This is a genomic window from Cupriavidus sp. GW822-FHT03E04 (assembly GCF_058801495.1).
The window spans coordinates 113,626-168,306 of the sequence record NZ_JBXANI010000012.1; the positions used below are offsets into that span (position 1 = coordinate 113,626).

Genomic DNA, 54,681 nt, shown 5'->3' on the forward strand with positions numbered 1-54,681 from the left:
TGCTGCTGGCCAGCGCCGTGCTGTTCAAGCGGCGCATCAGCTTGCGGCAGTGGCTGTCCCTGGCGCTGGCCTATATAGGCATCGTGCTGGTTTTCGCGCATGATCTCGACGTGAGCGGCGGCCAGGTGTGGCTCGGTGCCGCGCTGGTGCTCGGCAGCGCACTGACCTACGGCATCTACCTGATCGCGTCAGGCGAATTGGTGCAGCGCATCGGTTCGTTGCGGCTGGTGGCCTATGCGATGTGCGTTTCCACCGCGTGCTGCGTGGTGCAATATCTGGTGCTGCGCCGCCCGCTGTCGGAGCTGCTGCAGCCAGCCCCCGTGATGTGGCTTTCGCTAGTCAATTCTGTGTTTTGCACGGTGCTGCCGGTGTCGCTGACGATGGTGGCGGTGGCGCGCATCGGCGCGCCGATGGCTTCGCAGGCGGGTATGCTCGGACCGGTATCCACCCTGTTCCTGGGCTTCTGGCTGCTGGGCGAGCCGATCACCGGCGTGCAGCTCGCCGGCAGCGCGCTGGTGATGGGCGGGATATATTTGCTGTCGGCGCGCAAGGTGGTCAAGAGCGGGGCCGCGGGCAAGGCCCAGGCTGCTCGTCGCGGCGGCAAGGCGATGGATACGCTGGATAACAAGCAGGCGGGTGGCCGCCTCGATGACACAAGGAGTCGATGAGATGGATCTAGGATTGCGCGGCAAGCATGCGCTGGTGTGTGGCGCCAGCAAGGGCCTCGGTTTTGCCTGCGCCGACGCGCTGGCTGCCGAAGGCGTGGATGTGGTGATCGTGGCGCGCGGCGCCGAGGCGCTGGAAAAAGCCGCGGCGGACCTGCGCGCGCGCCACGGCCGGCGCGTGATGGCGGTCGCCACCGACATCACGACCCCGGCGGGGCGAAAGCTGGCGCTGGAAGCCGTCGCCAAGCTGGGCGACCTGGACATCCTGGTCAACAATGCCGGCGGCCCGCCTCCGGGCAATTTCCGCGACTGGGACCGCGATGCCTGGCTGGCAGCGATCGACGCCAACATGCTGACCCCGATCGAGCTGATCAAGGCCACGGTGGACGGCATGATCGCGCGCAAATGGGGCCGCATCGTCAACATCACCAGCGGCGCCGTGAAGGCGCCGATCGATGTGCTCGGCCTGTCCAACGGCGCGCGCTCGGGCCTGACCGGCTTTGTCGCCGGCCTGGCGCGCGAAGTGGCGCAGCACGGCGTGACGGTGAACAACCTGCTGCCCGGCCCGTTCAATACGGATCGCCTCTACAAGACCATGGAAGGCGGCGCCAGGCAGGCTGGCCTGTCGATCGAGGAAGTCTCGAAGCGCCGCGCCGCGCAGAACCCGAGCCGCCGCTTTGGCGAGCCGGCCGAGTTCGGCGCCACCTGCGCCTTCCTGTGCAGCCGCCACGCCGCTTACATGACCGGGCAGAACGTGCTCCTCGACGGCGGCGCTTACCCCGGCACGTTCTAAGCCGCTGCCGCACCCAACCCGCGACGCGCGCGCGGCCTGGCGGCCGTGCCGGCGCCGCGGGCGTTTTCCGGCCGGGCCATGCCGGCCCGGTTTTTCCCTGATTGGCCAGGATGATGCCGATGACTCCCCCTCGTATTGCGCTGATTGCGCACGACCACAAGAAAGATGACATCGTGGCTTTTGCTGGCCGCCATCGCGATTTCCTGTCACGTTGCGAACTGCTCGCCACCGGTACCACGGGTGGCCGCCTGAGCGACGAAATCGGGCTGACGGTGACGCGCATGCTCTCCGGCCCCTGGGGCGGCGACCTGCAGATTGGCGCGCAACTGGCCGAAGGCCGCGTGGGCGTGGTGATTTTCCTGCGCGACCCCATGACGCCGCAGCCGCACGAGCCCGATATCAATGCCCTGGTGCGCGCCTGCGACGTGCACAACGTGCCCTGTGCCACCAATGTGGCCACCGCGGATCTGCTGATCGCGGAGCTGCGGCGCCTGTATCCGGAGTAAGCGGCTTCGGCCCGAGGCATTGCCGCCCCCACACATACCCACCGTACCAACACGCATCAACAGGACAAGGAGAGAGACATGAGCAAAGCCATCCGCATTTTCGAGACCGGCGGCCCGGAGGTGATGCAGTGGGTTGACGTCGAGGTGGGGGATCCCGGCCCCGGCGAGGTGCGCGTGCGGCACGAGGCGGTCGGCCTCAACTACATCGACGTGTATTTCCGCACCGGGCTGTACAAGCAGCCGCTGCCGGGTGGCCTCGGCATGGAAGGCGCCGGCGTGGTGGAGGCGGTTGGCGCCGGCGTGGGGCACCTGAACGTGGGCGACCGTGTTGCTTATGCCGGCCGTCCCACGGGCGCCTATGCGCAGGTGCGGGTCATGCCGGCCGATATCGTGGTGCGCCTGCCGGACGCCATCTCGTTCGAGCAGGGCGCGGCGATGATGCTGCAGGGCCTGACCACGCAGTACCTGCTGCGCGACAGCTACCGCGTGCAGGCAGGAGATACCGTGCTGCTGCACGCCGCCGCGGGTGGTGTTGGCCTGATTGCCAGCCAGTGGCTCAAGGCGCTGGGCGCCACCGTGATCGGCACCGCCGGCAGCGATGAAAAAGCCGCGCTGGCGCGCGCGCATGGGTGCGATCACACCATCGTCTACACGCGTGAATCCTTCGTCGACAAGGTCAAGGAAATCACCGGCGGCAAGGGCGTCGCCGCGGTCTACGACTCGGTCGGCAAGGACACTTTCAACGGCTCGCTGGATTGCCTGAAACCGCGCGGCACCATGGTGGTGTTCGGCAATGCATCCGGCCCGGTGCCGCCGTTCGATCTGTCCGTGCTGGGCAACAAGGGCTCGCTGCGCATCACGCGGCCAACGCTGATGACCTATGTGGTCCATCGCGAATTGCTGGAGCCGATGGCGGCCGAGCTATTCGAGATGGTGACCAGCGGCCGTGTGAAGATTGAAGTCCGCCAACGCTACGCGCTGGCGGATGTGGCGCAGGCGCATCGCGATCTGGAAGGCCGCAAGACCACTGGCACGACCGTCCTGCTGCCCTGAAGCGCAAGCCTGGTGCGAGCCGCCTGGCCTGCTAGCGGGCTCGCACTGTCTGGGCGCCGGCGCGCGCCTCGGCCTGCCGCAGCACGTGCGCGGGCAGGCGCCTGAGGATGAAGTGCACCGCCAGCGGGATCAGCACCACGTCGTCCATCAGGCCCAGGCCGGGGATGAAGTCGGGAATCAGGTCAATGGGCGAAATGGCGTACAGCACCAGGCCTAACGCGGCCGGCTTCAACCAGCGCGGGGCGTCGGGATGGCGCAGCGCGTACCACAGCAGGCGGCCGTCGCGCCGCACCAGGGTCCACAGTGCCGAAAATCGTTTCCACATGAGAGGCCTCCTTCACTTTTCACAAACGCCAAGCGGCGTGGCCGATTGCGCCACTCGCAGATAGCTTGGGCCAATCTTCGGCGCTTCAAGTTCCGCGGGGCGTTCAGGTGGGGGAGGGGTGAGCCGAAGGACATCCAGTGACGGACATCCAGTGAAGGACGTGCAGGGCAGGTGGCGGGGCGCGGGAAGCGCCACGCCACCGTGCCGGCAGCGCTGCGAGCGCAGGCTGCCGGCAACCGCTAAACCGGCGCTGGCGATCAGCCCGGGATCTTGCCTTCCACGCCTTCGACATAGAACTTGATGCCGTGCAGGAAGCCGTCGTCGGCTGCCTGGTCCTTGGCCAGTTGTTCCTTGCCGGTGTTGTCCTTGAGCGGACCCTTCCAGATCGGAGCCGAGCCGTCGGCGATGCCCTTCTTGCGCTCTTCCACCAGTGCCTTGACGTCATCCGGCACCACGGCGTTGAAGCCCTTCAGGTCGATCATGCCTTCCTTGACGCCCCACCACGTGGTGCCGTTCTTCCACTGGTTAGCCAGCACGTCGCCGACCACCTTGTTGTAGTACACGCCCCACGAGATCACCGAGGCGGCCAGGTGGGCCTTCTCGCCGAACTTGCTCATGTCGCTGTCCCAGCCGAATGCGTACACGCCCTTTTCCTGCGCGGTCTGCACCACGGCGGCGGAGTCGGTGTTCTGCATCAGCATGTCCACGCCCTGGCCGATCAGCGTGGTCGCGGCTTCGCGCTCCTTGCCCGGATCGAACCACTTGTTCACCCACACCACCTTGACGGTGGCCTTGGGGTTGACGCTGCGCGCGCCGATGGTGAACGAGTCGATGTTGCGGATCACCTCGGGGATGGGCACCGATGCCACCACGCCCATCTTGCCGGTCTTGCTCATCTTGCCGGCGACCACACCAGCCAGGTAAGCGCCTTCATAGGTGCGCACGTCGTACTGGGCCAGGTTGTCGGCGGTCTTGAAACCGGTGGCGTGCTCGAACTTCACGTCCGGGAATTCCTTGGCGACCTTGAGCATCGATTCCATGTAACCGAAGCTGGTGCCGAAGATGACCTTGTTGCCTTGCGCGGCGAGATCGCGGAACACGCGTTCTGCATCGGCGGCGGATTCGGGCACGTTCTCGACGAAGGACGTCTTCACCTTGTCGCCGTATTTTTCTTCCATGGCCTTGCGCCCGGCGTCATGGGCGTAGGTCCAGCCGGCATCGCCGACCGGGCCGATGTAGACGAAGGCGACCTTGAGCGGCTCGGCCTTTTGCTCGGCAGCGGGAGCGGAGGCCGGAGCCGCGCTTTCCGCCGGCTTTTCGGCTTCTTTCTTGCCGCAGCCCGCGAGAGCCAGCACGGCGGTGGCAGCCAGTGCGGCAAGGGTTTTCCTGCGCGTGACGATCATGATTTCTCCTTGTAATGACCGGGGTACTGAGTACCGATGTTTTGATTAAGGTTGCAACTGTGGCTCTGAACAACGAGGGATTGAAGCCTGAAGTCTCTGACGGACTTTATAAAAGCGAAACAAAAACGGAAAACACGGCGCAGCGCCGGGAGAGGCGCGGCGGCGGGATCGGTCAGGCGGCACCCGGGCGGAACGGCTTGCCCAGCGAGGCCGGCATGTTCAGGCGGATCCACGCCGGGTTGCGCGAGATCAGCGCCAGCACGACGATGGTCGCGGCATAGGGCAGCATCGACAGGATCTGCGACGGCACCGATACGCCAATGCCCTGCAGGTAGAACTGCAGGATGGTGACGCCGCCAAACAGCCAGGCTCCGGCCCAGACGCGGCCCGGGCGCCAGGTGGCGAAGGTGGTCAGCGCCAGCGCGATCCAGCCACGGCCGGCCACCAGGTTTTCCACCCACATCGGCGTGTACACCAACGACAGGTAGGCACCGGCCAGCCCGCAGCAGGCGCCGCCGAACAGCAGCGCGCCAAAGCGGATCAGGCGCACCGGATAGCCCAGCGCATGCGCGGATTCCGGCGATTCGCCGATCGCGCGCAGCGTCAGCCCTGCGCGCGTGCGAAACAGGAACCACATGATGGCGCAGCACAGTAACAGGCTGAAATACACCATCCAGTGCTGCTGGAAGAAGGCCGGCCCGAAGAAGGGAATATCGGCCAGGAAGGGAATCGACTTGGCCTGCGACGGCATGGCGAAGCCGACGAAGCGCTGACCCATGAATGCCGACAGCCCGGTGCCGAAGATCGACAGCGCGAGGCCGGTGGCGACCTGGTTGGTGGCCAGCACCAGCGCCAGCCACGAGAAAAGCGTGGCCATCAGCATGCCAGCCAGCGCGCCGGCGGCAAAGCCGATCAGCGGCGACTGGGTCTGGTAGCCGACCATGAAGCCGAACGCGGCGGCGACCAGCATCATGCCTTCGGCGCCCAGGTTGAGCACGCCAGCGCGTTCGTTGATGAGCAAGCCAAGCGCCGCCAGCAGCAACGGCGTGCCGGCGTTGATCGCGGTGGCGATAAGAGGGGCGAGTTGTTCCATGTCTTGGGGGTTCCGCTCAGGCGGCCTTGGCGCGCCAGCGCAGGCGGTTGTCGATCAGCGTATCGCTGGCCAGCAGGAAGAACAGCAGCATGCCCTGGAACACCGAGCCCAGCGCCGAAGGCAGGCCCAGGCGCGACTGAGCCATTTCGCCGCCGATATAGAACAGCGACATGACGATGCCGCCGAACACGGTGCCCACCGGATGCAGGCGGCCCACGAAGGCCACGATGATCGCGGTGAAGCCGTAGCCGGGTGAGATCGAGGGCAGCAACTGGCCGATCGGGCCCGTGACTTCGAACGCGCCCGCCAGGCCGGCGGTGCCGCCGGAGATCATCAGCGCGCTCCACAGCGAACGGCGCGCCGAGAAGCCGGCATAGCGCGCCGCCGCCGGGGCGGTGCCGCCCACCTGCAGGCGGTAGCCCGCGAAGCTGCGGAAGATGAAGACGGTCATCAGCACCACCAGCACCAGCATCACCACAAAGCCCGCGTGCAGGCGCGAGCCCGACATCAGGTTAGGCAGCAGGAACTCGGAGGAGAACACCTTGGACTGCGGGAAGTTCATGCCGTTGGGATCCTTCAGCGGCCCGTTGACCACGTACAGCATCAACTGCTGCGCGATATAGGTCAGCATCAGCGACACCAGGATCTCGTTGGCGTTGAACTTGTCCTTGAGCGCGGCGGTGAGCGACGCCCAGAACATGCCGCCGACCACGCCGGCCAGCGAGGCCAGCACCAGCACCACGGTGCCGTTCACGCCATTGCCCGGCACATCGAAGTGCAACACGGTGGCGCCGGCGAAGATGCCGCCGACGATGAGCTGGCCATCCGCGCCGATGTTCCAGATATTGGCGCGATAGCACACTGAAAGCCCAAGCGCGCACAGTACCAGCGGCACGGTCTTGAGCAGCACCTCGCCGATGGCGCGGCGGTCCTTGAGCGGGTCGACCAGGAACACCTTGAGCGCGGCTACCGGATCCTTGCCGAGCAGCAGGAACAGCAGCGCGCCGAAGGCCAGCGTCAAGGCCAGCGCGATGAAGGGCGAGGCATAGGCCATGCGGCGCGAGGGCAGCCCGCGCGGTGCCAGCGACAGCGGTGAGCGAAGGAGGAAATCAGCCATGGTGCACGGCCTCCTCTTGTTCGCGCCGGCCGCCTGGCCCACCTTCCCAAAGACCGCTCATCCACAGGCCCACCTGCTCTCGCGTGGCGTCCTGGGTTGGAATCGACGGCGACAACCGGCCCTTGGCGATCACGTGCAGGCGATCGCAGATGGCGAACAGTTCGTCCAGTTCTTCCGACACCACCAGCAAGGCGCAGCCGGTGGCCTTGAGCGCCAGCAGCTCGTTGTGGATCTGCGCCGCGGCGCCCACATCCACGCCCCAGGTCGGCTGGGCCACAATCAGTACCTTCGGGCCGCTTTCGATCTCGCGGCCGACGATGAATTTCTGCAGGTTGCCGCCCGACAGGCTCTTGGCCAGCGCGTGCGGCCCGCTGGCCTTCACGCGGAAGCGCCCGATCACGGCTTGCGCGAGGCCGGCGGCGGCCTTGGGCGAAATCATGCCGCGCCGCACATAGGGTGCGGACTGGTGCGAAAGCAGGATATTTGCGGCCAGGCTCATGCCCGGCACGGCGCCACGGCCGAGGCGTTCCTCGGGCACGAAGGCTAGCCCGGCACGGCGCCGCTGGCGCGCGTCCAGCTTGCCCACCGGTTTGTTGTCCAGCGTGATGGCATCGCGCGCGGCGCGCACATCCTCTCCCGACAGCGCCGCCAGCAATTCCTGCTGGCCGTTGCCGGACACGCCGGCGATGCCAACGATCTCGCCGGCGCGCAGGTCCAGCGAGATGCCGGCAAGTTCCGTCGCGAACGCATGCGAGCGCGGCAGCGAGAGTCCGCGCACCGCCAGCCGGCAGGCGCCGGGCTCGGTCTGCACGCGCGCCTCGCGCGGCGGCTCGCCGCCGATCATCAGGCGCGACAGCGAGGCCGCGCTTTCCTGGCGCGGATCGCACACGCCGGTGACACGACCCATGCGCATCACCGTGGCGCTATGGCAAAGCTCGCGGATCTCGTCGAGCTTGTGGCTGATGTAGAGGATGCTGGTACCTTCCGCCGCGAGCTGGCGCAGCGTGATGAAGAGGGTCTGCACCGCTTGCGGCGTCAGCACGGAAGTTGGCTCGTCCAGGATCAGCAGTTGCGGCTTGGCCAGCAGCGCCCGCACGATTTCCACGCGCTGGCGCTCGCCGACCGACAAGGTGTGCACATGGCGGTTCGGCTCCAGCGGCAGGCCATAGCGCTGGGCGGTCTCGCGGATCTGGTCGGCCAGCTGCTTCATATTGGTGCCCGCATGCGGGCTGCCGGCGGCCGTTTTGCTGCTCCGGGGCAGGCCAAGGGCGATGTTCTCGGTCACTGTCAGCGTATCGAACAGCGAAAAGTGCTGGAACACCATCGCGATGCCCAGGTTTCGTGCGTCGTGCGGATTGTGGATCGCGGCGCGTGCACCGTTGAAGTGCATGTCGCCGGCGTCCGGCTTGACCGCGCCGAAGATGATTTTCATCAGGGTGGACTTGCCGGCGCCGTTCTCGCCGAGCACGGCGTGGATTTCGCCGGGGGCGACGACGAGGGACACGTCGTCGTTGGCGGTCACGCCGGGGTAGCGCTTGCTGATATGGGCAAGCGCCAGCCTTGGGGTTGTGCTTAAGGTCACTGAGGCGGCTCGAGTTGTTATGGCAGCAACGTGGATCAATGTTCGTTATGTATCGGGCAGCACCTGCGGCAGTGCGTGGGGCAGGATCGCCGTTACGCATTGCAGCAACCATCACTGGGCGGTGATGCCGTTTATTAACCGTGGATTATATAAGTGTGTGGGGTTCGGACGACTTGGTCAGGCCAGTATTCTCGGCCCCACAACGGATACAGGCAGGTTGCAAGTCGCATGCCGGGCGATTTGGGCGGGGGCGCGGACGGCCGGGCGGCCGACGGCGGCCTGCACGGCCGATTGGCGGGAAGGGGGGGGCGGAACGGAAAAAAGGGGCGGATTGGCGGCCAGAGCAGAGCGCCTCGGCCTACACCGGAACGGCGGCGGCGCGATGCCGCCCCCGGGTGCTTCACAGCATGTCAGGCGCCGTGGCTGACCGCGATCTGGTTGAAGCGGCCTTCTCGGAAATCGGCCAGGGTCTGGTAGATCTCCTCCTGGGTGTTCATCACGAACGGCCCATATTGCGCGATCGGCTCGCCCAGCGGCTTGCCCGCGATCAGCAGGAAGCGCGCATCGGCCGTGGCCGTGACATTGACCCCGTCAGCGCCGGCGGCGTTGTCCAGCACGCCCATGCGCTGCGCTTCCAGCACCGCGGCGTTGCTGCCCGCGCCGACCGCGATCTCGCCGCGATAGGTGTACAGGAAGGCGTTATGCCCTTGCGGCAGCGCTTGCGAGAAGGTCTGCCCCGCCGGCAGCGAGACGTCCAGGTAGAGCGGCTCCGTGACCGGGCGCGTGACCGCGCCAGCCACCCCGTGCGAGGCGCCCGCCAGCACGCGCACCGTGGCGCCGCCCGGCAGCGCTACCGTGGGCACGGCGGCGGCCGGCAGGTCGCGGTACCAGGGCGCCGTCATCTTGTCCGCGGCGGGCAGGTTCAGCCACAGCTGGAATCCTTCCATGCGGCCGTCTTCCTGCTCGGGCATCTCCGAGTGCACCACGCCGGCGCCGGCCACCATCCACTGGGCGCCACCGTTTTCCAGCAGGCCCTCGTTGCCGGCGCTGTCGCGATGGCGCATACGGCCGGCCAGCATATAGGTGATGGTCTCGAAGCCGCGGTGCGGGTGGTCGGGGAAACCGCCGATATAGTCGTCGCGGCTATCGGTGCCAAACGCGTCCAGCATCAGGAACGGGTCCAGGCGGCGCTGCAGGTTCTGCGTGAGCACGCGGGTGAGCTTGACGCCGGCGCCGTCCGAGGTGGCGATGCCGCGCACCACGCGGTCGACCGCGCGCGAGCGCTGCACGGTTTCCGTGGCGGTGGCCGGGACGGTGGGGGCGGTAGGGATGGCAGTGCGTTGTTCCATGATCGATCTCCTGTTGGCTGGGGATGGCGGCAATGGCGCGCGGCCCCAAAGGCTACCCTCGTAATTTAAGGGTTTGGGCCAGAACCGGTAGAGGCCATCCGGGCAAAAGATTGTTCTGCCCATGGTACGGCTGATCCCTTGTGATGCTTCAATTCTGGAACAACGCGAGTGGCGCCGGGATGCCGGGCGAAGCCTGATAAATACGGCCAGAAAGTGGCGCGAAAGCGCGGGGAAGGCGTAAAGATGACAAGATCGCTGTAGTTGGGTATAATAGCGCTCTCGTTGTCATCCGATGCTGCGTAATCAAGTCGGGTTGGCAGGGTCCGGGCAGGCGTTTTTGAGTGCCGCCCCAACTCCTTGCTTGCCCAAGCGTGGCACCGGCCGATTGATCCGGCGGCGCGTCGGAACCACCAAATTTGCGCTGCCACTGGCCTCCCGTTCCTGCATCTCGCAGCGGGTTGCGCCGCTCCCGGGACTCCCGCCCTTACCGGCACGGTGTCCTTTCAATTGGGTTTCCCGCTCTCCAGCGTGAAACCCGGCGCCCGTCCACCGGCTCATCTGCCGGTCATGGCGGGCAAGGCAATCTAGTCAGGGCCGGCGGACCCCCATTTGCACCCGCCTGAGCCCACTTTGTTCGTCCGTCAATCCGGATGTGGTTTCTCGTGCCCACATCTGGCATGCGGACAGAGGGGAATATGTCCAAGCAATCCGTACAGGCGCTGGCCTGGGGATGTCTCACGCTCGCTGCGCTGGCCGCTCTGGTCACCTGGATCGGCGTGGATGTCATCCTGCAATATCAGGAACGCCTGTGGTACGACGTTGCCGACCACCTGCGCCTGGTGGCGTGGTCGATGGCGCTGGCGCTGGTCACCGGCATCCCGGCTGGCATCGGCCTGAGCCGTCCGTGCATGCGCCGCTGGGCCGACCGCCTGATGCAGGTCTTCAATATCGGCAACACCGTGCCGTCGCTGGCGGTGCTGGCGCTGGCCCTGGCCGTGCTCGGCATTGGCGAGCGGCCCGCCATCCTGGCGCTGTGGCTGGCTTCGCTGCTGCCGATCGTGCGCAATACCTGCGAGGGCTTGCTCGGCGTTTCCCCGGCACTGACCGAGGCCGCGCGCGGCCTTGGCATGACCGCCATGCAGCGCCTGTTCCGGGTCGAGCTGCCCAACGCGCTGCCGGTGATCCTGGCGGGCGTGCGCATCAGCCTGGTGATCAATGTCGGCACGGTGCCGCTGTCCTTCCTGATCGGCGCCAACAGCCTGGGCGAATTGATTTTCCCCGGCATCTACCTGAACAACCAGCCCCTGCTGTTGCTGGGCGCCGCGGCCACCGCGCTGCTGGCACTCGCTCTCGATGGCCTGTTTGCCGCCGCCGGTTATTGCTACCTGCGCCGCCGCGGGCTGGCGCGCTAAGGCGCGCAAGGGCGCACCGAACATGAAGGAGAACCCGATGCATTTCATCACAAGCGCGCTGGCCCGCGCGGGCCGCGCGGCCCGTGGCCAGGCACGCATGCTGGCGAGTGTCGCCGTGCTTGCCGCAGTGGCAGCCATGGCGCTGCCGGCGCACGCCGACACCGTTCGCGTAGGCGGCAAGAACTTCACCGAGCAGCTGATCCTGTCGTCGATGACCACGCAGTACCTGCAGGCCAAAGGCCTCACCACTGAGCTCACCGCCGGCCTGGGCAGCACGCTGATGCGCCAGGCCATGGAAAGCGGCCAGCTCGACGTGGTGTGGGACTACACCGGCACGGCGCTGATCGTGTTCAACAAGGTCGAGGAAAAGCTTGGCGCCGCCGAGAGCTACGAGCGCGTCAAGACGCTCGACGCCGCGCGCGGCCTGATATGGCTCGATGCTTCCGGCATCAACAACACCTATGCGCTGGCGATGCCGAGAAAGCGCGCCGAAGCCGCTGGCGTGACCACGTTGTCGGCCTTCGCCGAGACGATGCGCGCCGCCGGCGAGGGCACCGCCCATCCGTTCGCGGTCGATATGGAGTTCGCCGCGCGTCCCGACGGGCTGGAGCCGCTCAAGGGGCTCTACAAGCTGCCGTTCTCGCGCCGCGACGTGATCCAACTCGATCCCGGGCTGGTCTACACCGCGCTGAAGAACGACCAGGTCGAGCTGGGTCTCGTCTACACCACCGATGGCCGCGTCAAGGGCTTCGACCTGGTGCTGCTGGAAGACGACCAGCACTTCTTCCCCGCCTATAACGCGGTGCCCGTGGTGCGCAAGGCAACGCTGGATGCGCATCCCGAGCTCGCGGGCCTGCTCAACGCGCTGGCGGCCCGGCTCGACAACGCGGCCATGACCGAGATGAACTACAAGGTCGATATCGACCAGCAGCCGGTCGACAAGGTGGCGCAGGAATTCCTGCGTGGCCACGGCCTGATCTGAAGAGGGCCGCATGGACTTGCTGACTTACCTCCAACACAGCTGGCCGACGCTGCTCAAGCTCACCGGCCAGCACCTGGCGCTGGTGGGGTCCGCGGTGGGCCTGGCGATCGTCGTCGGCGTGCCGCTGGGCATCCTGTGCGCGCGCTTTCGCTTTCTCGCCACGCCGCTGCTGACGCTGGCCACCATCGTGCTGACCTTGCCGTCGATCGCGCTGTTCGGGCTGATGATCCCGATCTTCGCGCGCTTTGGCCACGCGCTGGGCTACGTGCCGGCGGTGACCGCGGTGTTCCTGTATTCGCTGCTGCCGATCATGCGCAATACCTGCGTGGCGCTCGCCAATGTCGACGACGGCATCCAGGAAGCCGGACGCGGCATCGGCATGACCACCTGGCAGCGCATGCGGCTGGTGGACCTGCCGCTGGCCGTGCCCGTCATCCTCGGCGGCGTGCGCACCGCCGTGGTGATGAATATCGGCGTGGCCACCATTGCCGCCATCATCGGCGCGGGTGGCCTCGGGGTGCTGATCCTGCAAGCGATCAGCCAGAGCAACATGAGCAAGCTGGCGATCGGCGCGGTGCTGGTCAGCGTGCTCGCCATCGTGGCCGATGCCTGCCTGCAGTGGTTGCAGCGGGCGCTGACACCGAAAGGAATTCGCTGAACATGATTGAACTCGACCAACTCACCAAGACCTTCAGGCAAAAAGACGGCGCCGAAGTGCGCGCCGTCGATGCCGTTTCGCTCACTGTGCCCAAGGGCGAGATCTGCGTCTTCCTAGGCCCCTCGGGCTGCGGCAAGACCACCACGCTCAAGATGATCAACCGCCTGATCCAGCCCAGCTCCGGCCGGGTCCTGATCGACGGCGAGGACACCACCCGCGTGGACGAAGTCACGCTGCGCCGCAAGATCGGCTACGTGATCCAGCAGATCGGCCTGTTCCCCAACATGACCATCGAGGAGAACATCATGGTGGTGCCGCGGCTGCTGGGCTGGGACAAGAAGCGCAGCCGCGAGCGCGCACGCGAGCTGATGTCGATGGTGCAGCTCGACCCCGGCAAGATGCTCACACGATATCCGCGCGAACTCTCGGGCGGGCAGCAGCAGCGCATCGGCGTGATCCGCGCGCTGGCGGCGGATGCGCCCGTGCTGCTGATGGACGAGCCGTTCGGCGCGGTGGACCCGATCAACCGCGAGAGCATCCAGAACGAGTTCTTCCAGATGCAGCGCCAGCTCGGCAAGACCGTGATCATGGTCTCGCACGATATCGACGAGGCCATCAAGCTGGGCGACCGCGTGGCCGTGTTCCGCGGCGGCAGGCTGGTGCAGTTCGACCATCCCGACGCATTGCTGGCGCGTCCGGCCGACGATTTCGTGCAAGCGTTCATCGGTCACGACAACACGCTCAAGCGCCTGCTGCTGGTGCGCGCCGGCGATGCCGCCACCATGGCGCAGACCTGCAGCCCCGGCATGCCGCTGGCGCAGGCGTTTGCCATCATGGACGAGGCCGACGTGCGGCACCTGCCGGTGGTGGATGATGCGCAGCGCGCGCTGGGCTACGTCACGCGGCGCGATGCGCGCGCGGGGCAGGGCATGTGCGCGGATGCGACGCGGCCATTCATGGCGACCGCCGCGTTCGACGAGCATCTGCGCATCGTGCTCTCGCGCATGTACCAGCACAACACCAGCTGGCTGCCGGTGGTCGATGCCGATGGCGTCTACCTGGGCGAAGTCACGCAGGAGTCGATCGCCGACTATCTCAGCTCGGGCCGCTCGCGCGGGAATGCGCCGGTGATCCAGCCGCCGCAGGCGCCGGCTGCCATCGAGCGCATTGCTGCGTAATGCTCAGCTAGGGAGATAGAAAAAGGGCCGGAATTTCCGGCCCTTTTTCCATGGGTGCGCGGGATTAGTCGCGGGCCAGTTGCCCGTCGGTGAGGCGCCACACGTTCAGCGGGTTGCCATCCTGCAGCGCGGGCGGCAGCAGTTCCGCCGGCACATTCTGGTAGCACACCGGGCGCAGGAAGCGCTCGATGGCCGATGCGCCGACCGAGGTGGCGCGCGTGTCGGACGTAGCCGGGAACGGGCCGCCGTGCACCATGGCGTACGACACTTCCACGCCCGTCGGATAGCCGTTGAACAGCACGCGCCCGGCCTTGCGCTCGAGCACGGTCAGCAGGATGGCGGCCTCGGCACGATCCCCCGCATCCGCTTGCACGGTGGCGGTCAGCTGGCCCTCCAGGCGGCGCGCCACCGCCAGCATCTCCTCGTGGTCGCGGCATACGACCAGCACCGAGGATGGGCCAAACACTTCGGCTTCCATGCGGTGGTCCGCAAGAAAACGCTCCGCGGTGGTTTCGAACAGCGCGGGGCGGGCCTGGTTGGGGCCGCTGGCGGCCTGGCCACTGCCGATGCGGCGCAGCCCTTCGATATCGCTGAGCTGGGCCACGCCGTTGTCGTAAGCCTGGCTGATTCCGGGCGTCAGCATGGTCGCCGCCGCCTTTTCCGCCAGCGCCGCAACCGCGCCCTGGCGGAACACGTCCAGCGCCGGGCTTTCCACCGCCAGCAGCAGGCCCGGGTTGGTGCAGAACTGGCCTACGCCCATCACCAGCGAATCCACCAGATTGCGCGCGATCTCCGCGCCGCGCGCGGCCAGGGCCGCCGGCAGCAGGAACACGGGGTTGATGCTGCTCATTTCCGCGTAGACGGGGATCGGCTGGGGACGGCTGTTGGCCGTCTGCACCAGCGCCAGGCCGCCGCTGCGCGAGCCGGTGAAGCCCACTGCCTGGATCGACGGATGCGCGACCAGGGCCGTGCCCACGGCAACGCCCGCGCCCACCAGCAGCGAGAACACGCCTTCGGGCAGGCCAGCATCGGCCACGGCCTTCTGGATCACGCGCCCGACCAGCTCGGAGGTGCCGAGGTGGGCCGAGTGCGCCTTGACGACGACCGGGCAGCCGGCCGCCAGCGCGGATGCGGTATCGCCGCCCGCCACCGAAAACGCGAGCGGGAAATTGCTGGCGCCGAACACCGCCACCGGGCCGACCGCGATCTTCTGCAGGCGCAGGTCGGGGCGTGGCGGCGTGCGCTCCGGCAGGGCGGAGTCGAGTGTGGCGGCTTGCCAGCGGCCATCGCGCAGCACGCTGGCGAACAGGCGCAGCTGGCCGGCGGTTCGGGCGCGCTCGCCCTGCAGACGCGCAACAGGCAATGCGCTCTCGGCGTGGGCGCGCTCGATCAGCTTGTCGCCCAGGGCTTCCAGGCCGCTGGCGATCGATTCCAGGAACCTGGCGCGGATCTCCGGCGAGGTGTTGCGGTAGGTGTCGAACGCGGCTTCGGCCAGCGCGCAGGCACGCTCGGCCTCGGCGGCGCCGCCGCCATGGAATTCCGGTGCCAGGACTTCACCCGTGGCCGGGTTGGTGGCATGGAGGATCTTGGTGGTGCCGCGCACTGCGCGGGCGCCGATCAGCATTTCGCCGGTAATGGTCATTAGCGTTTCCTGCTTTTCAACTGCAATCAAGTGGGGAGTGCGCCATAGCTTGCGCTAGAGGCGGCGTGTATGTGGTCCCGGGCTGACACGCGGGACGCATAAATGGGGACATAGCCTTGCCGCGCTTTATTGTAAGACATCCTACAACATGAGGCGCTCGTTGGGCAAGCAGGAAATCCCGGATCCCGCCGGGATGCGCCGGCAGCCCGCCCCTAGCCGGCTTCCACCGCCGCCGACGCCTTGCGCAGGCGTTCGCGGCTGTTGGTCAGGTGCATGCGCATGGCGGCCTTGGCGCCTTCGGGGTCGCGCCGCTCGATGGCGTCAAAGATGTTCTCGTGCTCGATATTGACGCGCTCAAGGTACTGCTCCCGCTCCTGCGCGCTGACATGCAGCCGGCTGCGCGGGATCACCATGGTGCCGAGGTGGCCCATGATGTCCGTGAAGTAGCGGTTGCCGGTGGCGCGCGCAATCAGCAGGTGGAACTCGAAATCGGCACCGACAGAATCCTCGCCGCCCGCCGCCGTGCGCTTGAGCTCATCGAGCGCGCCACGCATCGCCGTCAGTTGCTCATCGCTGCGCCGCGATGCCGCCAGGCTGGCTGCCTCGGCTTCCAGGCTGACGCGGAATTCCAGCATGGCCAGCACGTCCATGGCAGTGCCCATGGTGGCGGGATCGATGCGAAAGGGCGAGCCGTTCTCGGCGCTGCGCGCCAGCACAAAGGTGCCGATGCCGTGGCGGGTTTCCACCAGCCCGCTGGCCTGTAGCCGCGACAGCGCTTCGCGCACCACGGTGCGGCTGACGCCGAGCGCGGCCATGATCTCGGACTCGGTCGGCAACTTGTCGCCCGGCTTGAGCTGGCCTTGCTGGATGCGCTCGCTCAGGTTGCTCACCGCCTCTTCGGCAAGCGTACGGCCGCGGCGCCGCAGCGGGGGAGTGGAGGCAAACATCGGGTTTGACATGGTGATGGGCTGGGACTTGACCGGATCGCAATGGCCTCATTATACTGCGTCGTAAGTTATATGACGACAGATAACAGGTGTCTCCCGTTGCATGGGCTGTAGCAGCCGCTTTGGGACCTGGCAAGCACCGCACACAAGGATCCGGCAGCAGCCGGCGCATCCAACCCGAGACAACCCGCAAGGGCCGGCAGCCAAGGCGGCGAGCCGCTCTTCCTGCTGGAGTTCAACATGACCCAATCATCCCTTTGCGCCGCGCCCATGGCAGACACGCCCGTCATCACCGAGCTGACCGTCGTGCCGGTGGCCGGCCACGACAGCATGCTGATGAACCTGTCCGGCGCGCACGGTCCGTTCTTCACCCGCAATATCGTCATCCTGAAAGACAGCGCGGGCAATATGGGCGTCGGCGAGGTGCCCGGCGGCGAAGCGATCCGCCAGACGCTGGAGGATGCGCGCGAACTCCTCGCCGGCCAGTCGATCGGCAACCACCAGGCGCTGCTCAATCGCGTGCGCACCGCCTTTGCCAGCCGCGACGCGGGCGGGCGTGGCCTGCAGACGTTCGACCTGCGCATCGCCATCCATGCGGTCACCGCGCTCGAGGCGGCGCTGCTCGACCTGCTGGGCAAGCATCTGGGCGTGCCGGTGGCCGCGCTGTTGGGCGAAGGCCAGCAGCGCGACGCCGTGGAGATGCTGGGCTACCTGTTCTATATCGGGGACCGTAACCGCACCACGCTTGCCTATCGCAGCGAGCCCGAGGCGGACAACGACTGGTTCCGCCTGCGCAATGAAGCCGCGATGAATGCCGAGGGCGTGGTACGCCTGGCGCAAGCTGCCTATGAGCGCTATGGCTTCAACGATTTCAAGCTCAAGGGCGGCGTGCTGCGCGGCGACGAAGAGATGGAAGCCATCCTGGCGCTCGCCGAGCGCTTCCCCAAGGCGCGCATCACGCTGGATCCCAACGGCGCGTGGTCGCTGGCCGAAGCCGTGCGCCTGTGCCGCGACAAGCATGGCGTGCTGGCCTATGCCGAAGATCCTTGCGGCGCGGAGGAGGGCTACTCGGGCCGCGAGGTCATGGCCGAGTTCCGTACCGCCACCGGCCTGCCCACCGCCACCAACATGGTCGCGACCGACTGGCGCCAGATGGGCCACGCGGTGCGCCTGCAATCCGTGGACATCCCGCTGGCCGATCCGCATTTCTGGACCATGCAGGGCTCGGTGCGGGTGGCGCAGATGTGCGCCGAGTGGGGCCTGACCTGGGGCTCGCACTCGAACAATCACTTCGATATTTCGCTGGCGATGTTCACCCACGTGGCCGCCGCCGCGCCGGGCCGCGTCACCGCCATCGACACCCACTGGATCTGGCAGGACGGCGAGCGCCTGACCAAGGCGCCACTGAAGATCGAGAACGGCAAGGTGGCCGTGCCGACGGAGCCGGGCCTGGGCGTGGAGCTCGACATGGCGCAACTCGCGTTGGCGCACGAGCGCTACAAGAGCATGGGGCTGGGTGCGCGCGACGACGCCGTGGCCATGCAATTCCTGATCCCGGGCTGGACCTTCAACAACAAGGCGCCCTGCATGGTCCGGTGAGCCGCATCTGCGGCCCCCGCACGAATACAAGACAAGAAAACCACCAAGCACAAGGAGACAACCATGAACAAATTTGATGGCCGGCCGGCTGCCGCGGGCATGCTCGCCGCACCCGCGCGGCGCAAGTTCGGCCGGCTTGCCGCAGCCACGCTCGCTGCCATGGCGGCACTGGCCGCCGCAGGCGCCGTGACCAGTGCCGCGGCCGCCTCGCCGGCATGGCCCCAGAAGGCCGTATCCGTGGTGGTGCCGTTCCCTGCGGGCGGCTCCACCGATACCATCGCGCGCATGCTGGCGGTGCCGCTCAATGAAAAGCTGGGCCAGCCGTTCGTGATCGACAATCGCCCCGGCGCTACCGGGGCCATCGGCGCGACCATGGTCAAGCGCGCGCCTGCCGATGGCTACACCTTGCTGGTGGCATCGATCGGCGTCTATGCCGTGAACCCGTTCCTGCAAAAGAACCTGGGCTATGACCCGGCCAAGGACTTCGACCTGCTGACGGTGGCCGTGCGCGCACCCAACGTGCTGGTCACCAAGCCGGACTTCCCTGCGAAGAACTTGCAGGAGCTGGTCGCGTACATGAAGAAGAATCCGGGCAAGGTGGCGTTCGCCAGCTCCGGGGCAGGTTCGTCGGACCATTTGACGGCCGCGCTGTTCTGGCAAAAGTCCGGCACCGACGGCCTCCACGTTCCTTATAAGGGTGGGGCGCCGGCCATCTCCGACCTGCTCGCCGGCCAGGTGGACGTCTCGTTCCAGAACGTCAACGCGGTGCTGCAGCATATCCGCAGCGGCAAGCTCAAGGCGCTGGCGGTGACCGGCGACAAGCGCTCGGCGGTGCTGCCGAATGTGCCTACCATGGCGGAGGGCGGGGTGAAGGACGTGGACGTGTATTCGTGGCAAGCCGTGGCCGCGCCGCGCGGGCTGCCGAAGGACGTCAAGACGAGACTGCATGCCGCGCTGGTCGGCTCGCTCAACGAGCCGCAGATGCGCCAGAAGCTGGCCGAGAACGGTTTCGAGGTGGTCGCCAATACACCGGAGCAATTCGAGCAGTTCGAGAAGCAGGAACTCCAGCGCTGGAAGGGCGTGATCGAAGCCGGCAAGATCAGCATCGACTAAGCACACGCGATCCATCCAGGCATTGCTCTTTGCCCCGCCAAAAGCGGGGCGTTTTTATTTTGGCGGGTAGGTTTGGACGCGGGCCTGCGCGACCTGATAGGCTTGGGCTAACACGCCTATGCACGCCCATGCGCGCCTTGCGCTATCGCACCGCTGTCACCTGCCATGATCCGCTTCTGCAAATCGCCCCCCTGCCTGCTGATCGAGACCAAGTCCCGGTGGTTGATTCCGCGCGGGTTCGATGGCTTCGCGCCGGGGCCGCTGATCCTGGTGCGGCCCGGCGTGAGCCACGCGCTGATCGAGCATGAGAAGGTGCACGTGCGCCAGTTCTGGCGCTGGTGCGGCCTGATGGGCGTGCTCTACCTAGCGAGCCCGCGCTGGCGGCTGCGTTTCGAGTTGGAGGCCTACCGCGAGCAGTTGAGGCACTGCGAGCCGGGCGTCGCGCATCACTTCGCGCGCATGCTGGCCCGGCACTACCGGCTGGATATTACGCAGGAGCAGGCGTATCGCTTGCTGACGGCGCCGGTCGAGCCAGGGTGAACCGGGCAGCGCGGACCGGTTCAGCCGAGATCGCCGCACTTGTGGATGATCAGCGCGAGCGCCACGATGCCAAGGGTCAGTGCTAGGAGGTCTAGCACTGCGGCTCCGTGCGGCGATGTCTTGAGGGGAGGCGTCATGTCCGGCGAAATGAAGCAGCCAGGATGGCGCCGTGGGTGGCGCTGACGGCGACGCTGATCGTGGCGTACCTGCCCTCTCTCCGTGAGTGGCACCTTCGCAAGCACTGGCGAAACGAGTGGGCTGCAGAAGAAATCAAAAGTGATTGCGATCAATGTTGCGATAACGGCTCTTGGCCATCGCCACCTGCTTGGCATTCACCTCACGTTCTAGGCCACCCACTGGCGGCGCGCGGCGCATCGCAGTGGGGTCCATGCAACGCTCCCCGAAGGACGCTCATTGACACCTTTGACCATGACTTGAATCGCGACTACACTCGCCGCGTAAGACTTCGGAACTGGGTCATCCGGGGAAAATAAAAAGGAGCGCGAGCATGGGCCACAGAAGCCCGGCGGTGCGATATAGCCGAGAGCATCGGCTATTTCGGGAGTTTGGGGTAGCCACGGCGTGCGGCGGTTCGGGTCGCCACGCTCGGCTAGGGGGCGGCTTTACGCTCATCGAGTTGATGGTCACCGTGGCAATCATCGGCATCCTTGCCGCTGTCGCCTATCCCTCCTATGTCCAATACGTCGTGCGCTCCAATCGCACAGCGGCGGAGTCGTTCCTGCTGGAAGTCGCCAGCATGCAGGAGCGCTTTCTGGTGGACAACCGGAGCTATGCCACAAGCCTGGCCGCACTCGGCTATGCAAGTCTTCCCGCGGCGATTTCCTCCAACTATCAAATCACTGTCACCGCGGTCGCAGGTCCGCCGCTTGGATATGTCCTGACGGCGGCGCCGCAGGGCACGCAAGCCACGAACGACACCGCGTGCGGAACGCTGACGCTGTCGAGTACCGGCGACAAGAGCGTCTCCGGCACGGGATCGAGTTGCTGGAAATAGCCTATGCGAAATACTCGTGCATCGAATATAGCCTGCGCGCTCGCAGATCGCGGATTCACACTAATAGAATTGTTGGTAACACTGACGGTGTTTGCCATCGTAGCGTTTGCCGCAGCCCCGTCGTTCTCGAGCCTGATCGCGACACAACGCGCACGGAATGCCTCGCTGGATCTTTCCGCTGCGCTGACATTGACGCGCAGCGAGGCGGTCAAGCGCAACAGCAGTGTCACCATGGCCACCTCCGGCACTTGGGCCGGGGGCTGGGCCGTAACGGCGGGAACCGAAAATGTGCGCAGTTTCGGTCCGTATGACGGCATTTCGATCACCGCCAGCGCAGGCAACTCCCTATCGGTCGGCAACGACGGCAGGCCCGCTACCGGCAGCCTGACGTTCCAGGTAGCGCCAGCGGTATCGCCCCAGGCGGCTTCGACGATCTGCGTACAGGTGAGCGGAACTGGCCGCGTCGCTCTGGTATCGGGAACATGTACATGAACTCGCGTGCACCACGTACGTGCAAATGCCTATGCCAGTCCGCGCAGTGCGGCGCCACGCTGATCGAGGTCTTGGTATCGATCGTGATCCTGCTGGTGGCACTACTTGGCACCGCCGGCCTGATCGCCCGCTCCGGGCAGTCGGAAATGGAATCCTATCAACGCGTGCAGGCGCTGACCCTGCTTCAGGACATGGCGGCTCGGCTCAATGCGAACCGCCAGGCCGTGGCCTGCTATGCCAGCGGGACCACCATGACTACAGCGGGAACCGCCACGGTTCCGGCTCCAGCCTGCACAGTTGGTTCCGCCGCCCAGCAAGCCACCGCAAACGCCGACCTGGCTGCTTGGGGGACGGAATTGCTGGGTAGCGCGGAAAACAACGGCGGCAAGGCGGTCGGGGGCATGATCGGTGCGCTTGGCTGTATCGAAGCGCTCGATGCCACGAACCAGATCTATCGCATCACAGTGGCCTGGCAGGGCCTTGCAAAGACAACCGCGCCGGCGCTGCCATGCGGCAACGGACAGTTCGGCAATGACAGCTATCGCCGCACAGTGAGCATTCAGGTCCGCATTGGAGTTCTCTCGTGAATCGGCCGCGAATTGCAATACTCCACCGGCAGCGTGGGATTTCCCTTGTCGAGTTGATGATCGGGATGACGCTCGGGCTGCTGCTGTTGACGGCGCTGGGGAGTCTGTATTTCTCCACCACACGGTCACGCTCGGAGTTCTCCAACGGCGCCGACCAAGTGGAAAACGGGCGCTACGTGCTAGACACGCTAGGCCGTGAGATTGAACTTGCCGGCTTCTTTGGTGCCGCCAGCGTAGCGAACGGCGCAACCGTAGCAAGTCCCGCTCTGTGCGCCGCAGCGCCGAATGCCTTGGGTTTTGTCAACTCGCCCGCGACAGTGCCTCTCGCTCTCCAAGGCTACGCACCGGGCACTGTGGCCTCATGCTTGCCGAACCTGGCGCCGGCATCGGAAATACTTGTGGTAAGGCGCGTGTCGACGACGCCGGCGGCGGCCGCCGCCGCCGGGCAGTCCTATATGCAGGTATCGTTCTGTTCCAGCGACGCCACATCGTTCGTGTTCGGTGCCAGCGCCCCGGCCTTCACCATGCGCACCAAGGCATGTGACCCGACCGTTGTCGCGGAGTTGCGCCCGGCGGTAGTCCGTATCTTTTATCTTGCCGCCTGCGATGTGTGTTCCGGCGCTGGTGACGGCGTGCCGACGCTGAAGATGGCCGAACTGTCCGGCGGAGCCTTTCAGGTCAATTCGGTGGCACAAGGCATTCAGGACATGCATTTATCTTACGGCGTGGATCTCGACAATAACGGTTCCGCCGACTGCTACGTCAGCGACCCCGGCGTGAACAACAGCGCGATCTGTACCTCGGTACCCGCATATGATTGGACGACCGCCCTTACCAACTGGCAGAACGTCACCTCTGTACGCATTAACGTCCTTGCCCGCACGCAAAGGGCCTCACTCGGCTGGACAGACAGCCGCACCTATGATCTCGGACGTGCCACCGTAAGCGGCCCGTTCAACGACGGCTTCAAGCGCCATGTCTACGCCCGGGTGGCAAGGCTGGCCAATGTGGCAGGCCGCCGGGAGTAAGCCATGCAAATCGCGCTGCGCCGGCAGTCCGGCGCCACCCTGATCGTCACGCTGATTTTCCTGGTGATCTTTTTGCTGATGACGATATCGCTGGTCAGCTCCAGTGTCATCAATGTGAAGGTCGCCGCTAACCAGCAGCACGGCGTGGAAGCGCAGAATGCCGCGCAACAAGGCATTGAGCAGGTTATTAGCAATGACTTCACTGCCAACCCCACGGCAGCGGCGGCTAGCGTGCCGGTCGATGTGAACGGCGATGGTCGCGCTGACTATACGGCGCAGGTTGCGGCGCCGGTGTGCCAGACCAGCAAGCCGGTAAAGAATACGGATCTCGATACGTCCAATGCTGACGACGTTTCCTGCTTCGTTGGCAATGGTAACCAGGACACTGGCATCTTGACGGCATCCGGCGGTGGCGGCGGAAATTCACTGTGCAATGCCACTCAATGGGATGTAAAGGCCAGCGTCAGCGATAGCGCAGCCACTGCGACCAACACCACCTTGCACCAGGGCATCTCAGTACGCGTGCCGGTCGGCACGGCATGCCCGTAAGTTTGCGGCCACGACTCAGTTATCGATTGCCTCACCTCCGAACTCAGGACTCACAATGCGTCAATTCGCTGAACGCGCTGCCTCGCGCATTGCCATCGCCACGTTACTCGCGCTTCCTGCCTTGCACCCGGCAATGGCGGAGGACATCGATCTGTACACTGGCTTGCAGCCCCAGGCCGGCAAGCCCAATGTGCTGATCCTGTTCGACAATGCATCGACCTGGGATGCGTCGGCCAGCTTCACCTGCTCCACATCGGGGGTCGTCTCCAGCAATAACGATGGCAAGGACGTCGGCGCCGAGCAATGCGCGCTCTACAACGCGGTGTCGTCGATCAAGACCAGCCCCACACTGCTGGGCAACCTCAATCTCGGCGTGATGATGTTCGGCAGCGGGAGCAACGTCGGCGGCCAGTTCAAGTTCCCGTCCGTGGCACCTTTCAAGTTGCCGCTGATGGACAACAGCGGGGTCGACAGCTTCCTTCGCTATGTGAAAACAATCGACCGTCAGGCCGACAACTCGAACAACTCGCAGGTCGGTGGCGGTATGCAGGAATCGTGGGCCTACTATGCCGGCCAGACTGGCTTGTCCGGCACCAAGTACACCTCGCCGATCGACAACCCCTGTCAGCGCAATTTTGTCATCTATATCGCCAACGCCGTGAACAACGGCAAGCCGCAAGACACCGGCCAGAATGTCATCAATGCCCTGGCCGCAGCAGGCGCGACTACAGCTCAGCAGCAGCAGATTGTCATTCCCGCTCCCAACAACAAATACCAGAGCAACTGGGGCGACGAATGGGCTCGCTTCATGTACCAGACTGACGTCCAGGGCAACATGGCCAACCGTCAGAACATCGTGACCTACACGATCGCGGTGACCGATGGCAAGAATCCTGACTATGTCCAGCTCGCGAGCAGCATGGCGACCAATGGCGGCGGTAAGACATATGTGGTACAGCTAGGTGACGTCAATGGACTGACGTCGGCCTTGCTGCAAATCTTCAACGAGGTGCAGGCCATCAACAGCGTGTTTGCCTCGGTCAGCCTTCCGGCCTCCGTCAATGCCCAGGGTCAGTTCCTCAACCAGGTCTATGTGGGAATGTTCCGCCCGGATGCCACCGCGGCACCACGGTGGCAAGGCAATCTCAAGCAGTACCAGATCGGCTATGACGCCGGTGGCAACATCGTGCTGCAGGATGCCAAGGGCAACGCTGCCATCAGCAACGCGGCGACGGGCTTCATCTCCCCGAACGCCATCAGTTTTTGGACTACGGAGCCGCCGCTTTCCTTTGGCGCGACCGGCTACGGGAGCAGCGCAGTCGGTAGTTGGCCGGCCACGGGATACTGGCAGAATAGCCCGTCAAGTGTCGGGTGGGGCCTTGATTCCCCTGATGGAGAGGTCGTGGAGAAGGGGGGGGCGGGAGAGATGCTGCGCGCACAGTTGCTGACCAGCCAGACCAGCCGGCAACTGATCACCTGCAACGGCGCGGGTAGTTGCCCGACGAGCGCGGCGATGCCGTCATTCGATAGTTCCAACACATGGCTGAAGGACACGAGTTCGACCGGCGGCCTTGCCGTCATCAACTCGGGGACCAGCGGCGCGAAGACCATCACCGCCACCGAATTGCCCAAGCTCATCGCCTGGGTACGCGGCCAGGACGTCGCTGCTTCGGATACCACCAGCCTGGCCGGCACCGAAGCAGAGCCAGGTCCCGGCACGCCGGTGACCGTGCGCAGTTCGATCCACGCAGACGTACTGCATTCCAGGCCGGCTGTCGTCAACTATGGCGGCAGCAAGGGAGTTGTGGTGTTCTATGGCACCAACGATGGCGTGTTCCATGCTATCAACGGTAACCAGACGCAGGGCATCGGCAGTGTGAGGCCGGGCGGCGAGCTATGGGGCTTCATCGCACCGGAGTTCCTTGGCAAGCTCAGCCGCCTTTATACCAACTCTCCGGAGGTGCAGCTCTCGACCACGCCTGGCGGTATCACCCCCGCTCCGGCGCCGCGGGATTACTTCTTCGATGGAAGTACCACCGTGATGCAGGACTTGCGCGACGCGGCGAATCCTCGTGTGGTCATTTACCTGACGGCACGCCGCGGCGGGCGGCTGATCTATGCAATCGATGTGACCGATCCCGTCAATCCGCGCTTCCTGTGGAAACGCTCCAATGCTGATATCCCTGAACTCGGCCAGACCTGGTCCCAGCCGCGCGTAATGCGCGTGCGCGGCTACGCCAACCCGTTGGTGGTGATGGGCGCGGGCTATGACTCGGCCGAGGACAGTGATCCGTCGCCGGGAGTTGATACCATGGGACGCGGCATCGTGGCATTCGATGCCGTCAGCGGCGCCGTTGTGTGGAGCGCGCTGCCCAACTGTAGCGGTATGAGCGGCACATGCCTGGCGGTTGCCGGCCTGACCCGGGCCATCCCGTCGGATGTCACGGGGCTTGATCGCAATGGCGACGGTTATATCGAACGCCTGTATGTTGGCGACGTCGGCGGCAATCTCTGGAGAGCCGACTTTGAGACTACCGCGGGCAATGCGCCTGTCAACTGGACGCTTAACAAGCTTGCTGCACTCGGCGGCGCAGCCAGCACGAACAACGCGCGCAAGTTCTTCTATGCACCCGACGTCATTTCCACCGCTGCCTACGACGCCATTACAGCCGGCACGGGTGACCGAGAGCATCCTCTCTATTCCGCCTCAACGACGCAGGGGACTGCCTATAACGTGGTCAATCGCCTCTACATGTTGAAGGACCCCAACATACTCGGCATGCCGGCCACCTGGACGCCCATCACCGAGGCCAGTCTTGTCGACGACACCAGCACCACGGCTAAGTACAACGGTACTGGCGCGGGCTTCTATATCACGCTCACGAATCCCGGTGAGAAAGCGGTGAACGCGCCACTGACCGTCAGCGGCTACACCACGATCGGCACAAATACGCCAGCCGTGCCGCAGGCCGGCATGTGCTACCCCAATCTTGGCATTGCCCGGAGCTATTCCTTCAGCTTCCTTACAGCTTCAGGCCAAAACCCACAGCGTTCGATCATCCTGGATGGCGGCGGCTTTCCGCCTTCCCCGGTATTCGGCATGGTATCGATTGGCAGCGGTGTAGTGCCGGTCTTGCTCGGCGGTGGCAACCAGACCGGCGCCGGAGGGGGGGATGCCACCTCGGCGCTAGGTGCCCAAAAGATCAATATCGCGGGGGTCGGCAAGCGCAAGCGCATCTACTGGTATCCGGAGAGCGACAAGCACTAGCGTGGCACAGGTGTCATGCCGCACTCGAAAAGCCTGTCGCCAACGTTTGAAATGGGTTCGCGTTTCGGAAGGCCCCTGGGGTGGGCACCGTTCGCTTGTGCGGCGGGAAATGGAACCCGTCAGCCGACGTACCGCAGAGGCGAGAGCGACTCGGCAAAGAATGCATCATGCTGTGATGAATCTACAAAAGCGCTGCGGTCGGCTGTGAGTACGCTTGCGTGCAGGTAAAAGCGTAGGTGGGCGTTGCGACGAAATAGAAATCCATTTGTAAATCAATGATTTACATTGGATTGATGGCGGAAGCGGTGAGATTCGAACTCACGGATGGGTCACCCCATCGGCAGTTTTCAAGACTGCTGCCTTAAACCACTCGGCCACGCTTCCCGGGGGAAGAGCAGGCATTGTAGCGCGAACAGGGAAGGCCCCTGTCCGTGCCGCATGCTGCTTCGATGCTGGCGCCACGGCCAGCGCCGCGCATTATAGCAAGGCCGCGCGGCCTGGGGGCATGAGAAAATGCCTGTGGCCTTGTCGGTGCCTGTCGGACACGGCGGAACCTTCAATCCGGATTCATGCTCCTATCATGCGTGAGGGTAGTCGTGCCCATGTGGGCGCTCCCTCCTGTTCCATGCAGTAGCAGTCAATCGAGGAGAATAACCAATGAACGGCAAGACTCTGTTGGGCGTGGCGGCGGCGGCCGCGGTGGTGGGCTTGGCGGGTTGCGCGGCGCCCGGTGGTGGTTATGGCGGCGGCTATGGTGGTGGCTACGGTGCGCCGCAGCAAGCAGCCTATCAGGCACCGCCCCCGCCCCCGGGCACCAACACCTACCAGGCACCCGCGAATTCGGCGTTCTATGGCCGGGTTGAATCGATCGAGCCGGTGACGACGCAGCAAAACAGCTCGGGCTTGCTCGGCACGGTGATCGGCGGCGTGGCCGGTGGCTTGCTGGGTCACCAGATCGGCGGGGGCACCGGCAATACCATTGCCACCATCGGCGGCGCGGTGGCGGGTGGCGTGGCGGGCAACCAGATCGAGAAGCGTGCCGGCAGCAGCACCGAAACCGTGTATCGCGTCAACGTGCGGCTGGACGATGGCCGCATGGCTACCGTGACGCAGCGCAACGTCAGCAATCTGCGTATCGGTTCCCGCGTCCAGGTGGCCAACGACATGGCGACGCCGTACTGACCGGCGTGCCTTCGCGCCGCGCACGCGAGCAAAACGGCCACCCTCGGGTGGCCGTTTTGCTTGTGGCAGCGTGGTATGCGATCAACCTTTCAGGAACATCTCCTGCAGGTCGTTCAGGAAGCGCCGTCCCAGTTCTGTGGGCTTGATGGTAGCGAGATCCGCTTCCAGCAGGCCTTTCTTTTCGGCGGCGGCCAGGTCGCGGCTGATGGTGTGCAGCGGCAGCCCGGTGTGGTCGAAGAACGTGCTGGCCGGCACGCCGTCAGTGAGGCGCAGCGCGTTCAGCATGAACTCGAAGGGCAGGTCGGCTGCGCCGACATCGTGCTGCTCCTGCACTGCGTTGCCGGCCATGGCCTGCGCCATATACGTGGCGGGATGCTTGTGGCGCATCTGGCGCAGCACCCGGTGCGGGAACGATAGCTTGCCGTGCGCGCCGGCCCCGATGCCCAGGTAGTCGCCAAAGCGCCAGTAGTTCAGGTTGTGGCGCGCTTGCCGGTGCGGCCGGGCGTAGGCCGAGGTTTCGTAGTGGACGTAGCCCGCCTGCGCGGTGCGTGCTTCGATCAGGTCCTGCATTTCATACGCGCTGTCGTCATCCGGCAGCGCCGGCGGGAACTTGGCGAACAGCGTGTTGGGCTCCAGCGTCAGGTGATAGAGCGACAGGTGCGTGGTGTTGAACGAGAGTGCCGTCTCCAGGTCATTGGCACATTCCGCCAGCGTCTGGCCAGGCAGCGCGTACATCAGGTCGAGGTTGACGTTGTCGAAGTTGTCCAGCGCGATGCCGATCGCCGCGCGGGCTTCGGCGCCGCCGTGGATGCGGCCAAGCGCGGCAAGATGGCGGTCGTTGAAACTCTGGATACCGATGGACAAGCGGTTGATGCCGCTGGCGCGATAGCTGGCGAAGCGCTCTGCTTCGAACGTGCCGGGGTTGGCCTCCATCGTGATCTCGGCGTCGGCGTCCAGCGGTAACAGCGCGCGGATATCCGACAGCAGCCGGTCCATGCCGGCGGCCGACAGCAGGCTAGGCGTGCCGCCTCCGATGAAGACCGTGTGCACCTGGCGGCCCCACACCAGCGGCAGTGATTGCTCCAGGTCGGCGCGCAGCGCGTCCAGGTAGGCGTCTTCCGGGATGTCGTGGCTGTCCGCCGCGCCGGGCACGGCATGCGAGTTGAAATCGCAGTACGGGCACTTTCGCACGCACCACGGAATATGCACGTAGAGCGACAGCGGCGGGGAGCCGGGCAGCGCGAGCTGGCCCGGCTGCAGCCACAATGACTTGGTATCGGCGGGGGCGCTGGCGCCCATGGACGCCAGGGGAACGATCGGGATCATGGGCAGCCAGTCCCGGGGCCGCCGGCCTGCAGGCGCTCGGTCAGCGCTTTGAGCGCGAGCGCACGGTGGCTGACGGCGTTTTTTTCCTCGGCGCTCAATTCGGCCGCGGTCTTGCCCAGGTGCGGCAGCAGGAAGTGTGGGTCGTAGCCAAAGCCGGCGTTGCCGCGCGGCGCGTCGACCACCTCGCCAGCCCACACGCCCTCGGCGATCACCGGCCGCGGATCCTCGGCATGGCGCACCAGCACCAGCACACAGTAGTAGTAGGCGTGGCGGTTGAGCTTGCCGGCCAGCTGCGAGATGAGGTGCGCGTTGTTGGCGGCATCGGACTTGGGCTTGCCCACGAGTTGCGCATAACGCGCCGAGTAGACGCCCGGCGCGCCATCCAGCGCGTCGACGCAGATGCCGGAGTCATCCGCCAGCGCGGGCAGGCCGGCCAGGCGGCTGGCGTGGCGCGCCTTGGTGAGGGCGTTCTCGACGAAGGTGGCGTAGGGCTCCTCGGCCTCGGCAATGCCGAGCTGCCCCTGCGGGACCACCTCGAAGCCGAGCGGCGCCAGCAGCGCGCCAAACTCGCCGAGCTTGCCGGGGTTGTTGGAGGCGAGGACCAGGCGTTGCATGGCGTTCACCGTATCAGGCCAGGCCCAGCGCGCGGCGCTGGTGCGCCACCAGTTCGGCGATGCCTTGCTCGGCGATGCGCGTCATCGCATCGAGATCGGCACGGCTGAACGGCACGCCCTCGGCGGTGCCTTGCACTTCGACAAAGCCGCCGCTGCCGGTCATCACCACGTTCATGTCGGTGTCGCAGTTGCTGTCCTCGGCATAATCCAGGTCGAGCACGGCCACGCCATCCACCATGCCAACCGACACGGCGGCAACGAAGTCGCGGATCGGGCTGGCCTTGATCTGGCCGTCGCGCAGCATGGCGGAAACAGCGTCATGGGCGGCCACGAACGCGCCGGTGATGGCCGCGGTGCGGGTGCCGCCATCGGCCTGCAGCACGTCGCAGTCCAGGTGAATGGTGAATTCGCCCAGCGCGGACAGATCGAACACCGAGCGCATCGCGCGGCCGATCAGGCGCTGGATCTCCTGCGTGCGCCCGGTCTGCTTGCCGCGGGCGGCTTCACGGTCCGAGCGCGTGTGGGTGGCGCGCGGCAGCATGCCGTACTCGGCGGTGACCCAGCCTTCGCCGCTGCCCTTCTTGTGGGGGGGCACCTTGGCCAGCACGCTGGCGGTGCACAGCACCTTGGTGTCGCCAAAGGCACTCAGGACAGCACCTTCGGCGTGGCGGGTGTAGTGGCGGGTCAGAGCAATAGGGCGCAGCGCATCGGCTGCGCGTCCGCTGGGTCGCATGTGGGGGTTTTCTCGGAAATCGATTCAGGACCCGGATTTTAACGCCGCCGGGCTGCGCGTGCGCGTCCTGCGCCAACTCCCCCCGCGGGGGCATGCGAATTCCCGCGCCATTGCGGCGCGGGCGGTACTTTGGCCCGGGCTCAGCGCATGAAATTGCTGGTCTTGTCGATCGCCGCGCGGATCTCAGCGATGGAGCGCTCGATCTCCTCCTCGGAGAGCAGGTCGGTATCGCCGCCGTTGTTCTCCAGGATCGAGGTGGTGAACGTGTTGAGCGGCAGGGTCTCGGTGGCGACCGAGTCCTCGTTGGACAGGTGGGCGTCGAGTTCCCACATCATGGCGATGGCTGTGGTGTTGTCGGCGCCGTCGCCGGCGTTGTGCAGCGCCTGCTCGATCAGGTCCGGGATGGCATGCACCACGGACAAGTTGGTGACCTTCTCGATCAGCAGTTGCTCTTCGATGCTGCCCCACAGCCCGTCGGAGCACAGCAGCGCCACGTCGCCCGGCTCCAGCCGCAGCGGGCCGCCGATATCGATCAGCGGCAGGTTGGGCGAACCCAGGCAGTTGTAGAGCTTGTTGCGCTCGGGGTGGTTGGCCACATCCATTGGCAGCACGCGCTCCTGCTGCAGCAGGTTCTCGATCTTGGAGTGGTCGCGCGTGCGGGTCAGCAGGTTGCCCTTGCGCACCAGGTAGAGGCGCGAGTCGCCGGCGTGGGCCCAGTGGATCTGGCCGTTCTGGACCAGGCAGCAGACCACAGTGGTGCGCGGGACGTCGGCCAGCTGGTTGGCCTCGGCGTAGCGATGGATTTCCCGGTGGGCCAGCATGATGGTGTCCTGCAGGAAATCGGCAGGATTGCGGATCGAAGGCCGGGCCTGGGCCTGGAACTGGCGCGCCAGGGTCTGCAAGGCTTGCTGCGCGGCGACTTCGCCCAGCGCGTGGCCGCCCAGGCCATCGGCCAGCACCATCAGCAGGGCATCCCGCGTAAAGCAATAGCCCATGCGGTCCTGGTTGATGCGGCGGCCGCCTTTTCTGCTTTCCTGGTAGACGGAGAATCGCATGGTGGCTGTAGGAGTCAGTTCTTGAGAGACGGCGGCGTCATCCGCGCGCTCCACCGGCACAGCGTGCGGGCGGGCCGCGAGGCGACGGTTCTCATCATAGTTGTAAATGGTGGCAGAAGGGGGGCACGGAGGCGGCTGCGCATGGCGCGGGGGATGGCGCCACTACGTGCTTTATTCGCCGCTTGCGCCGGCCTCCTTGGCCTGGACTGCCGCGGCTGGCTCCTCGCGCTTGCGCAGCAGCGTCAGGAACCGGCTTGCGAGGGGGCGCTCGGCGGCCGCGGCTGCAGGCGCGGCGGCCTGCTCGCCTAGTGCATTGGTTTGTTCGCGCAGCTCCTTTTGCAGCCGGAACACGCTCTGCGGCCGCTCGGAAGGGGGCAGCCGCAGGCACCATTCGACCAGGTCCACCAGGCCGTCGGTATAGCTGGCGCGCAGTCGCGTGATGGAGTCCGCCATGCGGTCGTCCTTCTCGCGCTGGTTGGCCTCCTGGGGCGGCATGCCGGCCATGCAGGCGTAGAGCGTGGCGCCAAGGCTGTAGATGTCGGTCCACGGGCCCAGCTCGGAATGCTTGCCGTACAGCTCCGGCGCGGCAAAGCCCGGCGTGTACATGGGCTGGAAACGCGCGGCCTCCATGGTCAGGATCTGGCGGGCGGCACCAAAATCGAGCAGGATGGGCGATTCGTCTTCGCGCAGGTAGATGTTGCCGGGCTTGATGTCCAGGTGCAGCAGCTTGTGGATATGCACTTCGCGCAGGCCGCTCATCAGGTCGTGGAAGACCTTGCGGATGAAGTGTTCGCGCAGCACCTTGGCGCGGCCTTGCTGGCGCGCGTGCAGGATGTGTTCCTGCAGTGTCTTGCCCAGCTCGTAGTTCATCACCATGTAGACGGTGGAATTCTCTCGGAAGAAATTCACCACGCGCACCACGCTGGGATGCGAAATCTTCGCCAGCGAGCGGCCTTCCTCGAAGAAATACTTGAGCCCCAGCCGGAACGACGCCGCGCTTTCCTCGGGCACCACCGGGATCAGCTCGCCGGGCTGGCGGCGTGCCAGCGACGACGGCAGGTACTCCTTTATCGCGACAGGGGAGCCAGTCTCGTCGGTGGCAAGGTAGACGAAACTGAACCCCCCGCTGGCCAACTTCTTTACAATACGATAGTTGGACAGCAGCGTGCCGATGGGCAGCGGTGCGCTCTTTGGAGGTGATGCGCCCTTTGGCTCTGTCATAGGATTCGGGACCTTGATTGCCTCCGGATTGTCCTGACTAATCGAAGACTTGTAAAGAACACAATAGCGGCCATTTTGGCCTCTCTTTTCGGCGTTCAACCAGCGTGGTTGCGGGGCTGCCGGCTCCCCGGGCTGTTTGAACCCATGCGGCCAGATGGCCATTTCGCGAGACTACTTAATGATCCACAGCATGACAGGCTACGGCCTGGCGACGCGCCAGGCGCCGCTGACGGACGCGCAAGGCGCGCCAACCGGCAGGACCGCATCCGTTTCGGTGGAGTTCCGCACAGTCAATTCGCGATTCCTCGACCTGTTTTTCCGGGCTCCCGAAGAATGCCGCGCCTTCGAGCCGGCGCTGCGGGAAATGCTCATGGCGAAGCTGTCGCGCGGCAAGCTGGAATGCCGCATCAACCTGCAGCGCGCCGATGCCGGCGCCGGCGGCACCACGCTGGCGCTCAACGACGCCTTGCTGGCGCAGATCCGCTCGATCGAGGCCACGGTAGCAGCCACCTTCACGCAAGCCGGCTCGCTGCGCATGGGCGAGATCCTGCGCTGGCCCGGCGTGCTGGTTGAGCCCGAGTTGTCGCAGGACGCCCTGCGCGAGGCCGTGACGGGCGCAGCCAAGGAAGCGCTGGGCCAGTTGCTGGAAGCGCGCCGCCGCGAGGGCGACGCGCTCAAGGCCACCCTGGACGAGCGCATCGAAGCCATGCTGGCCATCGTCGAGCGCCTCACGCCCACCATCCCGCAATTGATCGCCCATCACCAGGACAAGCTCACCGAACGCCTGCAGGAGGCCTTCAACCTGGTCGCGCCCGGCGGCATGCCCTCAATGAGCCGAGACGAAATCGGCGAGCGCATCCGCCAGGAAGCCACGGTCTACGGCATCCGCATCGACATCGCCGAAGAGCTGTCGCGCCTGCAGGCCCACCTGAACGAAACCCGGCATATCCTCAAGAAGGGCGGGCAGGTTGGCAAGCGGCTCGATTTCATGATGCAGGAGCTCAACCGCGAAGCGAACACGCTGGGCTCCAAATCAGCGGCCAAAGAACTGGCCGATGCCGCCATGGAACTCAAACTGCTGATCGAGCAGATGCGAGAACAGATTCAGAACCTAGAATAATCATCATGAGTGAAACGTCGTCCCACGTCGCCATCGACACCGCCTATCCCGGCAACCTGTTCATGGTGGTGGCGCCTTCCGGCGCCGGCAAGTCCACCCTGGTCAACGCACTGCTGGCGCAGGACCAGGCCATTCGCCTATCCATCTCGCACACCACCCGCGCGCCGCGTCCCGGCGAGCAGGATGGCCGCGAATACCACTTCACCACCGTGGACGCGTTTCGCGCGGCGCGCGATCGCGGCGAATTCCTCGAGTGGGCGGAAGTGCACGGCAACTACTACGCCACCTCGCGAGTGTGGATCGAGCAACAGATGGCCCAGGGCAACGATGTGCTGCTGGAAATCGACTGGCAGGGCGCGCAGCAGGTGCACCAGCGTTTTTCCAACGCCATGGAGATCTTCATCCTGCCGCCGTCGCTGCAAGCGCTTGAAGAACGCCTGAACAAGCGCGGCCAGGACGAGCCGAACGTCATCGTGCGCCGCCTGCTGGCAGCAGGCAGCGAGATGGCCCACGCGTCCGAGTCGGACTATGTCATCATCAACGAGGTTTTCGAGCAGGCGCTCGAACAGCTTCGCAGCGTCATCCGCGCTACCCGTCTGCGTTTTTCATCACAAAAGGCGCGTCACGCCGACCTCTTCATCGAGCTCGGTATTCATTGATCCGGAGCGCGGCGGGAACGTTTCTTGCCGCGTGCTGTAAAATAGCCGGCATCGCATAAGGTTTTGTCCCGAGGTGGATTACATATGGCGCGTATTACCGTCGAAGATTGTCTGAAACACATCCCGAATCGCTTCGAGCTCGCGCTCGCGGCAACGTACCGGGCCCGTCAGCTGGTGCAGGGTCACACTCCCAAGGTCGAGGCCAAGGACAAGCCCACGGTTGTGGCGCTGCGCGAGATCGCCTCGGGCCAGATCGGCATCGAGATGCTCAAGAAGGTACCGACCTGATTTTCGGGCGGCGGTGGCCAGTCCTAGCAACGCGTACCTTTGCATTGAGACTCTGCTAACGTACTTGTTCGCGTACTTGCTTAACCAGCCAGATTACAGAAGCCGCCCACATGTCTTCCTCCCAGCCTTCCTCCCCTGTCGCGACGGCCAGCCCCACGGCCACGCCGGCGCGATCGCGCGGAGAAGCCACTGGTGACGCGAGTGGCGATGCAGTGCCACCCGTTCAGCGCAAGCGCGCCGTGCCCGGTCAGTCGACCGTGACGGCGCGTACCGGCGCTCCCAATCTTCCCGATCCGCTTGGCAACGATGTCGTTGGCGAGCGTGCCGTTGCCCCCGCAATGGGTGCAGGCAAGGCAAGAGCCGCCCAGACCGCCGCCGAAAGTGAGCTGAGCGATGCGCCGCAGGGCGCGGCGCCGGGCGATGCGCTCTTCATCGACGCGGTGCTGGCGCAGTCCTATCGTCACTTCTTCGGCCCGACCTCGCAACCCGCAGTGCCCCCGCGCCAGCAGGTGATCTCGATCACCCGGCTGATGGAGAAGCTTGCTTATCTCAAGCCGGCGGATCAGGCGCACGTGCGCGAAGCCTTCCAGTTCTCGGACGAGGCTCACCTCGGCCAGTATCGCCAGAGCGGCGAGCCCTATATCACGCATCCGGTAGCGGTGGCCGAACTGTGCGCCGACTGGAAGCTCGATGTCCAATCCATCATGGCGGCGTTGCTGCACGACGTGATGGAAGACCAGGGCATCACCAAGAGCGAGCTGGCGGAAAAATTCGGCCCCAAGGTGTCCGAGCTGGTCGATGGCCTGACCAAGCTGGACAAGCTCGAATTCCAGAGCCGCGAGCAGGCGCAGGCAGAGAGCTTCCGCAAGATGCTGCTGGCGATGGCGCGCGATGTGCGGGTGATCCTGGTCAAGCTGGCCGACCGCACCCACAACATGCGCACGCTGGATTTCGTGCCGCCGGAAAAGCGGCGCCGGATTGCGCTCGAGACCATGGAGATCTACGCGCCGATCGCGCATCGGCTCGGTCTCAACACCACGTACCGGGAACTGCAGGAACTGTCCTTCAAGGTTGGTTCGCCGTTCCGCTATGCCACGTTGGAAAAAGCGGTCAAGGCCGCGCGCGGCAACCGGCGCGAGGTGGTCAAGCGCATTCTCGAAACGGCGCAGAAGGCGCTGGGCGACGCGGGCATCGTGGCGGAGCTGTCGGGGCGTGAAAAGACGCTCTACAGCATCTACCGCAAGATGCACGACAAGCAGCTGTCGTTCTCGCAGGTGCTCGATGTGTATGGTTTCCGCGTCGTCGTCGAAACCCAGATGCACACCTATATGGCGATGGGCGCGCTGCACGGGCTGTACAAGCCCATGCCGGGCAAGTTCAAGGACTACATCGCCATTCCCAAGATCAACGGCTACCAGTCGTTGCACACCACGTTGGTGGGCCCGTTCGGCACGCCGGTGGAGTTCCAGATCCGCACCCGCGACATGCACCAGATCGCGGAAGCCGGCGTGGCCGCGCACTGGATGTACAAGCATCAGGCCGACCAGGCCAACGATATCCAGCAGCAGGCGCACCAGTGGCTGCAGTCGCTGCTCGATATCCAGAGCCAGACCGGCGATTCGCAGGAATTTCTCGAGCACGTCAAGATCGACCTGTTCCCGGATGCGGTCTATGTGTTCACGCCCAAGGGGCATATCCGCGCGCTGCCGCGCGGCGCCACCGCGCTCGATTTCGCCTATGCCGTGCACAGCGACCTCGGCAACCAGTGCGTGGCGGTCAAGATCAACAACGAGCTGCTGCCGCTGCGCACGGAACTCAAGAGCGGCGATATTGTCGAGGTGGTGACGGCACCGTACTCCAAGCCCAATCCGGCGTGGCTGGCGTTCGTGCGCACCGGCAAGGCGCGCGCGGCCATCCGCCACTATCTCAAGACCACCCGGCTCGACGAAGCCATCCAGCTTGGCGAACGCCTGCTGGAGCAGTCGGCGCGACAGCTCGGCATCGAGCTCAAGGCGCTGCCGCAGTCGGTGTGGGACCGCATGGTGCAGTGGACCGGCAACAAGCACAAGGAGGACATCTTTGCCGACCTGGCGCTGGGGCGGCGCGTGCCGGCCGTCGTGGCCAAGCGCATGGAGATCCTGCTGCAAGAGCTTTCCGGCGATGTCGACAGCGCGCTGCTGGCGGCCGTGCAGACCTTCGCTGGCGAAGAAGCCCCCGCGGTGCCGATCACCGGCGATGAAGGCATGTCGATGATCTTCTCGTCATGCTGCCGGCCGATTCCCGGCGATTCCATCGTCGGCTACCTGGGCAAGGGCGAGGGTTTGCAGATTCACGTCCAGGATTGCAAGATAGCCAAGCGCCTGCACAGCAAGGACCCGGAGCACTGGATCGATGTGATGTGGGCGAAGAAGACCACGCGCTCGTTCGATGTGTCGATCAAGGTGATGGTGCGCAACGTCAAGGGCATCGTCGCCCGCGTGGCGGCCGACCTGACTTCGGCCGACGCCAACGTCGCGCACGTGGCGATGGAGCAGCAGGAGGGCGGCCATCAGGAAGCCACCTACATGCAGTTCATCATCCAGGTGCAGAACCGCCTGCATCTTGCCAACGTGATGCGGGCTCTGCGGCGCAACCCCGACGTCATCCGCATCTTCCGCGACCGCAACGACGGCTGACGCAGCCTTCCCGCACGCAAGCACTGAGCCCGGCCGAGCCGGGCTCAGTGCTTTTCCGGCTGCGCGGCGGCGATCGGTTACGCTTCCCTGCCGGGATAGCTGACTTTCAGGATATCGATCTGCTCCACCCCGGCTGGCGTGCGCAGCGGCACCGTATCGCCTTCGCGCGCCTTGAGCAGCGCGCGCGCGATCGGCGAGATCCAGCTCACGTGGTTGCTGTCGAGGTCGACCTCGTCGGTGCCGACGATCGTCACGGTGGTTTCCTCGCCGGCCTGGTCGGCATAGGTGACGGTGGCGCCGAAAAAGATCTGGTCGTTGTCGCCCTGCAGGGACGGGTCCACCACCTCGGCCTTCTCCAGGCGCTTGGTCAGGAAGCGGATGCGGCGGTCGATCTCGCGCAGGCGCTTCTTGCCGTAGTGATAATCGCCGTTCTCGGAACGATCGCCATTGGATGCGGCCCACGAAACGATCTGGACCACCTCCGGGCGCGCCGTGTCGATCAGGTGCATCAGTTCATCGCGCAAGCGCTGGTAGCCTTGCGCCGAGATGTAGTTCTTGGTGCCGGGTGGCAGCGGGGTGGCGCCTTCGGGAAGGTCGTCGTCCTCGTCGCCGGGTGACTCTTTGACAAATGCCTTGTTCATGATCCGATCACATCTGCGGGGCTGTCATTATAGGAAGCGGCGGCCTGCCGGCGGGAAAAGCAAAAAAAGTGGGGCAGGGGGGTTCCCAAATTTCAAAAGTACGTTATAATTTCTTTCTCGAGTGCGGCTGTAGCTCAGTTGGATAGAGTACTTGGCTACGAACCAAGGGGTCGTGGGTTCGAATCCTGCCAGCCGCACCACTCATTGCAAAAAGAGCTTCCAGAAATGGAAGCTCTTTTTTCATTTTGGCTTCTGCTGTCACTCTCGGTTCCTAGTCTGGCCATTCTACGGCGTTCCGCCGCGCGTCGACGGTAATCGCTGCGATTGAGACTTGTCTCATCGTCTGCCGAGCTTCCTCTCGCTAATCTCTATTCCGGTGCGCATCCTCGCGCGTTCATAACCGGATTGCTCTCTTGCTGCTGCTTCCCGATCTGCCGGGCCGAGCGATCGCGCTTTCCTCTGGAGCGTCTTGCGATGCGATCGTTGCCGTGGTTCGTCTGTGCCGCCGTGCTCGCCGTTGTGGCCAGTGCCGCATGCCGTCAGCGCAAGCCGGGCATGCCGCCAGCGGCGGAGCGCGGGCCGGTCTTGCAAGACCGTGTCTGTAGCCAGGCGATCGAGGGCAAGGCTGCGTCGGCCATCGGCGAGCGCACGTGCAGTTTGCTGGTGGGCTTTTTGCACGATGCGCGGTTGACCCTTAACGTCAGCACCCTTGCCACCGGTGTGGATTCGCGCACGCAGGCGGGCGCGCTGGCTGCCGACTGGCATATCCATACGGCCGGCGAGGCGCGGGGCACGCTGGCGTGGCTGCTGGAGGAGGGGCACCGCGCGCTGTATCCGCAGGTCTGCCGGATCCTGTTCTCGGTGCCGCGCACGGCGCGCGAGCGTGAGATCGTGCTGCTCAATGATCGCTTCGATCCGGTGCGCCTTGCCCATTGCATTGACAATCTCGAGCGCGCCATGCCGGACCTGCGCGCGAGTCGCCTGCTCGGCTCGCGGGTCGATCTTGCGCGTGGCGTGCTGGCCTGGGACATGAGCCGGGCGATACATGTCGCGCGGGCCGCCTACGACTGTGGCATGCAAACCGAGGCGCAGTCCTGGGCCGTGATCGAGCAGGCGGCGTCGCAGGTCTTCGCGCAGATGGCGTCCTGGCAGGAGGTTGCGGTGAGCTACCTGCTGGGCCGGGCAATGTGGGCCGGGCCTGGCGCGGGTTTGCAGCGGCAGCTGGCGTTTGTCCGGCATTGCCTCGACGATTCGGATAGTCCTATGCGCGGGGTGCGCTATCACGCTGCGCGCCATGGTGTATAGGCGCGCGCCGTCTTGCGGGGCCGGTGCTGGCGGCATAGGCTGGTTCAGGAGCGCGTTGGGGCGGGCGCCAGGCGCTATGCTTCTTGCTTGCGGCAAGAGCCATGGGAGGATCCAATGAGCAATGCGGACTGGCGGGTGGAGGCGTATCGGGGCATGGACGTCTATGTCCTCGTATCGAAGCCGGGTGACGGCGGCGTCCCGGCTTTGGGCAAGGTCGCCCAGTGGGGGTACGAGGTGCGCGTCTGCCAGGAGGGGGCGGATCCCTCCGATGCCGGCGACATCGAGCGCTTGTCGGGCGACGGCGCGCAGTTTGCTACCCGGCACGCTGCCGAGGTCGCTGCGTTCGCTGCGGCCTATCAGCTCGTGGATAGGCTGGTGGGGCCGGTGACGGACTAGCGGGCATGTCGTCCTTGCCGTGCGCGAGGTGTGCTCGATGGCGGGTTTTTCACGATGACGTCACAAAGCGATTGCAATGCGCGGCGGGATCCACCATAATCCGGCCTCTCGGACGCGGGGTGGAGCAGTTGGCAGCTCGTCGGGCTCATAACCCGAAGGTCGCAGGTTCAAGTCCTGCCCCCGCAACCAAAGACCTTTTCTGGTCTCCGAAGCTAGTCTCCGGGCCGTCCTGGCCAAGTTCTGCAAATTCCCAAAGGTACGAAACCCGAGCGTTGCGCGGGGCCGCTTTGCATTGCGTGCGCCATGGGTTCGCGCTGATCAGTGCCGCCCGCGGCCGCCTCCGCTGCGTCCGCCTCGTGCGCCTCCCGTACCTCCCGTACCTCCCGTACCTCTCCAGCCACCACCGCCATGGTAGTAGCCGTGCGCCATGCCGGAGTGATAGTGATAGCCGCCGTAGTATCGTGGCCCGCCCGCGTGGTAGCCGGGGCCGCGATAGTAGCCATAGGCGCGATAGCCGTGATAGCCGTGATAGCCGCCGTAACCGTAGTAGAAGGCGGGGCCGTAGAACCCGCCATAGTAGGGCAGCGCGTAGTCGTACCCATACCCGTAGGCGTAAGTACCAGCGGGATAGGCTACGCCGCCCTCGTAGAACCGTAGGGATCGTAGGGGTTGTAGGTGTCGTAAGGGTCGTAGTAAGGGTATCCGGCGCATGCGCCCACGCACAGCACTGTCACAGTTAACAACAAGCGGAGCAAGGCGCGGTGCATGGGGCTTCGGGTTCGCCAACGGATCGCGCCCGGCGGGCGCCGGGCGATAACAATAAGAGACTGTGATCCGCTGAGTGGTTCAGTGTCGCGCTGGCTTGCGCCCGCACAGCGCCTGCCAGAGATTCAGGCGGGCGCCCGGGCCAGTTCGGCCGCGCGCGAAAACGTGTCTCGCACTTGCGGCTGGCCTTCGCGCGCCGCTGCCTCGGACCGGGCTGTCAAGCGCTCGATCAGCACGCGCAGGTTATTGCCCTGCGGGGCGGTCTTGCTTGCGCCGCACTGACCGACGGCCTCGCGCACGACCTGTCCCAGTTCCTCGGTCACATCCGCGCCATCGAAGGCGCTGATCGACAGGGCGGAAATCTGCTCGAGGTAGAGGTTGACCAACGCTTCGTCGTGTACCGGTTCGGGCATTTCCGTCTCCTTGGCAATGTGGACTGGGTGCAATCCATTGTAGTAGGCCGCATGCCCGACGCATGTCGGCACAAGGCCTACAGGGCGGCTCCCCTGTACAGGGCTTGCGTCAGGTCAAGGTCAGTCGTTACTGATAATGATTCCCATTTGTATGATCGATGGCTTTCTCTTACAATCGGCGCTCGCCTGGGGCACGGCAAGGTGCCCCAGACCAACCGTCTTGCCGAGGTAATTGAAATCATGATGCTGCAGATCCCCGATGTGCTGACAAAGGCGCAGGTTGCCCAATGCCGCGCCTGGATGGACGCGGCTGAGTGGACCGACGGCAACGCCACTTCCGGGCATCAGTCGGCATTGGCCAAGCGCAACCTCCAACTGCCCGAAGGCTCGCCGGTAGCGCGCCAGGTAGGCGACCTGATCCAGGATGCGCTGGGCGCCAATCCGCTCTTTATCTCGGCCGCGCTGCCACTCAAGGTCTATCCGCCCTTGTTCAACCGCTACGAGGGCGGGCACGCGTTCGACAACCATATCGACAACGCGATCCGCCACCTGCGCGGCACCAACTTCCGCGTGCGCAGCGACCTCTCGGCGACCCTGTTCCTGACGGAGCCGGAAGACTACGACGGCGGCGAACTGGTGGTGGAGGATACCTACGGGCAGCAACGCGTGAAGCTGCCAGCGGGGCATATGGTGCTGTACCCGGCGACCAGCCTGCACCACGTCAGCCCGGTCACGCGCGGTGCGCGCGTATCGTCATTTTTCTGGATTCAAAGCATGGTGCGCGACGAGGGTCAGCGTTCGGTACTGTTTGAGCTCGATACGCAGATCCAGCGTGTCGGCCAGGCACTGGGGCACAAGGACGCGGCCGTGGTGGGGCTTACCGGCGTGTATCACAACCTGCTGCGGCGCTGGGCCGACGCCTGAGCGGCGGCGTGGGAAACGAGGGAAACGGGGGAGCGAAGCGGGGAGGGGATGTTGAGGCAGGATGCCTCGGCTTGATACTCGCGAATCGCCGGCATCGGCCAGCCATTCGCGATGCATGGTGCAGCGAGGCTAGCGGCGATCCCGGTGCTGCGGTGGCAGCGGGGCCATGGCTACGCGTCGTCGCGCGGGCTTGAGCGCGCGCTGCATCGGCCAGAACACGTATTGGGTATGCGGATCCATCGGCTTGCCGAAGTAGGACACCCACACCTGCACGCCCTGTTCGGTTTCTGCAACGATGGCAGCCACTGCGCGGGCTGCGACTGCGGGAGACTTGAGCAAGGTAGCCAGCGCTTCGACACCTTGGACCACGTGGTGCTTGACACCACTGAACCATGCGTATTGACGCATGGCTGACAACAAACGCTCGGTCATGAACTCTGGTGTTTGGTTGGAAGTAAAGATCAGACCGGAGCTTACACGCTTTGTTCATTGCTGATTGATGGGACCTGTCTATCGCTTACCCTGAGTCATCGGATGTCCCTGTCCCCGTCCCAGGCGCGGGTGCGGGTGCGGGTGCCGGGCCCGGTGCCTGTTGTCATTGCGTCATTGTGCCAATGCGCCAGTGCCGATCGGCCACCACATTGACAACGCAAGGGCCGAGGATTAGCGTCATCAACAGGACCATCCGACCCTTGAAGCCTTCCTGGGAGCTTGCCGATGACCGAAGACATGCTGCTGCAACTGATGGTGGAAGTCGAGAAGGAAGACCCCATCGACTATGCCGACCTGCCTTTCGACGACGCCACGCTGCGCGCGTTGGTGTGCCGCCTGGTGGCGCAGCGCTCCAGCGCCATGGAGACGGCCGGCATGCCGGTGGACGCGTTGCTGGCGACCATGTGGGCTTCCACCGCCAAGCTGGTGCTGGAGAACATGGTACTCAACGCGCGCCTGCTGACGCTGCAGGGCTTGCCGGACGACGCCAACGCGCTGATCGAGCGCATCGCCCGGCAATCCCGCGGCACGCCCTGAGGCGAGGCCGCCCTCCGGCGGCTTAGGCTGCGTGCGCCGCCGATCCTGAGTGATGGATCGGCGTGTGGCGTATCGCTATCATCCAGCAGGGCGCCTCCCATTTCGATACACTACGGGTTTTCGCCCCCGACACCGTCGCGTTGCTACGCGTATGCAACTGCGCGCGGTACTGCTGATATGGAGGATTTCGGGTGATCAAGTGGATAATCGTCGCGGCGTACCTGGGAGCGATCCTGTACGTGCATTTCCGCGGCAAGGTGAGGCTGCGCATCTGGCGCCAGTTGCTCGACCATTCGGCCCTGGTGGCCCCGGTCAACTGCTTCATGTACATCTTTTCCGGCGTGCCGCGCACGCCCTACATCCCCGTCGAGCGTTTTCCCGAGCTGGAGAAGATCCGCGCCGCATGGCCGGAGATTCGCGACGAAGGCCTGGCCCTGGCTGCCATGCGCAAGATCAAGGCCGCGGACAAGAACAACGATGCCGGTTTCAACTCGTTCTTCAAGTACGGCTGGAAGCGTTTCTACCTGAAATGGTACGAAGCCCGCCATCCGTCGGCCGAGGTCCTGTGCCCGCGCACGGTGGAGTTGCTGCGCGGCCTGCCGAGCGTGAAGGCGGCGATGTTCGCCGAGCTGCCGCCCGGCGGCAAGCTGAACCCGCACCGCGACCCGTTCGCGGGCTCGCTGCGTTATCACCTGGGCCTGGCCACGCCTAACGACGACCGCTGCTTTATCGAGGTTGACGGCGAGCGCCATAGCTGGCGTGACGGCGAGGGCGTGGTGTTCGACGAGACCTACCTGCACTGGGCGGAGAACAAGAGCGACAGCAACCGGCTGATCCTGTTCTGCGACATCGAGCGTCCGATGCGTTTCGGCTGGGCTGGCAAGATCAACCGCTGGCTGGGCCGCAAGGTCATGACCGCGGCGAGCTCGCCCAACGAAGAGTCCGACCAGACCGGCATGATCAACCGCCTGTTCCGCTTTGTCTGGATTTGCGGCCAGTATCGCCGGCGTTTCAAGGCGTGGAGCCGGCCGGCTTACTACGTGGTCAAGTTCGGCCTGATCGCCGCCGGCGTGGCGCTGATCGTGTACCTGTAACGCTCGAAAGCTCGAAAGCTCGAAAGCGTTACTGCGCAAGAAGAAAGGGCCGGCTGATGCCGGCCCTTTCTTTTGCCCATCGGCGATGGCCTATCGGCGCCGCCGCTCGCGCTCGTCGTCGAGCGCCTCGTAGTGGGCGCGCTTGGCCTGGTACATGCGGGCGTCGGCCAGCTTGACGGCGTCGCTCAGGCGGTCCGATGCGCTGCAGCTTGCGGTGCCGATCGACAGGCTGAGCGCGGTGCCCGGATAGAACTGGTTGTTGAGCTCCACCACCTGGTGGATCTGCTCGACCACTGTGGCCGCGCCGCGCTCGTCGCGCGCTGGCAGCAGCACCATGAACTCGTCGCCCCCGACCCGCGCCACGCAGGCCTGGTCGCCCACGGCCTTTTTCAGCGCCTCGCCGGTGCGGCGCAGGAGCGCATCGCCGTCACCGTGGCCGAGCTGGTCGTTGACCTGCTTCAGGCCGTTCAGGTCGACCGCGATCACGCTGACCGGCCACGGGCCCTTGCGGCCAAGCCGCGCGAGCTCATCTTCGTAGTAGGCGCGGTTGTAGAGCTTGGTCAGTACGTCGTGCTTGCCGAGGAATTCGACGTAGGCCTCGGCCTTCTTGCGCGCGGTGATGTCGGTCAGCGACACCAGCACCTGGTCCCATTCCGCCTCGCGGCCGGGGAACACCGACCACTGCATGAACACGTCCACGGCCCGGCCATCCAGCGCGTAGTTGATGACTTCGCGCTGCTGCCAGAGTTTCTCGTTCCAGAGGTCGATCAACTGCTCGGCGAACTGGATGCGCATATTGTCGCGGAACACGTCGCCCAGGCGCGAGAGCAGCTCTTCCTTGGTCGACGCGCTGAACATCAGCAGGGTTTGCTGGTTGACGTCGAGCACGCGGATTTCCTGCATGCAGCGGGAAATGAAATCCGGATGCACGTTGAGGAAGGTGCGGAAATCCGAGATGCCCGCGCCGCGGACTTCATCGAGCAGCACCTTGACCGCGCTGAAATCCTCGACCCACAGCGAGACCGGAGAATGCTCGAACAGGCCCAGCGCGTATTGCTCGCTGCGGCGCAGCTCGCGTTCGGTGGCCACGCGCGCGGTGATGTCCTCGATCGACAGCAGCACGCGTTCCCAGGTGGCCTCATGGCCGGGCATGACGGTGGCATCCAGGCGGATGTCCAGCCGCTTGCCTTCCAGCGTGTAGTTGACGGTCTGGCTTGAAAAGCGCAATTCGCCGTCCCACAGCTGGCCGAGTTCCTCGACGTGCTGGTCGAACATTTCGTCGCGAAAGACGGTGTCGAGGTTATTGACGAGGTCGGTGAGGTCGGCGGCGCGGAAGAGGTCCAGCGTGCGCTGGTTCACGTCCAGCACGCGGATCCGTGCCGAGCAGTGCGCGACTTCCTCCGGATTGGCGCGCAGGTGGCTGCGCAGGTCGGTCACGCCCTGCGCGCGCAGAGCCTGGAATTGTTCGCGCACGGCGCTGAAGTCTTCCAGCCACAGCGAGACCGGCGCCAGCTGGAACAAGGCTTTGTATTCGTTGTCGATCCGCGACGTGTCGGTCGTTGCCATCAATGCGTCTTTTCCCAATCCCATCCCCCATCCAAATCCTGTTCGGCGCGGGCCAGAGCTGGCACGCGTGTGGCACGGCTGGCTTTGCGCCGCCTCGGATTTGCCGGGGCCGCCGCCATGCTCGCTGCGAGCGATAGCATAGGGCAGCAGGGGAGGAAATGGGTGGTGTGTGGCGTAAATACCCACACTTGGCGCCCGCCGGCGCGTCAGCCCTGGCGGGAGAGCTCGGCGATGCGCGCGGGGGCGTACCGGTGCTGCGCGTTCTCTTGCTCGGCGATCAATTGCAGCGTGGCCGCCTGCAACAGCGAGCCGGCGGTCAGGTGCGAAGCCAGGGTGCGCAGTTCATTGAGCTTGCCGCTGGCAGCGGGGTTGGCATGAGTCATCTCAGTCAAGGTCTGGACAGGAACCCGGCCGATGGTATCGGCAAGCCGGGGGGGGCTGCTTTGTCCCTGGTCATGCTCCGTGCGCGCGGCGTTGTCTTTGGTGTCCAGGCCAGCCCTGGCATCGGTGCGTGCCAGGCGATGCGCCGGGTCGGCGCGGCGGGCGGTGCAAAGGCGCAGGGCGGAGCCCACGGTATCGATGGCGAGCGGGAGGGAGGGGTGCGGCATATGGTTCTCCTTGGGAGCGCGGCCTGCCGGTTTCGGCAATGCTCGCAAGGATGCCGGGCCGGTCCGCCGCCGCCAAGCGCGCTGCGATGAACGGCGCGATGCCAGGAGCGAATGGTGGCGCGAGGCGACGGATGTGGCGCGCCATGCCCGCCGCCTGCCATCCACCATCGGCCGCTAGGGCTGGTCCGCCAAGCGCGCCACCACCGCGGCGAGCGTGCGCAACGCGCGCTCGATCTCAGGCGTGAACGGCGTGCCGCAATTGAGCCGCAGGAAATGGTCGAAGCGGTTGGAGTTGGAGAACATCACGCCGGGCACGACGCGGATGCCGGCCGCCATGGCCTGGTCGAACACGGCCTCGGACGGGACCGAGCCCGGCAGCTCGACCCACAGGTGCAGGCCGCCGTTCGGGTTGGAGGCACGCGTGCCGGCAGGAAACTCGGCGGCAATCGCCTGCGCCACCTGCGCGCGCTGGCTGCGCAATTGCTCGCGCAGGCGCCGCAGGTGCCGCTCGAACGCGCCGGAACCCATGAACTCGGCCGAGGCCATCTGCGCCAGCAACTCGTTGGGCCGCGACTGGCTGTGCTTGAGCATTTCCACGCGCGCCTGCCACTTGCCCGCGGCGATCCATCCCAGCCGCATGCCGGGAGCCAGGATCTTGTGCAGCGAGGCGCAATGGATCACGCCGCCACTGCGGTCCCAGGCCTTGAGGGCGGCCAGCGGCGCGTCCCCGTCCGCCAGGGCGGAGAAGCAATCGTCCTCGATCAGCGCGATGGCGCGCGCGTCACACCAGGCCACCAGCTGCGCCTTGTTGGCGTCCGGCATGATGCTGCCCAGCGGATTCTGCAGGTTTGGCACCACCACCACGGCGCGGATGTTGTCGTAGGTCTGTGCCGCCAGTTCCAGCGCTTCGAGCGAGATGCCGGTCTGCGGGCTGCTGGGAATCTCCAGCGCGCGCATGCCCAGGCTCTCCAGGATCTGCAGCAGGCCGTAGTAGGTGGGCGACTCCACGGCAATCACGTCGCCGGGCTGTGCCACCGCGCGCAGGGCGAGGTTAAGCGCCTCGGTGCAGCCGTGGGTCACCAGGATATCTTCCGGCGCGACCGTGATGCGCGAGAGCAGCGCGTTGCGCGCCAGCACGGCGCGAAAGGCTGGATGGCCGCCGGAATCTGCCGCGCTGCCGAACAGCTGCGGGTGCAGGCGCAGCGCGCGCGCCGCCGCATTGCGCAGGTCTTGCGCCGGGTACAGCGCGGGCGCGCCACAGGCGCCGGCAAAGTTCACCGCGACCGGTTGCTGGCGCCCGCGCGCGGTGATGGCGGAAATGCGCTCATGGATGCCCACATATTGCGCGGGGTCCGGCAACGTGGCGGCAGGCTCTTCGATCGGCGCCAGCGGCTTGTGCCGGCGGTGCCGCACGAAGTAGCCCGAGCGCGGCCTGGCCTCGAGCAGGCCATCGCTTTCCATCTGCCGGCAGGCCTGCAGCGCGGTCGACAGGCTCACGCCGTGCAGCTCCATCAGCGTGCGCACGGAGGGCACGCGGTCCCCCGGCTTCAAAACGCCCGTTTCAATGGCGTGCAGGTAGTGCTGGGCAAGCTGGCGGTAGAGGGGGGCGGATTCCATGCGGCATGGTGGCGCGGCGGAGGTCGGCGCAACAGATACAGATCAGGGTCTTCTGTATCGTAACAGATGCTCTGTTATGCCTCTGTTACGGTGCACAAGCCCAGGGCGTGTGCCTGTTTTGGGCCGGCCCGCATCGGTAGTCTGGAACCCTGTCAAAGCCAGGGAGCCGGCATCATGCAAAGCTATCGTTCAGACCCGATCATCCCCACTGTCCAGCCCGTGCAGCCCACGCCCGCCATGCCGGCTGGCGCCGAGCCGCAAGCACAGGCAATCGACCTGGAAAGCAGCCGCGTGCTGCGCTTCCATGCCAAGGCCGGCACCACCCTGTGCGTGCTGGAGGGCGAAATCGAGCTCACCGAGGCGCCGCGCTGGCTGGCCGGCACCGTGTGGCGGCAGCCGCGCCGCCTGCCTGCCGGCAGCGTGGTGACGCTGTCGCCCGGCTGGGTGGAAGTGCTGGCCCGACAGGCGGCCACGCTGCGCCTGCAGGCACCAGCGGCCGGGCCTTGGTGGACCGGCTGGCTGCGGCGGGCGCAGGCATGAATAAGCGGGAGCGCAACGACGGGGACGAGCCGGCGCAGGCCTGACGCGCACCTGGCCGGGACAGCCGCCCTTGGGGCGGTCAGTCCTGCTGGCCGTGCGCGCTCAGCATGGCATGGGCCACCAGGTCCAGGGCGGGCCGCGTGTCGCCGTTCTTGTCGGTCCAGACCTTGGGCGTGAGGCTGCCTGACAGCGCGACCGATTCGCCGTCCTCCAGCGCCAGCAGCCCTGCGCGCACCTTGTCGGCAAACGCGATCACATTGACGATGACGGTGTCGCCATCGTTGATCGCAGCCTTGAGCTTGGCGGTCACGTACTGGCTGCCGCCCTGGCCGGAACGTTCGCTGGCGTGGCCGTGGAGCCGGCCGCTGACTAGTGCGTCGATCATCTTTCTTCCTTGCTGGTTATCTTGCCGGGGTGCGGAAGATCTCACAATTTCGCGCTCTCGTGGCAGAGAATGCGGACCCTGGCCCTAAAAACGATAAAATTGCGGTCCGGCCAGCCCGACGCTCAACCAGAGTGCAGTCAGCGCCCCTTCCAGGGCTGACCCCCCGGCCGCAGAATTCCAGGTTCCCATGCTACGTCTAAGTGAAGTCAAACTCCCGCTCGACCACGCCGAGAGCGATCTCGAGGCCGTGGTCCTCGCCCGCCTCGCCGAGCTCGGCGTCAAGGCCGATGGCCTGACCGGGTTCACCGTGTACCGCCGCGCGCACGATGCCCGCAAGCGCTCGGATATCAAGCTCACCTACATCCTCGATATCGCGGTGAAGGACGAAGCCGCGGCGATCCAGCGCATGGCCGGCAAGCCGAACTGGAGCGTGACGCCGGACATGGCCTACCGTTTCGTCGCCCAGGCACCCGCACCGGGCACCACGCTGCGCCCGGTGGTGATCGGCATGGGCCCGTGCGGTTTGCTCGCCGGCCTGATCCTGGCGCAGATGGGCTTCAAGCCCATCATCCTGGAGCGTGGCAAGGAAGTGCGCGAGCGCACCAAGGACACCTTCGGCCTGTGGCGCAAGAGCGTGCTGAACCCCGAATCGAACGTGCAGTTTGGCGAGGGCGGGGCGGGCACTTTCTCCGACGGCAAGCTCTACAGCCAGATCAAGGACCCGAAGCACTACGGCCGCAAGGTGCTCGACGAGTTCGTCAAGGCCGGCGCACCGGAGGACATCCTCTACCTCGCGCGCCCGCACATCGGCACCTTCCGCCTGGTCAGCATGGTGGAGAAGATGCGCGCCGAGATTTTCGCGCTGGGCGGCGAGGTCCGCTTCGAGACCCGCGTCGAGGACGTGGATATCGAGGGCGGCAAGATGCGCGGCCTCAAGCTGTCCAACGGCGAGTACCTGCAGGCCGACCACGTTATCCTGGCGGTGGGCCACAGCGCGCGCGACACCTTCGAGATGCTGCATGAGCGCGGCGTGTTCATGGAGGCCAAGCCGTTCTCGCTGGGTTTCCGCATCGAGCATCCGCAGGGCATGATCAACAGCAGCCGCTTTGGCAAGTTCGCCGGCAACAAGCTGCTGGGCGCGGCGGACTACAAGGTGGTGCACCACGCCAGCAACGGACGCGCGGTCTACAGCTTCTGCATGTGCCCGGGTGGCACGGTGGTGGCCGCGGCCTCGGAGCCGGGCCGCGTGGTGACCAACGGCATGAGCCAGTACATCCGCGCCGAGCGCAATGCCAATGCCGGCATCGTGGTGGGCATCACGCCGGAGGATTTCCCCGGCGGCCCGCTGGCCGGCATTGCCTTCCAGCGCCATTGGGAAGAGCGCGCGTTCGAACTTGGCGGGCGCAACTACAACGCGCCGGCGCAGTTGGTGGGCGACTTCATCGCGCGCCGGCCGTCCACGGCGATGGGCGCGGTCGAGCCCTCCTACAAGCCGGGTGTCACGCCGACGGACCTGTCCACCGCGCTGCCCGACTACATCATCGAAGCCATCCGCGAAGCGCTGCCGGAACTGGACAAGAAGATCGCCGGCTTTGCCATGCATGACGCGGTGCTGACCGGCGTGGAAACGCGCACGTCGTCGCCACTGCGCATCCGCCGCAAGGACAACTACCAGAGCATGAACGTGGAAGGGCTGTACCCGGCCGGCGAAGGCGCCGGCTATGCGGGCGGCATTTACTCCGCGGCCATCGACGGCATCGAAGTGGCCGAGGCCGTGGCGTTGAGCATCGTCAACGGCAAGGCGGCCTGAGCGAGCCCAGGCTGGCTTAGCGCCCGGCAGCCCCGGTCGCTTCCAGCCAGGCCGAGGCTCCCAGCCCGGCCGCGCGCCCGCTGGCAAAGCAGGCGGTCAGCAGGTAGCCGCCGGTGGGCGCTTCCCAGTCCAGCATCTCGCCGGCGCAGAACACGCCCGGCACGGCGCGCAGCATCAATTGCGCGTCCATCGCCTCGAACGCGACGCCGCCCGCGCTGCTGATCACTTCATCGATCGGGCGCGCGCGCAGCAGGCGCACGGGCAGCGCCTTGAGCGCCGCCGCCAGCCGCGCGGGGTCGGCAAATTCTTCTTTTGACAAGCATTCGCGCAGCAAGCCGGCCTTGACGCCGGTGATGCCCAGCTTGCTCTGCAGGTGGCTCGATAGCGAGCGCGCGCCGCGCGGGCGCTGCACCGCGTCTGCCACGCGTGCGGCGGGCAGGCCGGGCGCCAGGTCGAGATGGATCGTGGCCTCGCCCGTGGCTTCGAGCAGGTCGCGCATTGGCGCGCTCAGCGCATAGACCAGGCTCCCCTCGATGCCGCCGGCCGTGATGACGAACTCGCCCTGGCGATAGTGCTCCACGCCATCGCGCTCGCGCAGCCCGATGGCCACGGCCTTGAGCGGGTGGCCGGCAAAACGCGTGCGGAAGTGCTCGCTCCAGGCTACGTCGAAGCCACAGTTGGCGGGGCGCAAAGGGGCGATGTCCACGCCGCGCGCGGCCAGCAGCGGTACCCATGCGCCGTCGGAACCCAGGCGTGCCCAGCTGCCGCCGCCAAGCGCCAGCACTGTGGCATCGGGCCGGACCAGCAGCTCGCCATCGGGCGTGGCAAAGCGCAGCCGGCCCGATGCATCGTCCCAGCCCAGCCAGCGATGGCGCATATGGAACTGCACGCCGGCCTCGCGCAGGCGGTGCAGCCACGCACGCAGCATCGGCGCGGCTTTCATGTCGGTGGGGAAGACGCGGCCCGAGCTGCCGACGAAGGTCTCGATGCCGAGGCCGTGCACCCAGCCGCGCAGCGCTTGTGGATCGAAGCCGGCCAGCAGCGGCGCGATCTGCGCGCTGCGCTTGCCATAGCGCCCGAGGAAGGGCTGCGCCGCTTCGGAATGCGTGAGGTTCATGCCACCGCGCCCGGCCATCAGGAACTTGCGGCCAACCGAGGGCATGGCGTCATACACGTCCACGCGCAATCCGCGCGCGGCCAGCACCTCCGCCGCCATCAGGCCTGCGGGGCCGCCGCCGATTACGGCGACGCTGGCGGCGGGGAGGGGGGCGGTGGGTGCAGACATGGGTTGAATCCGGGGCAAGGCGGTCGATCGCGCAAAGGGGCGCAAGGCAGGGTGCGGCGGATCGGATTATATAGGCCAGGGGCAAGTGCTAATATCGCCCCTTGCCTCGTGCCACGGGTCTCCCGCGCCTCTCATGCCCTTGCCGTCCCGCTTGTCGTTGCCTCTTCCCGCCGCGCGGGCCTTCGTGCTGGTCCTGCTGGTCTTGCTGGGTCTTGTAGCCGGCGTGCACCCGGCGCTCGCGCAGGAAACCGCGCAGGGGCTGCAGGAAAAGGCAATGAAAGGCGATTTCCTGTCCCAGCGCAACCTCTCGTACTGCCTGCAGTCCGGCTGCCTCGGGCTGGAGCGCGACCGCGTCAAGGCCTGCATGTGGCGCAAGGTGATCGTGCTGTCTGGCGAGCGCCATGTCACCGACCTGGACACCGCCAACCTGGAGTACGTCTGCGCAAAGCTGAGCACGACCGAGCGCGATGCGGCCATGCGCCAGGCGGACGCGCTGGCCAGGCAGATCTACGGGCCGCGGCGCTGAGCGCCTTTGGCCTGCTTGGGCGGGAGGCTAAAATAGCGGTTTAGCGCTGTTCCCTTCGTCACGCATCGCCATGCCCATCGCTTCGCCATCCAGCCAATTCATCGTAGACGCCACCCAGCAATGGCTGGAACGCGCGGTGATCGGCCTCAACCTGTGCCCCTTCGCCAAGGCCGTGCACGTGAAGCGGCAGATCCGCTACACGGTGAGCGATGCCACCGATACCGAGGGCGTGCTCGCCGATCTCGAAACCGAGTTGCGCACGCTCGCCGATGCCGACCCTGCCGAGATCGACACGACCCTGTTGATCGTGCCACACGCGCTGGCCGGGTTTCTCGACTACAACGATTTCCTCTATTTCGCCGAGCGTCTGCTCAAGAGCCTGCGCCTGGCGGGCATCCTGCAGATCGCCAGCTTCCATCCGCATTACGAGTTCGGCGGCAGCGAGCCGGACGACATCGAGAACTACACCAACCGCGCGCCTTACCCCATCCTGCACCTGCTGCGCGAGGACAGCATCGCGCGAGCCGTGGCGGCTTTTCCCGATGCGTCGGATATCTACGAGCGTAACCAGGAAACCATGCGCCGGCTCGGCCACGACGGCTGGCGCAAGCTGATGACCGAGGCCAGCGGGACATAAAAAACGCGCCGTCAAAGCGGCGCGTTTCAACTTGCGGACGGCAACGCGCCGCACGCATGGCGCGAGTCAGTCTCAGCCGGCAGCAGCCGGCTCCTGCGTATAGAAGCGCGCTTCCATCTCTTCCAGTCCCAGCGTGCGTAGCACTTCGTTCAGCCGCTCCGCCGGGCGGCGGCGCGGCAGGTCTTTGTACTGCGCGATGATGAGCTCGTTCTTCATCGAGTGCTCCCAGCCCACCAGCTCGGTCACGCTGACCTGGTAGCCATGCGCCTCGAGCTGCAGGCAACGCAGCACGTTGGTCACCTGGCTGCCGAACTCACGCGTATGCAGCGGGTGGCGCCAGATTTCGGTCAGCGGATTGCCGGCCAGCAGCTTGCCCTTGTTCTTGCGCAGCACGCCCGCCACCTCGGCCTGGCAGCACGGCACCACCACGATGTACTTGGCGTGCTTTTCCAGCGCGAAACGGATCGCATCGTCCGTGGCCGTGTTGCAGGCGTGCAGCGCGGTGACGATGTCGATGGTGGGCGGAAGCTGATCGGACGTGATCGAATCCGCAACCGACAGGTTCAGGAACGACATGCCCTTGAAGCCGAGCCGGCTGGCGAGCTCCTGCGAGCTGCGCACCAGCTCTTCGCGCGTCTCGATACCGTAGATGTGCGACTGGTCGAGCTGTGCCTTGAAGAACAGGTCATACAGGATGAAGCCGAGGTAGGACTTTCCGGCGCCGTGGTCGACCAGCGTCACGTCGGGGTGATCCTGCTTGAGGTCCTGCAGCAGCGGCTCGATGAACTGGAACAGGTGGTAGACCTGCTTGAGCTTGCGGCGGCTGTCCTGGTTCATCTTGCCGTCGCGCGTGAGGATATGCAGCGCCTTGAGCAGCTCGATGGACTGGCCGGGACGGATTTCGTGGGGGCTGGGCGCCGGTGCGGCGGGCGTCTTGGACGCCGGGGACTTCTGGGCCATCTGGGATGTCTGGAACCTGGGGAAAAGCGGTGAGGCGTGCGCCAAAGCCGGACGACGCTGCGCCGGTACAGCGGCAGTTTACCGAAAGTCGCGCTTGCCCGGGGCGAGTGGTGCAACCGGCGCATGCCGGCGCCGCCTTGCCGGGCCCCTGAACAGGCCCCCTGAAGAGGCCCGCTATAGCAGGCAGTAATCCACGGGGACCAGCGGTGGCGGCAGCGCGGTCTCGCCCAGCGCTTCCTTCATGCCGATTTCGATGGTGCGGCAGAGCGCATCGAGCGGCAGGTCGTTGGCGCTGGTGCCGAACGGTTCTTCCAGCTCATCGCCCAGCGCATCCAGGCCGAAGAAGGTGTAGGCCACGATGGCCACCACCACGGGCGTGACGAAGCCGATGGTATCCACCAGCCCGAACGG

Annotated in this window: 55 protein-coding genes and 3 tRNA genes (2 of these 58 cut by a window edge); 33 read left to right on the forward strand and 25 right to left on the reverse strand. The window is 65.6% G+C overall.

Annotation, left to right across the window (positions count from 1 at the left end):
* The 4 genes from AC1RQC_RS18795 to AC1RQC_RS18810 all read left to right on the forward strand — a co-directional run.
* Positions 1-668: the 3' portion of a DMT family transporter gene (locus AC1RQC_RS18795; protein ID WP_492376129.1), read on the forward strand. It extends 343 nt beyond the left edge of the window; only the last 668 of its 1,011 coding nucleotides appear in the window; the start codon falls outside the window, past its left edge; it ends in the stop codon at positions 666-668.
* A 1-nt stretch (position 669) separates the two neighbouring features.
* Complete coding sequence (locus tag AC1RQC_RS18800) at positions 670-1,458, forward strand: SDR family oxidoreductase (RefSeq protein ID WP_043344562.1); 789 nt, start codon at positions 670-672, stop codon at positions 1,456-1,458.
* Between the two features lie 119 nt (positions 1,459-1,577).
* Positions 1,578-1,964 carry a methylglyoxal synthase gene (locus AC1RQC_RS18805; protein ID WP_006162443.1) on the forward strand — a complete coding sequence of 129 codons (387 nt, stop codon included), beginning with the start codon at positions 1,578-1,580 and terminating at the stop codon, positions 1,962-1,964.
* 78 nt (positions 1,965-2,042) lie between these two features.
* A complete protein-coding gene (locus AC1RQC_RS18810) occupies positions 2,043-3,017 on the forward strand; it encodes a quinone oxidoreductase family protein (protein WP_492376124.1) in 975 nt (324 codons plus the stop codon).
* A 31-nt stretch (positions 3,018-3,048) separates the two neighbouring features.
* On the opposite strand, the gene AC1RQC_RS18815 is transcribed toward AC1RQC_RS18810, so the two are convergent.
* The 6 genes from AC1RQC_RS18815 to AC1RQC_RS18840 all read right to left on the reverse strand — a co-directional run bounded on the left by AC1RQC_RS18815 (position 3,049) and on the right by AC1RQC_RS18840 (position 9,886).
* A complete protein-coding gene (locus AC1RQC_RS18815; protein WP_043344566.1) occupies positions 3,049-3,342 on the reverse strand; it encodes a YkvA family protein in 294 nt (97 codons plus the stop codon).
* A 257-nt stretch (positions 3,343-3,599) separates the two neighbouring features.
* A complete protein-coding gene (locus AC1RQC_RS18820; protein ID WP_492884300.1) occupies positions 3,600-4,745 on the reverse strand; it encodes a BMP family ABC transporter substrate-binding protein in 1,146 nt (381 codons plus the stop codon).
* Positions 4,746-4,917: 172 nt separating this feature from the next.
* The gene (locus tag AC1RQC_RS18825) at positions 4,918-5,838 is read right to left on the reverse strand and encodes an ABC transporter permease (RefSeq protein WP_492884302.1); all 921 of its coding nucleotides are present in this window, start codon (positions 5,836-5,838) and stop codon (positions 4,918-4,920) included.
* Positions 5,839-5,854: 16 nt separating this feature from the next.
* Positions 5,855-6,955 carry an ABC transporter permease gene (locus AC1RQC_RS18830; RefSeq protein ID WP_492376126.1) on the reverse strand — a complete coding sequence of 367 codons (1,101 nt, stop codon included), beginning with the start codon at positions 6,953-6,955 and terminating at the stop codon, positions 5,855-5,857.
* Positions 6,948-8,537 carry an ABC transporter ATP-binding protein gene (locus AC1RQC_RS18835; protein ID WP_492809910.1) on the reverse strand — a complete coding sequence of 530 codons (1,590 nt, stop codon included), beginning with the start codon at positions 8,535-8,537 and terminating at the stop codon, positions 6,948-6,950. The genes AC1RQC_RS18830 and AC1RQC_RS18835 overlap by 8 nt, the downstream gene beginning before the upstream one ends.
* 410 nt (positions 8,538-8,947) lie before the next feature.
* On the reverse strand, positions 8,948-9,886 hold the full coding sequence (locus AC1RQC_RS18840) for a pirin family protein (protein WP_492809908.1): 939 nt from the start codon (positions 9,884-9,886) through the stop codon (positions 8,948-8,950).
* Between the two features lie 695 nt (positions 9,887-10,581).
* Between AC1RQC_RS18840 and AC1RQC_RS18845 the strand changes: the two genes are divergently transcribed.
* From AC1RQC_RS18845 to AC1RQC_RS18860, 4 genes are all read left to right on the forward strand, one after another.
* Positions 10,582-11,298, forward strand: a complete 717-nt coding sequence (locus AC1RQC_RS18845; RefSeq protein WP_492884304.1) for an ABC transporter permease — start codon at positions 10,582-10,584, stop codon at positions 11,296-11,298.
* Between the two features lie 97 nt (positions 11,299-11,395).
* Positions 11,396-12,280, forward strand: a complete 885-nt coding sequence (locus AC1RQC_RS18850) for a glycine betaine ABC transporter substrate-binding protein (RefSeq protein ID WP_492809997.1) — start codon at positions 11,396-11,398, stop codon at positions 12,278-12,280.
* A 10-nt stretch (positions 12,281-12,290) separates the two neighbouring features.
* Complete coding sequence (locus AC1RQC_RS18855; RefSeq protein ID WP_006162433.1) at positions 12,291-12,938, forward strand: ABC transporter permease; 648 nt, start codon at positions 12,291-12,293, stop codon at positions 12,936-12,938.
* A 2-nt stretch (positions 12,939-12,940) separates the two neighbouring features.
* The gene (locus AC1RQC_RS18860; protein WP_492374996.1) at positions 12,941-14,116 is read left to right on the forward strand and encodes an osmoprotectant ABC transporter ATP-binding protein OsmV; all 1,176 of its coding nucleotides are present in this window, start codon (positions 12,941-12,943) and stop codon (positions 14,114-14,116) included.
* 64 nt (positions 14,117-14,180) lie between these two features.
* Here AC1RQC_RS18860 and AC1RQC_RS18865 read toward each other — a convergent pair whose 3' ends face one another.
* Together AC1RQC_RS18865 and AC1RQC_RS18870 are read right to left on the reverse strand one after the other, a co-directional pair.
* Complete coding sequence (locus AC1RQC_RS18865; protein WP_492809903.1) at positions 14,181-15,758, reverse strand: aldehyde dehydrogenase (NADP(+)); 1,578 nt, start codon at positions 15,756-15,758, stop codon at positions 14,181-14,183.
* 212 nt (positions 15,759-15,970) lie between these two features.
* A complete protein-coding gene (locus tag AC1RQC_RS18870; protein WP_254615405.1) occupies positions 15,971-16,717 on the reverse strand; it encodes a FadR/GntR family transcriptional regulator in 747 nt (248 codons plus the stop codon).
* Positions 16,718-16,945: 228 nt separating this feature from the next.
* Between AC1RQC_RS18870 and gudD the strand changes: the two genes are divergently transcribed.
* From gudD to AC1RQC_RS18915, 9 genes are all read left to right on the forward strand, one after another.
* The gene (gudD, locus tag AC1RQC_RS18875; protein ID WP_492884306.1) at positions 16,946-18,304 is read left to right on the forward strand and encodes a glucarate dehydratase; all 1,359 of its coding nucleotides are present in this window, start codon (positions 16,946-16,948) and stop codon (positions 18,302-18,304) included.
* Between the two features lie 159 nt (positions 18,305-18,463).
* Entirely contained in the window at positions 18,464-19,417 is a 954-nt protein-coding gene (locus AC1RQC_RS18880; protein WP_492809995.1) for a Bug family tripartite tricarboxylate transporter substrate binding protein, read from the forward strand.
* A gap of 165 nt (positions 19,418-19,582) precedes the next feature.
* Positions 19,583-19,957, forward strand: a complete 375-nt coding sequence (locus AC1RQC_RS18885) for a hypothetical protein (RefSeq protein WP_492884308.1) — start codon at positions 19,583-19,585, stop codon at positions 19,955-19,957.
* 508 nt (positions 19,958-20,465) lie between these two features.
* The gene (locus AC1RQC_RS18890) at positions 20,466-20,972 is read left to right on the forward strand and encodes a type IV pilin protein (RefSeq protein WP_492884310.1); all 507 of its coding nucleotides are present in this window, start codon (positions 20,466-20,468) and stop codon (positions 20,970-20,972) included.
* 3 nt (positions 20,973-20,975) lie between these two features.
* Positions 20,976-21,464: a GspH/FimT family pseudopilin gene (locus tag AC1RQC_RS18895; protein WP_492884311.1), complete on the forward strand. Its 489-nt coding sequence runs from the start codon at positions 20,976-20,978 to the stop codon at positions 21,462-21,464.
* A complete protein-coding gene (gene pilV, locus AC1RQC_RS18900) occupies positions 21,461-22,051 on the forward strand; it encodes a type IV pilus modification protein PilV (protein WP_492809893.1) in 591 nt (196 codons plus the stop codon). Before AC1RQC_RS18895 ends, pilV begins: the two co-directional genes overlap by 4 nt.
* Positions 22,048-23,079 carry a PilW family protein gene (locus AC1RQC_RS18905; protein ID WP_492375001.1) on the forward strand — a complete coding sequence of 344 codons (1,032 nt, stop codon included), beginning with the start codon at positions 22,048-22,050 and terminating at the stop codon, positions 23,077-23,079. The genes pilV and AC1RQC_RS18905 overlap by 4 nt, the downstream gene beginning before the upstream one ends.
* 3 nt (positions 23,080-23,082) lie before the next feature.
* Positions 23,083-23,628, forward strand: a complete 546-nt coding sequence (locus AC1RQC_RS18910; protein ID WP_492375002.1) for a pilus assembly PilX family protein — start codon at positions 23,083-23,085, stop codon at positions 23,626-23,628.
* Between the two features lie 55 nt (positions 23,629-23,683).
* Positions 23,684-26,896, forward strand: a complete 3,213-nt coding sequence (locus AC1RQC_RS18915) for a pilus assembly protein (RefSeq protein WP_492884313.1) — start codon at positions 23,684-23,686, stop codon at positions 26,894-26,896.
* Positions 26,897-27,190: 294 nt separating this feature from the next.
* On the opposite strand, the gene AC1RQC_RS18920 is transcribed toward AC1RQC_RS18915, so the two are convergent.
* Positions 27,191-27,280 (reverse strand) — tRNA-Ser (locus AC1RQC_RS18920).
* Between the two features lie 273 nt (positions 27,281-27,553).
* On the opposite strand from AC1RQC_RS18920, the gene AC1RQC_RS18925 reads away from it, so the two are divergent.
* The gene (locus AC1RQC_RS18925; protein WP_492809887.1) at positions 27,554-28,078 is read left to right on the forward strand and encodes an outer membrane lipoprotein; all 525 of its coding nucleotides are present in this window, start codon (positions 27,554-27,556) and stop codon (positions 28,076-28,078) included.
* Positions 28,079-28,159: 81 nt separating this feature from the next.
* Here AC1RQC_RS18925 and hemW read toward each other — a convergent pair whose 3' ends face one another.
* The 5 genes from hemW to AC1RQC_RS18950 form a co-directional block, all read right to left on the reverse strand.
* Positions 28,160-29,404: a radical SAM family heme chaperone HemW gene (gene hemW, locus AC1RQC_RS18930; RefSeq protein ID WP_492884315.1), complete on the reverse strand. Its 1,245-nt coding sequence runs from the start codon at positions 29,402-29,404 to the stop codon at positions 28,160-28,162.
* Positions 29,401-30,018 carry an RdgB/HAM1 family non-canonical purine NTP pyrophosphatase gene (gene rdgB, locus AC1RQC_RS18935; protein WP_492375006.1) on the reverse strand — a complete coding sequence of 206 codons (618 nt, stop codon included), beginning with the start codon at positions 30,016-30,018 and terminating at the stop codon, positions 29,401-29,403. The genes hemW and rdgB overlap by 4 nt, the downstream gene beginning before the upstream one ends.
* Before the next feature lie 13 nt (positions 30,019-30,031).
* The gene (rph, locus tag AC1RQC_RS18940; RefSeq protein WP_150986278.1) at positions 30,032-30,751 is read right to left on the reverse strand and encodes a ribonuclease PH; all 720 of its coding nucleotides are present in this window, start codon (positions 30,749-30,751) and stop codon (positions 30,032-30,034) included.
* Positions 30,752-30,891: 140 nt separating this feature from the next.
* Positions 30,892-31,806 (reverse strand): PP2C family protein-serine/threonine phosphatase, encoded by a 915-nt coding sequence (locus tag AC1RQC_RS18945; protein WP_492375007.1) that lies wholly within the window; start codon positions 31,804-31,806, stop codon positions 30,892-30,894.
* 171 nt (positions 31,807-31,977) lie between these two features.
* Positions 31,978-33,027, reverse strand: coding sequence for a serine/threonine protein kinase (locus tag AC1RQC_RS18950; protein WP_492375008.1), 1,050 nt, complete (start codon positions 33,025-33,027; stop codon positions 31,978-31,980).
* Between the two features lie 178 nt (positions 33,028-33,205).
* On the opposite strand from AC1RQC_RS18950, the gene AC1RQC_RS18955 reads away from it, so the two are divergent.
* The 4 genes from AC1RQC_RS18955 (at position 33,206) to AC1RQC_RS18970 (ending at position 37,769) form a co-directional block, all read left to right on the forward strand.
* Entirely contained in the window at positions 33,206-34,147 is a 942-nt protein-coding gene (locus AC1RQC_RS18955; protein WP_150986275.1) for a YicC/YloC family endoribonuclease, read from the forward strand.
* A gap of 5 nt (positions 34,148-34,152) precedes the next feature.
* Positions 34,153-34,806, forward strand: coding sequence for a guanylate kinase (gmk, locus tag AC1RQC_RS18960; RefSeq protein ID WP_043344606.1), 654 nt, complete (start codon positions 34,153-34,155; stop codon positions 34,804-34,806).
* A gap of 84 nt (positions 34,807-34,890) precedes the next feature.
* On the forward strand, positions 34,891-35,094 hold the full coding sequence (rpoZ, locus tag AC1RQC_RS18965) for a DNA-directed RNA polymerase subunit omega (protein WP_006162413.1): 204 nt from the start codon (positions 34,891-34,893) through the stop codon (positions 35,092-35,094).
* A 257-nt stretch (positions 35,095-35,351) separates the two neighbouring features.
* A complete protein-coding gene (locus AC1RQC_RS18970; protein ID WP_492375025.1) occupies positions 35,352-37,769 on the forward strand; it encodes a RelA/SpoT family protein in 2,418 nt (805 codons plus the stop codon).
* Between the two features lie 77 nt (positions 37,770-37,846).
* Here the strand turns inward: AC1RQC_RS18970 and greB are convergent, their stop codons facing one another.
* Entirely contained in the window at positions 37,847-38,410 is a 564-nt protein-coding gene (gene greB / locus AC1RQC_RS18975) for a transcription elongation factor GreB (protein WP_492375010.1), read from the reverse strand.
* A 123-nt stretch (positions 38,411-38,533) separates the two neighbouring features.
* Between greB and AC1RQC_RS18980 the strand changes: the two genes are divergently transcribed.
* The 4 genes from AC1RQC_RS18980 (at position 38,534) to AC1RQC_RS18995 (ending at position 40,300) form a co-directional block, all read left to right on the forward strand.
* Positions 38,534-38,610: transfer RNA gene (locus tag AC1RQC_RS18980), tRNA-Arg, on the forward strand.
* A 274-nt stretch (positions 38,611-38,884) separates the two neighbouring features.
* Positions 38,885-39,715, forward strand: coding sequence for a DUF1266 domain-containing protein (locus AC1RQC_RS18985; protein WP_492809882.1), 831 nt, complete (start codon positions 38,885-38,887; stop codon positions 39,713-39,715).
* Between the two features lie 114 nt (positions 39,716-39,829).
* Complete coding sequence (locus AC1RQC_RS18990) at positions 39,830-40,111, forward strand: hypothetical protein (RefSeq protein ID WP_492809880.1); 282 nt, start codon at positions 39,830-39,832, stop codon at positions 40,109-40,111.
* Between the two features lie 113 nt (positions 40,112-40,224).
* Positions 40,225-40,300, forward strand: a tRNA-Met gene (locus tag AC1RQC_RS18995).
* A 129-nt stretch (positions 40,301-40,429) separates the two neighbouring features.
* On the opposite strand, the gene AC1RQC_RS19000 is transcribed toward AC1RQC_RS18995, so the two are convergent.
* A complete protein-coding gene (locus AC1RQC_RS19000) occupies positions 40,430-40,822 on the reverse strand; it encodes a hypothetical protein (RefSeq protein ID WP_492884317.1) in 393 nt (130 codons plus the stop codon).
* 179 nt (positions 40,823-41,001) lie between these two features.
* Positions 41,002-41,289: a hypothetical protein gene (locus tag AC1RQC_RS19005; RefSeq protein ID WP_492375013.1), complete on the reverse strand. Its 288-nt coding sequence runs from the start codon at positions 41,287-41,289 to the stop codon at positions 41,002-41,004.
* 240 nt (positions 41,290-41,529) lie between these two features.
* Between AC1RQC_RS19005 and AC1RQC_RS19010 the strand changes: the two genes are divergently transcribed.
* On the forward strand, positions 41,530-42,213 hold the full coding sequence (locus AC1RQC_RS19010) for a Fe2+-dependent dioxygenase (protein WP_267605928.1): 684 nt from the start codon (positions 41,530-41,532) through the stop codon (positions 42,211-42,213).
* Between the two features lie 129 nt (positions 42,214-42,342).
* Here AC1RQC_RS19010 and AC1RQC_RS19015 read toward each other — a convergent pair whose 3' ends face one another.
* On the reverse strand, positions 42,343-42,645 hold the full coding sequence (locus AC1RQC_RS19015; protein ID WP_492375015.1) for a hypothetical protein: 303 nt from the start codon (positions 42,643-42,645) through the stop codon (positions 42,343-42,345).
* 285 nt (positions 42,646-42,930) lie between these two features.
* Between AC1RQC_RS19015 and AC1RQC_RS19020 the strand changes: the two genes are divergently transcribed.
* Positions 42,931-43,242 (forward strand): hypothetical protein, encoded by a 312-nt coding sequence (locus AC1RQC_RS19020; protein ID WP_150986268.1) that lies wholly within the window; start codon positions 42,931-42,933, stop codon positions 43,240-43,242.
* Between the two features lie 191 nt (positions 43,243-43,433).
* Positions 43,434-44,336, forward strand: coding sequence for a lipid A hydroxylase LpxO (gene lpxO, locus AC1RQC_RS19025; protein WP_492375016.1), 903 nt, complete (start codon positions 43,434-43,436; stop codon positions 44,334-44,336).
* 90 nt (positions 44,337-44,426) lie between these two features.
* On the opposite strand, the gene AC1RQC_RS19030 is transcribed toward lpxO, so the two are convergent.
* The 3 genes from AC1RQC_RS19030 to AC1RQC_RS19040 all read right to left on the reverse strand — a co-directional run bounded on the left by AC1RQC_RS19030 (position 44,427) and on the right by AC1RQC_RS19040 (position 48,127).
* Positions 44,427-45,902 (reverse strand): sensor domain-containing diguanylate cyclase, encoded by a 1,476-nt coding sequence (locus AC1RQC_RS19030; RefSeq protein ID WP_492375017.1) that lies wholly within the window; start codon positions 45,900-45,902, stop codon positions 44,427-44,429.
* A gap of 206 nt (positions 45,903-46,108) precedes the next feature.
* Positions 46,109-46,510 (reverse strand): hypothetical protein, encoded by a 402-nt coding sequence (locus tag AC1RQC_RS19035; RefSeq protein WP_492375018.1) that lies wholly within the window; start codon positions 46,508-46,510, stop codon positions 46,109-46,111.
* Positions 46,511-46,684: 174 nt separating this feature from the next.
* The gene (locus AC1RQC_RS19040) at positions 46,685-48,127 is read right to left on the reverse strand and encodes an aminotransferase-like domain-containing protein (RefSeq protein WP_492884319.1); all 1,443 of its coding nucleotides are present in this window, start codon (positions 48,125-48,127) and stop codon (positions 46,685-46,687) included.
* Between the two features lie 174 nt (positions 48,128-48,301).
* On the opposite strand from AC1RQC_RS19040, the gene AC1RQC_RS19045 reads away from it, so the two are divergent.
* The gene (locus AC1RQC_RS19045) at positions 48,302-48,667 is read left to right on the forward strand and encodes a hypothetical protein (RefSeq protein WP_492884321.1); all 366 of its coding nucleotides are present in this window, start codon (positions 48,302-48,304) and stop codon (positions 48,665-48,667) included.
* A 79-nt stretch (positions 48,668-48,746) separates the two neighbouring features.
* Here AC1RQC_RS19045 and AC1RQC_RS19050 read toward each other — a convergent pair whose 3' ends face one another.
* Positions 48,747-49,052, reverse strand: a complete 306-nt coding sequence (locus AC1RQC_RS19050) for a single-stranded DNA-binding protein (protein ID WP_150986262.1) — start codon at positions 49,050-49,052, stop codon at positions 48,747-48,749.
* A 187-nt stretch (positions 49,053-49,239) separates the two neighbouring features.
* Between AC1RQC_RS19050 and AC1RQC_RS19055 the strand changes: the two genes are divergently transcribed.
* Positions 49,240-50,862 carry an NAD(P)/FAD-dependent oxidoreductase gene (locus AC1RQC_RS19055; RefSeq protein WP_492809871.1) on the forward strand — a complete coding sequence of 541 codons (1,623 nt, stop codon included), beginning with the start codon at positions 49,240-49,242 and terminating at the stop codon, positions 50,860-50,862.
* 16 nt (positions 50,863-50,878) lie between these two features.
* On the opposite strand, the gene AC1RQC_RS19060 is transcribed toward AC1RQC_RS19055, so the two are convergent.
* On the reverse strand, positions 50,879-52,147 hold the full coding sequence (locus AC1RQC_RS19060; protein ID WP_492387117.1) for a TIGR03862 family flavoprotein: 1,269 nt from the start codon (positions 52,145-52,147) through the stop codon (positions 50,879-50,881).
* 133 nt (positions 52,148-52,280) lie between these two features.
* Between AC1RQC_RS19060 and AC1RQC_RS19065 the strand changes: the two genes are divergently transcribed.
* Both AC1RQC_RS19065 and AC1RQC_RS19070 read left to right on the forward strand, forming a co-directional pair.
* Positions 52,281-52,673 carry a hypothetical protein gene (locus tag AC1RQC_RS19065; protein WP_492809869.1) on the forward strand — a complete coding sequence of 131 codons (393 nt, stop codon included), beginning with the start codon at positions 52,281-52,283 and terminating at the stop codon, positions 52,671-52,673.
* A gap of 70 nt (positions 52,674-52,743) precedes the next feature.
* On the forward strand, positions 52,744-53,310 hold the full coding sequence (locus AC1RQC_RS19070; RefSeq protein ID WP_492376652.1) for a DUF1415 domain-containing protein: 567 nt from the start codon (positions 52,744-52,746) through the stop codon (positions 53,308-53,310).
* A gap of 72 nt (positions 53,311-53,382) precedes the next feature.
* On the opposite strand, the gene AC1RQC_RS19075 is transcribed toward AC1RQC_RS19070, so the two are convergent.
* A complete protein-coding gene (locus tag AC1RQC_RS19075) occupies positions 53,383-54,270 on the reverse strand; it encodes a class I SAM-dependent methyltransferase (RefSeq protein WP_052494454.1) in 888 nt (295 codons plus the stop codon).
* 174 nt (positions 54,271-54,444) lie between these two features.
* Positions 54,445-54,681, reverse strand: partial view of a bestrophin family protein gene (locus AC1RQC_RS19080; RefSeq protein WP_492376653.1) — the 3' end only. 717 nt of this gene lie beyond the right edge of the window; 237 of the gene's 954 nt are visible here — the last part of the coding sequence; its start codon lies beyond the right edge, outside the window; the stop codon is at positions 54,445-54,447.

What these genes read in the sequence shown, in the direction of transcription:
- AC1RQC_RS18800 (WP_043344562.1), top strand. Translation starts at nt 670, where the DNA reads ATGGATCTAGGATTGCGCGGCAAGCATGCGCTGGTGTGTGGCGCCAGC.
- AC1RQC_RS18805 (WP_006162443.1), top strand. Translation starts at nt 1,578, where the DNA reads ATGACTCCCCCTCGTATTGCGCTGATTGCGCACGACCACAAGAAAGAT.
- AC1RQC_RS18810 (WP_492376124.1), top strand. Translation starts at nt 2,043, where the DNA reads ATGAGCAAAGCCATCCGCATTTTCGAGACCGGCGGCCCGGAGGTGATG.
- AC1RQC_RS18815 (WP_043344566.1), bottom strand. Translation starts at nt 3,342, where the DNA reads ATGTGGAAACGATTTTCGGCACTGTGGACCCTGGTGCGGCGCGACGGC.
- AC1RQC_RS18820 (WP_492884300.1), bottom strand. Translation starts at nt 4,745, where the DNA reads ATGATCGTCACGCGCAGGAAAACCCTTGCCGCACTGGCTGCCACCGCC.
- AC1RQC_RS18825 (WP_492884302.1), bottom strand. Translation starts at nt 5,838, where the DNA reads ATGGAACAACTCGCCCCTCTTATCGCCACCGCGATCAACGCCGGCACG.
- AC1RQC_RS18830 (WP_492376126.1), bottom strand. Translation starts at nt 6,955, where the DNA reads ATGGCTGATTTCCTCCTTCGCTCACCGCTGTCGCTGGCACCGCGCGGG.
- AC1RQC_RS18840 (WP_492809908.1), bottom strand. Translation starts at nt 9,886, where the DNA reads ATGGAACAACGCACTGCCATCCCTACCGCCCCCACCGTCCCGGCCACC.
- AC1RQC_RS18845 (WP_492884304.1), top strand. Translation starts at nt 10,582, where the DNA reads ATGTCCAAGCAATCCGTACAGGCGCTGGCCTGGGGATGTCTCACGCTC.
- AC1RQC_RS18850 (WP_492809997.1), top strand. Translation starts at nt 11,396, where the DNA reads ATGCTGGCGAGTGTCGCCGTGCTTGCCGCAGTGGCAGCCATGGCGCTG.
- AC1RQC_RS18855 (WP_006162433.1), top strand. Translation starts at nt 12,291, where the DNA reads ATGGACTTGCTGACTTACCTCCAACACAGCTGGCCGACGCTGCTCAAG.
- AC1RQC_RS18860 (WP_492374996.1), top strand. Translation starts at nt 12,941, where the DNA reads ATGATTGAACTCGACCAACTCACCAAGACCTTCAGGCAAAAAGACGGC.
- AC1RQC_RS18865 (WP_492809903.1), bottom strand. Translation starts at nt 15,758, where the DNA reads ATGACCATTACCGGCGAAATGCTGATCGGCGCCCGCGCAGTGCGCGGC.
- AC1RQC_RS18870 (WP_254615405.1), bottom strand. Translation starts at nt 16,717, where the DNA reads ATGTCAAACCCGATGTTTGCCTCCACTCCCCCGCTGCGGCGCCGCGGC.
- gudD (WP_492884306.1), top strand. Translation starts at nt 16,946, where the DNA reads ATGACCCAATCATCCCTTTGCGCCGCGCCCATGGCAGACACGCCCGTC.
- AC1RQC_RS18880 (WP_492809995.1), top strand. Translation starts at nt 18,464, where the DNA reads ATGGCGGCACTGGCCGCCGCAGGCGCCGTGACCAGTGCCGCGGCCGCC.
- AC1RQC_RS18885 (WP_492884308.1), top strand. Translation starts at nt 19,583, where the DNA reads ATGATCCGCTTCTGCAAATCGCCCCCCTGCCTGCTGATCGAGACCAAG.
- AC1RQC_RS18890 (WP_492884310.1), top strand. Translation starts at nt 20,466, where the DNA reads ATGGGCCACAGAAGCCCGGCGGTGCGATATAGCCGAGAGCATCGGCTA.
- AC1RQC_RS18895 (WP_492884311.1), top strand. Translation starts at nt 20,976, where the DNA reads ATGCGAAATACTCGTGCATCGAATATAGCCTGCGCGCTCGCAGATCGC.
- pilV (WP_492809893.1), top strand. Translation starts at nt 21,461, where the DNA reads ATGAACTCGCGTGCACCACGTACGTGCAAATGCCTATGCCAGTCCGCG.
- AC1RQC_RS18910 (WP_492375002.1), top strand. Translation starts at nt 23,083, where the DNA reads ATGCAAATCGCGCTGCGCCGGCAGTCCGGCGCCACCCTGATCGTCACG.
- AC1RQC_RS18915 (WP_492884313.1), top strand. Translation starts at nt 23,684, where the DNA reads ATGCGTCAATTCGCTGAACGCGCTGCCTCGCGCATTGCCATCGCCACG.
- AC1RQC_RS18925 (WP_492809887.1), top strand. Translation starts at nt 27,554, where the DNA reads ATGAACGGCAAGACTCTGTTGGGCGTGGCGGCGGCGGCCGCGGTGGTG.
- hemW (WP_492884315.1), bottom strand. Translation starts at nt 29,404, where the DNA reads ATGATCCCGATCGTTCCCCTGGCGTCCATGGGCGCCAGCGCCCCCGCC.
- rdgB (WP_492375006.1), bottom strand. Translation starts at nt 30,018, where the DNA reads ATGCAACGCCTGGTCCTCGCCTCCAACAACCCCGGCAAGCTCGGCGAG.
- rph (WP_150986278.1), bottom strand. Translation starts at nt 30,751, where the DNA reads ATGCGACCCAGCGGACGCGCAGCCGATGCGCTGCGCCCTATTGCTCTG.
- AC1RQC_RS18945 (WP_492375007.1), bottom strand. Translation starts at nt 31,806, where the DNA reads ATGCGATTCTCCGTCTACCAGGAAAGCAGAAAAGGCGGCCGCCGCATC.
- AC1RQC_RS18950 (WP_492375008.1), bottom strand. Translation starts at nt 33,027, where the DNA reads ATGACAGAGCCAAAGGGCGCATCACCTCCAAAGAGCGCACCGCTGCCC.
- AC1RQC_RS18955 (WP_150986275.1), top strand. Translation starts at nt 33,206, where the DNA reads ATGATCCACAGCATGACAGGCTACGGCCTGGCGACGCGCCAGGCGCCG.
- gmk (WP_043344606.1), top strand. Translation starts at nt 34,153, where the DNA reads ATGAGTGAAACGTCGTCCCACGTCGCCATCGACACCGCCTATCCCGGC.
- rpoZ (WP_006162413.1), top strand. Translation starts at nt 34,891, where the DNA reads ATGGCGCGTATTACCGTCGAAGATTGTCTGAAACACATCCCGAATCGC.
- greB (WP_492375010.1), bottom strand. Translation starts at nt 38,410, where the DNA reads ATGAACAAGGCATTTGTCAAAGAGTCACCCGGCGACGAGGACGACGAC.
- AC1RQC_RS18985 (WP_492809882.1), top strand. Translation starts at nt 38,885, where the DNA reads ATGCGATCGTTGCCGTGGTTCGTCTGTGCCGCCGTGCTCGCCGTTGTG.
- AC1RQC_RS18990 (WP_492809880.1), top strand. Translation starts at nt 39,830, where the DNA reads ATGAGCAATGCGGACTGGCGGGTGGAGGCGTATCGGGGCATGGACGTC.
- AC1RQC_RS19000 (WP_492884317.1), bottom strand. Translation starts at nt 40,822, where the DNA reads ATGCGCCGGATACCCTTACTACGACCCTTACGACACCTACAACCCCTA.
- AC1RQC_RS19005 (WP_492375013.1), bottom strand. Translation starts at nt 41,289, where the DNA reads ATGCCCGAACCGGTACACGACGAAGCGTTGGTCAACCTCTACCTCGAG.
- AC1RQC_RS19010 (WP_267605928.1), top strand. Translation starts at nt 41,530, where the DNA reads ATGATGCTGCAGATCCCCGATGTGCTGACAAAGGCGCAGGTTGCCCAA.
- AC1RQC_RS19015 (WP_492375015.1), bottom strand. Translation starts at nt 42,645, where the DNA reads ATGACCGAGCGTTTGTTGTCAGCCATGCGTCAATACGCATGGTTCAGT.
- AC1RQC_RS19020 (WP_150986268.1), top strand. Translation starts at nt 42,931, where the DNA reads ATGACCGAAGACATGCTGCTGCAACTGATGGTGGAAGTCGAGAAGGAA.
- AC1RQC_RS19030 (WP_492375017.1), bottom strand. Translation starts at nt 45,902, where the DNA reads ATGGCAACGACCGACACGTCGCGGATCGACAACGAATACAAAGCCTTG.
- AC1RQC_RS19035 (WP_492375018.1), bottom strand. Translation starts at nt 46,510, where the DNA reads ATGCCGCACCCCTCCCTCCCGCTCGCCATCGATACCGTGGGCTCCGCC.
- AC1RQC_RS19040 (WP_492884319.1), bottom strand. Translation starts at nt 48,127, where the DNA reads ATGGAATCCGCCCCCCTCTACCGCCAGCTTGCCCAGCACTACCTGCAC.
- AC1RQC_RS19045 (WP_492884321.1), top strand. Translation starts at nt 48,302, where the DNA reads ATGCAAAGCTATCGTTCAGACCCGATCATCCCCACTGTCCAGCCCGTG.
- AC1RQC_RS19050 (WP_150986262.1), bottom strand. Translation starts at nt 49,052, where the DNA reads ATGATCGACGCACTAGTCAGCGGCCGGCTCCACGGCCACGCCAGCGAA.
- AC1RQC_RS19055 (WP_492809871.1), top strand. Translation starts at nt 49,240, where the DNA reads ATGCTACGTCTAAGTGAAGTCAAACTCCCGCTCGACCACGCCGAGAGC.
- AC1RQC_RS19060 (WP_492387117.1), bottom strand. Translation starts at nt 52,147, where the DNA reads ATGTCTGCACCCACCGCCCCCCTCCCCGCCGCCAGCGTCGCCGTAATC.
- AC1RQC_RS19065 (WP_492809869.1), top strand. Translation starts at nt 52,281, where the DNA reads ATGCCCTTGCCGTCCCGCTTGTCGTTGCCTCTTCCCGCCGCGCGGGCC.
- AC1RQC_RS19070 (WP_492376652.1), top strand. Translation starts at nt 52,744, where the DNA reads ATGCCCATCGCTTCGCCATCCAGCCAATTCATCGTAGACGCCACCCAG.
- AC1RQC_RS19075 (WP_052494454.1), bottom strand. Translation starts at nt 54,270, where the DNA reads ATGGCCCAGAAGTCCCCGGCGTCCAAGACGCCCGCCGCACCGGCGCCC.